The sequence below is a fragment of the Oceanobacillus chungangensis genome, assembly GCF_003369565.1.
GTDB lineage: Bacteria > Bacillota > Bacilli > Bacillales > Amphibacillaceae > Oceanobacillus > Oceanobacillus chungangensis.
Genome location: NZ_PIOD01000021.1, coordinates 1 through 57,671 on the forward strand (window position 1 = coordinate 1; position 57,671 = coordinate 57,671).

66 protein-coding genes and 1 pseudogene (1 of these 67 running past the window's edge) are annotated in these 57,671 nt (G+C 35.4%); 31 read left to right on the forward strand and 36 right to left on the reverse strand.

Annotation, left to right across the window (positions count from 1 at the left end; all coding sequences use genetic code 11):
• Positions 1-216: 216 nt before the first annotated feature.
• A complete protein-coding gene (locus tag CWR45_RS15480; protein WP_115750769.1) occupies positions 217-996 on the reverse strand; it encodes a DUF2268 domain-containing putative Zn-dependent protease in 780 nt (259 codons plus the stop codon).
• A 147-nt stretch (positions 997-1,143) separates the two neighbouring features.
• On the opposite strand from CWR45_RS15480, the gene CWR45_RS15485 reads away from it, so the two are divergent.
• From CWR45_RS15485 to CWR45_RS15505, 6 genes and pseudogenes are all read left to right on the forward strand, one after another.
• Positions 1,144-1,368, forward strand: a complete 225-nt coding sequence (locus CWR45_RS15485) for a YppG family protein (protein WP_115750770.1) — start codon at positions 1,144-1,146, stop codon at positions 1,366-1,368.
• A 39-nt stretch (positions 1,369-1,407) separates the two neighbouring features.
• The gene (locus tag CWR45_RS15490) at positions 1,408-2,118 is read left to right on the forward strand and encodes a class I SAM-dependent methyltransferase (RefSeq protein ID WP_115750771.1); all 711 of its coding nucleotides are present in this window, start codon (positions 1,408-1,410) and stop codon (positions 2,116-2,118) included.
• A gap of 233 nt (positions 2,119-2,351) precedes the next feature.
• A pseudogene (locus CWR45_RS20520) lies at positions 2,352-2,516 on the forward strand (AbrB family transcriptional regulator); the annotation flags it as partial.
• Between the two features lie 141 nt (positions 2,517-2,657).
• Positions 2,658-3,293 (forward strand): TetR/AcrR family transcriptional regulator, encoded by a 636-nt coding sequence (locus CWR45_RS15495; protein ID WP_115750772.1) that lies wholly within the window; start codon positions 2,658-2,660, stop codon positions 3,291-3,293.
• Positions 3,293-3,973, forward strand: a complete 681-nt coding sequence (locus CWR45_RS15500) for an MBL fold metallo-hydrolase (protein WP_115750773.1) — start codon at positions 3,293-3,295, stop codon at positions 3,971-3,973. The genes CWR45_RS15495 and CWR45_RS15500 overlap by 1 nt, the downstream gene beginning before the upstream one ends.
• Positions 3,974-4,028: 55 nt before the next feature.
• Positions 4,029-4,379 (forward strand): YrdB family protein, encoded by a 351-nt coding sequence (locus CWR45_RS15505; RefSeq protein WP_170138882.1) that lies wholly within the window; start codon positions 4,029-4,031, stop codon positions 4,377-4,379.
• Positions 4,380-4,526: 147 nt separating this feature from the next.
• On the opposite strand, the gene CWR45_RS19910 is transcribed toward CWR45_RS15505, so the two are convergent.
• Together CWR45_RS19910 and CWR45_RS15510 are read right to left on the reverse strand one after the other, a co-directional pair.
• Complete coding sequence (locus tag CWR45_RS19910) at positions 4,527-4,685, reverse strand: hypothetical protein (RefSeq protein ID WP_170138883.1); 159 nt, start codon at positions 4,683-4,685, stop codon at positions 4,527-4,529.
• 220 nt (positions 4,686-4,905) lie between these two features.
• Positions 4,906-5,274, reverse strand: a complete 369-nt coding sequence (locus CWR45_RS15510) for a winged helix-turn-helix transcriptional regulator (protein ID WP_115750775.1) — start codon at positions 5,272-5,274, stop codon at positions 4,906-4,908.
• Positions 5,275-5,586: 312 nt separating this feature from the next.
• On the opposite strand from CWR45_RS15510, the gene CWR45_RS15515 reads away from it, so the two are divergent.
• The 3 genes from CWR45_RS15515 to CWR45_RS15525 all read left to right on the forward strand — a co-directional run bounded on the left by CWR45_RS15515 (position 5,587) and on the right by CWR45_RS15525 (position 9,024).
• Positions 5,587-6,642, forward strand: coding sequence for an LLM class flavin-dependent oxidoreductase (locus CWR45_RS15515; RefSeq protein WP_115750776.1), 1,056 nt, complete (start codon positions 5,587-5,589; stop codon positions 6,640-6,642).
• A gap of 18 nt (positions 6,643-6,660) precedes the next feature.
• A complete protein-coding gene (locus CWR45_RS15520) occupies positions 6,661-7,227 on the forward strand; it encodes an NADPH-dependent FMN reductase (RefSeq protein WP_115750872.1) in 567 nt (188 codons plus the stop codon).
• Positions 7,228-7,479: 252 nt separating this feature from the next.
• Positions 7,480-9,024, forward strand: a complete 1,545-nt coding sequence (locus CWR45_RS15525) for an ABC-F family ATP-binding cassette domain-containing protein (protein ID WP_115750777.1) — start codon at positions 7,480-7,482, stop codon at positions 9,022-9,024.
• Between the two features lie 70 nt (positions 9,025-9,094).
• On the opposite strand, the gene CWR45_RS15530 is transcribed toward CWR45_RS15525, so the two are convergent.
• Together CWR45_RS15530 and CWR45_RS15535 are read right to left on the reverse strand one after the other, a co-directional pair.
• The gene (locus CWR45_RS15530) at positions 9,095-9,733 is read right to left on the reverse strand and encodes an alpha/beta hydrolase (RefSeq protein ID WP_115750778.1); all 639 of its coding nucleotides are present in this window, start codon (positions 9,731-9,733) and stop codon (positions 9,095-9,097) included.
• 195 nt (positions 9,734-9,928) lie between these two features.
• Positions 9,929-11,179, reverse strand: a complete 1,251-nt coding sequence (locus tag CWR45_RS15535; protein ID WP_115750779.1) for a PcsB-like coiled-coil domain-containing protein — start codon at positions 11,177-11,179, stop codon at positions 9,929-9,931.
• A gap of 221 nt (positions 11,180-11,400) precedes the next feature.
• Between CWR45_RS15535 and CWR45_RS15540 the strand changes: the two genes are divergently transcribed.
• On the forward strand, positions 11,401-11,685 hold the full coding sequence (locus CWR45_RS15540) for a hypothetical protein (protein ID WP_245975434.1): 285 nt from the start codon (positions 11,401-11,403) through the stop codon (positions 11,683-11,685).
• Between the two features lie 92 nt (positions 11,686-11,777).
• A complete protein-coding gene (locus CWR45_RS15545; protein WP_115750780.1) occupies positions 11,778-12,047 on the forward strand; it encodes a hypothetical protein in 270 nt (89 codons plus the stop codon).
• A 134-nt stretch (positions 12,048-12,181) separates the two neighbouring features.
• On the opposite strand, the gene CWR45_RS15550 is transcribed toward CWR45_RS15545, so the two are convergent.
• The 4 genes from CWR45_RS15550 to CWR45_RS20525 form a co-directional block, all read right to left on the reverse strand.
• Positions 12,182-12,493 (reverse strand): DUF3892 domain-containing protein, encoded by a 312-nt coding sequence (locus tag CWR45_RS15550; RefSeq protein WP_425453637.1) that lies wholly within the window; start codon positions 12,491-12,493, stop codon positions 12,182-12,184.
• 16 nt (positions 12,494-12,509) lie between these two features.
• Complete coding sequence (locus CWR45_RS15555) at positions 12,510-12,716, reverse strand: gamma-type small acid-soluble spore protein (protein ID WP_115750782.1); 207 nt, start codon at positions 12,714-12,716, stop codon at positions 12,510-12,512.
• Between the two features lie 225 nt (positions 12,717-12,941).
• On the reverse strand, positions 12,942-16,151 hold the full coding sequence (locus CWR45_RS15560) for a DEAD/DEAH box helicase (protein ID WP_115750783.1): 3,210 nt from the start codon (positions 16,149-16,151) through the stop codon (positions 12,942-12,944).
• Between the two features lie 501 nt (positions 16,152-16,652).
• A complete protein-coding gene (locus CWR45_RS20525) occupies positions 16,653-16,907 on the reverse strand; it encodes a DUF2071 domain-containing protein (RefSeq protein ID WP_115750784.1) in 255 nt (84 codons plus the stop codon).
• A gap of 232 nt (positions 16,908-17,139) precedes the next feature.
• Between CWR45_RS20525 and CWR45_RS15570 the strand changes: the two genes are divergently transcribed.
• Entirely contained in the window at positions 17,140-17,346 is a 207-nt protein-coding gene (locus tag CWR45_RS15570; RefSeq protein WP_115750785.1) for a YjzC family protein, read from the forward strand.
• Positions 17,347-17,677: 331 nt separating this feature from the next.
• Here the strand turns inward: CWR45_RS15570 and CWR45_RS15575 are convergent, their stop codons facing one another.
• Entirely contained in the window at positions 17,678-18,859 is a 1,182-nt protein-coding gene (locus CWR45_RS15575; protein ID WP_115750786.1) for a DHH family phosphoesterase, read from the reverse strand.
• A 216-nt stretch (positions 18,860-19,075) separates the two neighbouring features.
• Here CWR45_RS15575 and CWR45_RS19915 point away from each other — a divergent pair, with 216 nt between their 5' ends.
• From CWR45_RS19915 to CWR45_RS15595, 5 genes are all read left to right on the forward strand, one after another.
• Positions 19,076-19,252, forward strand: coding sequence for a hypothetical protein (locus CWR45_RS19915; protein ID WP_170138885.1), 177 nt, complete (start codon positions 19,076-19,078; stop codon positions 19,250-19,252).
• 282 nt (positions 19,253-19,534) lie between these two features.
• Positions 19,535-20,176 carry a PspA/IM30 family protein gene (locus tag CWR45_RS15580; protein WP_115750787.1) on the forward strand — a complete coding sequence of 214 codons (642 nt, stop codon included), beginning with the start codon at positions 19,535-19,537 and terminating at the stop codon, positions 20,174-20,176.
• A 41-nt stretch (positions 20,177-20,217) separates the two neighbouring features.
• On the forward strand, positions 20,218-21,246 hold the full coding sequence (locus CWR45_RS15585) for a TFIIB-type zinc ribbon-containing protein (protein ID WP_115750788.1): 1,029 nt from the start codon (positions 20,218-20,220) through the stop codon (positions 21,244-21,246).
• Positions 21,247-22,041, forward strand: a complete 795-nt coding sequence (locus tag CWR45_RS15590; RefSeq protein ID WP_115750789.1) for a TPM domain-containing protein — start codon at positions 21,247-21,249, stop codon at positions 22,039-22,041. It abuts the gene before it with no gap.
• A gap of 369 nt (positions 22,042-22,410) precedes the next feature.
• A complete protein-coding gene (locus CWR45_RS15595; protein ID WP_115750873.1) occupies positions 22,411-23,403 on the forward strand; it encodes an SPFH domain-containing protein in 993 nt (330 codons plus the stop codon).
• A gap of 126 nt (positions 23,404-23,529) precedes the next feature.
• On the opposite strand, the gene trmB is transcribed toward CWR45_RS15595, so the two are convergent.
• The gene (gene trmB, locus CWR45_RS15600) at positions 23,530-24,174 is read right to left on the reverse strand and encodes a tRNA (guanosine(46)-N7)-methyltransferase TrmB (RefSeq protein WP_115750790.1); all 645 of its coding nucleotides are present in this window, start codon (positions 24,172-24,174) and stop codon (positions 23,530-23,532) included.
• 78 nt (positions 24,175-24,252) lie between these two features.
• On the opposite strand from trmB, the gene CWR45_RS15605 reads away from it, so the two are divergent.
• Positions 24,253-24,540, forward strand: coding sequence for a YtzH-like family protein (locus CWR45_RS15605; protein ID WP_115750791.1), 288 nt, complete (start codon positions 24,253-24,255; stop codon positions 24,538-24,540).
• On the opposite strand, the gene CWR45_RS15610 is transcribed toward CWR45_RS15605, so the two are convergent.
• The 6 genes from CWR45_RS15610 to CWR45_RS15635 all read right to left on the reverse strand — a co-directional run bounded on the left by CWR45_RS15610 (position 24,526) and on the right by CWR45_RS15635 (position 30,729).
• A complete protein-coding gene (locus tag CWR45_RS15610; protein ID WP_115750792.1) occupies positions 24,526-25,344 on the reverse strand; it encodes a phosphotransferase family protein in 819 nt (272 codons plus the stop codon). The genes CWR45_RS15605 and CWR45_RS15610 overlap by 15 nt on opposite strands.
• A gap of 94 nt (positions 25,345-25,438) precedes the next feature.
• On the reverse strand, positions 25,439-26,362 hold the full coding sequence (locus CWR45_RS15615) for a diacylglycerol/lipid kinase family protein (protein ID WP_115750793.1): 924 nt from the start codon (positions 26,360-26,362) through the stop codon (positions 25,439-25,441).
• A gap of 3 nt (positions 26,363-26,365) precedes the next feature.
• Complete coding sequence (locus tag CWR45_RS15620; protein WP_115750794.1) at positions 26,366-27,313, reverse strand: NERD domain-containing protein; 948 nt, start codon at positions 27,311-27,313, stop codon at positions 26,366-26,368.
• 30 nt (positions 27,314-27,343) lie between these two features.
• On the reverse strand, positions 27,344-27,919 hold the full coding sequence (thpR, locus tag CWR45_RS15625; RefSeq protein ID WP_115750795.1) for an RNA 2',3'-cyclic phosphodiesterase: 576 nt from the start codon (positions 27,917-27,919) through the stop codon (positions 27,344-27,346).
• Between the two features lie 26 nt (positions 27,920-27,945).
• A complete protein-coding gene (locus tag CWR45_RS15630) occupies positions 27,946-28,659 on the reverse strand; it encodes a pseudouridine synthase (RefSeq protein WP_115750796.1) in 714 nt (237 codons plus the stop codon).
• Between the two features lie 435 nt (positions 28,660-29,094).
• Entirely contained in the window at positions 29,095-30,729 is a 1,635-nt protein-coding gene (locus tag CWR45_RS15635; RefSeq protein ID WP_115750797.1) for a putative polysaccharide biosynthesis protein, read from the reverse strand.
• Positions 30,730-31,064: 335 nt separating this feature from the next.
• On the opposite strand from CWR45_RS15635, the gene CWR45_RS15640 reads away from it, so the two are divergent.
• From CWR45_RS15640 to CWR45_RS15650, 3 genes are all read left to right on the forward strand, one after another.
• Positions 31,065-32,333 (forward strand): BaiN/RdsA family NAD(P)/FAD-dependent oxidoreductase, encoded by a 1,269-nt coding sequence (locus tag CWR45_RS15640; RefSeq protein WP_115750798.1) that lies wholly within the window; start codon positions 31,065-31,067, stop codon positions 32,331-32,333.
• An 84-nt stretch (positions 32,334-32,417) separates the two neighbouring features.
• Positions 32,418-32,606 carry a hypothetical protein gene (locus CWR45_RS15645; RefSeq protein WP_115750799.1) on the forward strand — a complete coding sequence of 63 codons (189 nt, stop codon included), beginning with the start codon at positions 32,418-32,420 and terminating at the stop codon, positions 32,604-32,606.
• 124 nt (positions 32,607-32,730) lie between these two features.
• On the forward strand, positions 32,731-33,909 hold the full coding sequence (locus CWR45_RS15650) for a dicarboxylate/amino acid:cation symporter (protein ID WP_115750800.1): 1,179 nt from the start codon (positions 32,731-32,733) through the stop codon (positions 33,907-33,909).
• A gap of 95 nt (positions 33,910-34,004) precedes the next feature.
• On the opposite strand, the gene CWR45_RS15655 is transcribed toward CWR45_RS15650, so the two are convergent.
• Positions 34,005-35,150, reverse strand: coding sequence for a glycosyltransferase family 4 protein (locus CWR45_RS15655; protein ID WP_115750801.1), 1,146 nt, complete (start codon positions 35,148-35,150; stop codon positions 34,005-34,007).
• 65 nt (positions 35,151-35,215) lie between these two features.
• Positions 35,216-35,743 carry a phosphatase PAP2 family protein gene (locus tag CWR45_RS15660; protein WP_245975435.1) on the reverse strand — a complete coding sequence of 176 codons (528 nt, stop codon included), beginning with the start codon at positions 35,741-35,743 and terminating at the stop codon, positions 35,216-35,218.
• A 325-nt stretch (positions 35,744-36,068) separates the two neighbouring features.
• Between CWR45_RS15660 and CWR45_RS15665 the strand changes: the two genes are divergently transcribed.
• Genes CWR45_RS15665 through qoxD form a run of 4 tightly spaced genes read left to right on the forward strand, consistent with a single transcriptional unit; the run spans position 36,069 to position 39,876 of the window.
• Positions 36,069-36,989 (forward strand): cytochrome aa3 quinol oxidase subunit II, encoded by a 921-nt coding sequence (locus CWR45_RS15665; RefSeq protein ID WP_115750802.1) that lies wholly within the window; start codon positions 36,069-36,071, stop codon positions 36,987-36,989.
• Positions 36,990-37,047: 58 nt separating this feature from the next.
• On the forward strand, positions 37,048-38,994 hold the full coding sequence (gene qoxB, locus CWR45_RS15670; RefSeq protein WP_115750803.1) for a cytochrome aa3 quinol oxidase subunit I: 1,947 nt from the start codon (positions 37,048-37,050) through the stop codon (positions 38,992-38,994).
• Positions 38,994-39,590 (forward strand): cytochrome (ubi)quinol oxidase subunit III, encoded by a 597-nt coding sequence (locus CWR45_RS15675; protein WP_115750804.1) that lies wholly within the window; start codon positions 38,994-38,996, stop codon positions 39,588-39,590. Before qoxB ends, CWR45_RS15675 begins: the two co-directional genes overlap by 1 nt.
• A 1-nt stretch (position 39,591) precedes the next feature.
• Complete coding sequence (qoxD, locus tag CWR45_RS15680) at positions 39,592-39,876, forward strand: cytochrome aa3 quinol oxidase subunit IV (RefSeq protein WP_115750805.1); 285 nt, start codon at positions 39,592-39,594, stop codon at positions 39,874-39,876.
• 61 nt (positions 39,877-39,937) lie between these two features.
• Here qoxD and CWR45_RS15685 read toward each other — a convergent pair whose 3' ends face one another.
• Positions 39,938-40,165: a hypothetical protein gene (locus CWR45_RS15685; protein WP_115750806.1), complete on the reverse strand. Its 228-nt coding sequence runs from the start codon at positions 40,163-40,165 to the stop codon at positions 39,938-39,940.
• A gap of 659 nt (positions 40,166-40,824) precedes the next feature.
• On the opposite strand from CWR45_RS15685, the gene CWR45_RS15690 reads away from it, so the two are divergent.
• Together CWR45_RS15690 and CWR45_RS15695 are read left to right on the forward strand one after the other, a co-directional pair.
• The gene (locus CWR45_RS15690) at positions 40,825-41,370 is read left to right on the forward strand and encodes an NfeD family membrane protein (RefSeq protein WP_115750807.1); all 546 of its coding nucleotides are present in this window, start codon (positions 40,825-40,827) and stop codon (positions 41,368-41,370) included.
• A 48-nt stretch (positions 41,371-41,418) separates the two neighbouring features.
• Positions 41,419-42,957 (forward strand): flotillin lipid rafts scaffold protein FloT, encoded by a 1,539-nt coding sequence (locus CWR45_RS15695; protein ID WP_115750808.1) that lies wholly within the window; start codon positions 41,419-41,421, stop codon positions 42,955-42,957.
• A 102-nt stretch (positions 42,958-43,059) separates the two neighbouring features.
• Here the strand turns inward: CWR45_RS15695 and CWR45_RS15700 are convergent, their stop codons facing one another.
• Together CWR45_RS15700 and CWR45_RS15705 are read right to left on the reverse strand one after the other, a co-directional pair.
• Positions 43,060-43,764 (reverse strand): DUF421 domain-containing protein, encoded by a 705-nt coding sequence (locus CWR45_RS15700; protein ID WP_115750809.1) that lies wholly within the window; start codon positions 43,762-43,764, stop codon positions 43,060-43,062.
• 94 nt (positions 43,765-43,858) lie between these two features.
• Positions 43,859-44,719: a DUF421 domain-containing protein gene (locus CWR45_RS15705; protein ID WP_115750810.1), complete on the reverse strand. Its 861-nt coding sequence runs from the start codon at positions 44,717-44,719 to the stop codon at positions 43,859-43,861.
• A 96-nt stretch (positions 44,720-44,815) separates the two neighbouring features.
• Between CWR45_RS15705 and CWR45_RS15710 the strand changes: the two genes are divergently transcribed.
• Positions 44,816-45,157, forward strand: a complete 342-nt coding sequence (locus CWR45_RS15710; RefSeq protein ID WP_115750811.1) for a DUF4363 family protein — start codon at positions 44,816-44,818, stop codon at positions 45,155-45,157.
• 123 nt (positions 45,158-45,280) lie between these two features.
• Here CWR45_RS15710 and CWR45_RS15715 read toward each other — a convergent pair whose 3' ends face one another.
• The 6 genes from CWR45_RS15715 to CWR45_RS15740 all read right to left on the reverse strand — a co-directional run bounded on the left by CWR45_RS15715 (position 45,281) and on the right by CWR45_RS15740 (position 50,472).
• Positions 45,281-45,868, reverse strand: coding sequence for a hypothetical protein (locus CWR45_RS15715; RefSeq protein WP_115750812.1), 588 nt, complete (start codon positions 45,866-45,868; stop codon positions 45,281-45,283).
• Between the two features lie 153 nt (positions 45,869-46,021).
• Positions 46,022-46,588 carry a helix-turn-helix domain-containing protein gene (locus tag CWR45_RS15720; RefSeq protein WP_115750875.1) on the reverse strand — a complete coding sequence of 189 codons (567 nt, stop codon included), beginning with the start codon at positions 46,586-46,588 and terminating at the stop codon, positions 46,022-46,024.
• A 257-nt stretch (positions 46,589-46,845) separates the two neighbouring features.
• Positions 46,846-47,751, reverse strand: coding sequence for a hydroxymethylglutaryl-CoA lyase (locus tag CWR45_RS15725; protein WP_115750813.1), 906 nt, complete (start codon positions 47,749-47,751; stop codon positions 46,846-46,848).
• 914 nt (positions 47,752-48,665) lie between these two features.
• Entirely contained in the window at positions 48,666-48,986 is a 321-nt protein-coding gene (locus tag CWR45_RS15730; protein ID WP_115750814.1) for a hypothetical protein, read from the reverse strand.
• Between the two features lie 121 nt (positions 48,987-49,107).
• Complete coding sequence (locus CWR45_RS15735; protein ID WP_115750815.1) at positions 49,108-49,548, reverse strand: hypothetical protein; 441 nt, start codon at positions 49,546-49,548, stop codon at positions 49,108-49,110.
• 297 nt (positions 49,549-49,845) lie between these two features.
• Positions 49,846-50,472: a metal-dependent hydrolase gene (locus tag CWR45_RS15740; protein WP_115750816.1), complete on the reverse strand. Its 627-nt coding sequence runs from the start codon at positions 50,470-50,472 to the stop codon at positions 49,846-49,848.
• 241 nt (positions 50,473-50,713) lie between these two features.
• On the opposite strand from CWR45_RS15740, the gene CWR45_RS15745 reads away from it, so the two are divergent.
• Positions 50,714-51,301: a Maf family protein gene (locus CWR45_RS15745; RefSeq protein ID WP_115750817.1), complete on the forward strand. Its 588-nt coding sequence runs from the start codon at positions 50,714-50,716 to the stop codon at positions 51,299-51,301.
• Positions 51,302-51,496: 195 nt separating this feature from the next.
• On the opposite strand, the gene CWR45_RS15750 is transcribed toward CWR45_RS15745, so the two are convergent.
• The 7 genes from CWR45_RS15750 to CWR45_RS15775 all read right to left on the reverse strand — a co-directional run bounded on the left by CWR45_RS15750 (position 51,497) and on the right by CWR45_RS15775 (position 56,437).
• The gene (locus CWR45_RS15750) at positions 51,497-52,348 is read right to left on the reverse strand and encodes an MBL fold metallo-hydrolase (protein ID WP_115750818.1); all 852 of its coding nucleotides are present in this window, start codon (positions 52,346-52,348) and stop codon (positions 51,497-51,499) included.
• A gap of 426 nt (positions 52,349-52,774) precedes the next feature.
• Complete coding sequence (locus CWR45_RS20170) at positions 52,775-53,080, reverse strand: helix-turn-helix transcriptional regulator (RefSeq protein WP_245975437.1); 306 nt, start codon at positions 53,078-53,080, stop codon at positions 52,775-52,777.
• A 244-nt stretch (positions 53,081-53,324) separates the two neighbouring features.
• On the reverse strand, positions 53,325-53,522 hold the full coding sequence (locus CWR45_RS15760; RefSeq protein WP_115750819.1) for a hypothetical protein: 198 nt from the start codon (positions 53,520-53,522) through the stop codon (positions 53,325-53,327).
• 239 nt (positions 53,523-53,761) lie between these two features.
• The gene (locus CWR45_RS15765; protein WP_115750820.1) at positions 53,762-54,484 is read right to left on the reverse strand and encodes a putative phage abortive infection protein; all 723 of its coding nucleotides are present in this window, start codon (positions 54,482-54,484) and stop codon (positions 53,762-53,764) included.
• On the reverse strand, positions 54,481-54,633 hold the full coding sequence (locus tag CWR45_RS19920; protein ID WP_245975439.1) for an XtrA/YqaO family protein: 153 nt from the start codon (positions 54,631-54,633) through the stop codon (positions 54,481-54,483). The genes CWR45_RS15765 and CWR45_RS19920 overlap by 4 nt, the downstream gene beginning before the upstream one ends.
• Before the next feature lie 3 nt (positions 54,634-54,636).
• Complete coding sequence (locus CWR45_RS15770) at positions 54,637-55,254, reverse strand: replication-relaxation family protein (protein ID WP_115750821.1); 618 nt, start codon at positions 55,252-55,254, stop codon at positions 54,637-54,639.
• Positions 55,247-56,437 (reverse strand): FtsK/SpoIIIE domain-containing protein, encoded by a 1,191-nt coding sequence (locus tag CWR45_RS15775; protein ID WP_115750822.1) that lies wholly within the window; start codon positions 56,435-56,437, stop codon positions 55,247-55,249. The genes CWR45_RS15770 and CWR45_RS15775 overlap by 8 nt, the downstream gene beginning before the upstream one ends.
• Before the next feature lie 312 nt (positions 56,438-56,749).
• On the opposite strand from CWR45_RS15775, the gene CWR45_RS15780 reads away from it, so the two are divergent.
• On the forward strand, positions 56,750-56,974 hold the full coding sequence (locus CWR45_RS15780; protein WP_115750823.1) for a helix-turn-helix transcriptional regulator: 225 nt from the start codon (positions 56,750-56,752) through the stop codon (positions 56,972-56,974).
• 116 nt (positions 56,975-57,090) lie between these two features.
• Positions 57,091-57,507: an endonuclease domain-containing protein gene (locus CWR45_RS15785; RefSeq protein WP_115750824.1), complete on the forward strand. Its 417-nt coding sequence runs from the start codon at positions 57,091-57,093 to the stop codon at positions 57,505-57,507.
• Between the two features lie 29 nt (positions 57,508-57,536).
• On the opposite strand, the gene CWR45_RS15790 is transcribed toward CWR45_RS15785, so the two are convergent.
• Positions 57,537-57,671: the 3' portion of a hypothetical protein gene (locus CWR45_RS15790; RefSeq protein WP_115750825.1), read on the reverse strand. The gene runs 258 nt beyond the window's last position; only the last 135 of its 393 coding nucleotides appear in the window; the start codon falls outside the window, past its right edge — the gene reads right to left on this strand; it ends in the stop codon at positions 57,537-57,539.

The following is a 57,671-nucleotide window of genomic DNA, read 5'->3' on the forward strand; positions in this document are numbered from 1 at the left end:
AGATTTCCATATAAATATTCGGTAACAAGCTTTATTTTAAATTCCTCACTATATTTGGCCATAAAAACACCCCCAAAAGTCAGTTTTTAACTCTAACTTTTGGGGGTCGGTACCCTTTCGGTCTGTTTTTTGGTTTATTTATTTACTTATATCAAGCAGGCCTATTAATTACTTATCCGATCACTTACACTTCTAAATCATTTCAACATACTAGTACTATTCTTTTAGTTGGGCGAGCATACTCGAATCTATCGTAAGCAAATCTTTACTTTTAAGATTTGTTTTTTTGGAATAGTTGTTTATTAAATAATACCCTACACAATACCCTAACATTGTTGGATAATTTGCCAGACCAAATAATAATCTCTCGTATTTTCGATCTGTTCTTGAAAGATTTCGATTTGGGAAAATGTGGGTTTGCCACATTTTCTCTAACATATTTTCTGAATAATTAGATGTCCACCGCGCGACATAATCCTCACCATACTTTTCAAATACAGCATGTTCCGCTAAACCTTCCATGATAATGGTATCGAGTAATACATACTCTTTTTCTTTCTTATCATATCGCATTAATCGACAAACATGATTATATTCATGGGTCAACAATGCATTAATTTCTTTTTGTTTATTTTCCGGAGAAATAAATAAAAAGATTTTATCATGGAAAGCTAAACCAGACTTACGATTAAAGTTACGAATTAAAGTTCGATTAGTCGATTCTGAAGGAAAGATAAATACTGGTATGTCTGGTCCGCCCCAATATTTCTGCAGTATTCTCAGCTCTCTCTCTACCATTTTCCAAACTCCATTATTTTGTAGGTCTTTTACCTGTTCCACACCTCTGCTTAATGGGCGATACATCCCATGAATTGTTAAGTATTGATATATATCATATGCTGATTCATCGTCAAAATATGGCGTTATTTTTTCACACATTTCAATAGGATTATCATAAGAATCGAGTAGCCATCTGTCCGTTCTGATAATGCTCATTATTACACCGCCCTTTTCTTATATCTATCACTAAATTATGCTGGTTTATGGAATAAGTTCAAACAGTCTTAGGCTGCTTCACTTATTCTGAATTTGACCTTTGCATAAAATATTGGAGAATCTCTAAACAAAGGGAGTGTATATAAAATGTTTCCACCGAGACAAAGACGTCCACAATACCCATATCCTCGTACAAGATATCAGAGACCAAGAATACAACGGGGGCAGGCCCCTAATAATCTACGTCTCTCAACTCTATTTCAAGATAATGAAGGTAAATTTGATGTTAACCGTATCTTTACATCTATTAATCAAATGGAGAAGACTTACAAACAAGTAAGTCCATTTATTTCGAAGTTTATGAAACGTTAGCGTAACATATATTTACAATTGGGAGGGAGTTGCATAGGATTGATCTACACGTATATGGATTTTTTGGCATCATTCGGGGTTGGCGGTGCACATCCCGGAGGTCTTCAACTAACGAAACATATACTCTCTACTGAAAATGTCGATGCTACAAAACATATATTAGATGCTGGCTGCGGCACTGGACAAACCGCTTCATTCATTGCAGAAAACTACGCTTGCCCATTAACTGCAATAGATAAAAATAATCTAATGTTGGAGAAAGCAAACAAGCGGTTCTCGTCACTTAGTTTGCCAATCCGTGCTGAATATGCTGATATAGAACAATTGCAATTCGATGATGAATCCTTTGACCTTGTTCTTTCCGAGTCTGTTCTAGCATTTACAACTATCCCTGTTGCATTAAACGAGTTAAAACGAGTACTAAAGCCAGGTGGTACACTTATTGCAGTTGAAATCGTATTAGAACAGCAGCTTCCAGAAAGCGAATGGAGAGCGATAACTGAGTTTTATGGATTTACTCAATTACTCACTGATTCAAGCTGGGATAACCTATTAAAGCAAGCAGGGTTCAGGCAAATTATTATTGAACCTTTTAACTATGAGATAGACAAAGATAATGTGGAAAATGCCCCAGACTTCTCCCCTTCCGATAACATTGATGATCAATTAATTAAGATCTTGGATAATCACCAGCATTTATCGAAAAAATACAAGAATATATTGGGGTTCCGTGTCTTCAGATGTTCGTAACAATATCATATATTCATCAATGAAGCCCCAGTTTTATATACTGGGCTTTTTATTTTTTATGCTACACTTTTGTATGAAATTAGTTAGCGTTATGATGATATTAAGCGTCATCCTTTAATGAGAAGATATTAGCCATATCAAAAATGAAGAAGGAAGTTGATTCACAATTGGAATAGTTGGAGAAATGCTATATGTTACAATAGGTGCACCAATGCCATGGATGCTTGGTCCTTTCTAGTTTTTTAAACGTTGTTCCTGGTGGACTTGACCAAATGGAGATAATCCAAGCAGGTGTAACAATTGTAACCGCATTTTAGTTGTTCCGAATTTTATTTTTATCCGTAATTATCATCCCATTTGTGAAGCTCGTCATAAACCATAGAAGCAAGAAAGAATAACCGTGAAAGTTGAAAATGGAGGGTGGTATTATTTTTAAAACCCTATCTTTTATTAATTGACACTAATACTAACCGCTGGTTACAATATAACCAGTGGTTAGTATTAGCAAAATAATATTAGATATGGAGATGATAATCATCATGGGTAATAAGCAATCACAACGAGCAGAAGAAACAAAAAAGGCAATTCTTTCTGCTGCTGGGAAGCTCTTTGCTAATAAAGGATATGATGCTGTTTCGATGAGAGAAATTGCAAAACAAGCGAAGTGTTCTCATACTACTATCTATATTTATTTCAAGGATAAGGAATCATTACTACACCAACTCTCTATGCCTTCACTTACAAAATTAAAACAAACGATGAACAAAATCGCTGAAGCAAATTCCTTACCGCCAGAAGAGAAATTAAAAGAAATTAGCAATCAATTCATTCAATTTTGTCTTCATAATAAAAACTTATATACCATTTTTATTAATGCTAAATCTGCACGTGTAGATGAACAAAAACCAGAACTGGAAATTAATCAGATACGGTTGGAGATTTTTAGCATCATGAAAAACCTACTCGGTGAATGTCTTTCACTTCCAAATAATGATTACTTATTAGCCTACTCACGTATTTTTTTCTATAACTTATATGGTATTTTAAGTACTTATTCTTATCAGCATGAGCCTACCGAAGTACTATTTGAACGATTAATTCCAACATTCGAGCTATCAGTGGAGATTCTTATTTCAGGATTTAGAGCAAATTTAAAACTAGGAGTGGAAAAATAATGAAGGCTAAAAGAGTTTCCAAACATATCTGGAGTTTAAAAAGCTGGATTCCCTTCCCCATTCATGTCTGGGTTGTTATTGATGAAGAAGGACTTACGTTAGTTGATGCTGGGATACCAATGATGGCTAAAGGAATTATGAAGTTTATTAAACAACTGGAACCGCTTCGACTAAATCGAATTGTTCTTACACATGGTCATTCTGATCATATTGGCTCTTTAAAACCAATACTTAAATATAGGAATGTTCCTGTCTATGCACATCAAAATGAGATTCCATTTATGGAAGGTGATATGCTCTACCCAAGACGAAAGAAATTTGAAGTAAATGTTGAAAAAGGAATCGCTCAGCCGCTACAGATCAATGACCAAGACGAAATATTAACTATTTCCGGGCTTACCCCTTATTTAACTCCCGGGCATTCGCCTGGACATGTCGTATATTACCACAGCGAGGATCAAGTTTTACTGGCAGGAGATTTATTTACATCAAGGAATGGAAAGCTGAAAAAGCCAATATCCATGTTTACTGGTGATATGAACGAAGCAGTAAAAAGCAGCATGATTCTCAGGAAATTAAAACCTAAGCAGCTAGAGGTTTGCCATGGTAACACTGTCTTTCACCCTGCGAATCAACTTGAAGCTTATCTTCAACAATTCGGAAAAGATGGAACGAATTAAGTTTTTTTAAAAGGTCATTTCTATTCGATTTCAAACTTGAAAGGTTGTGTGTTGCTTGATTATTATACAATATGCTCTCTTTGGATTATTATTTTGCTTAGAGGTGGCAGGACTTATCGCATTTTTCTACTGGGGATTTCATTTGGACAGAGGACTTTTCTTTAAATTTCTTTTCGGAGTAGGTACTCCAGTATTAGTAGCGATCTTCTGGGGATTATATCTTGCCCCTAAAGCTTCTTACCCAGTAACAGACCCGATGTTCTCAATACTCCAAATTATGGTTTTCAGTTTAGCCGCTGCCGCATTACATTTTTCTGGTAAAAGCATACTTGGAGTAACTTTTCTAATAACGGTACTTTTAACGAAGTTTTTTATCTTTGTATTAGAGTTCAGCCGTGGTATATAAATCTTTCTAAAATACAGTGAAATACAAATGTTGGACTTCATTTTACCCCGCATGTAACGGGCAGTAAGACCCCCGCCTAACCAATTTGCGGACGTAAGGAAGGTTAGGGGGATAATTATTTCTTCCCCCACTGATTGAAGCATCACTTTATCTTTTACGTTTATTTTTCTTATTATTCAAATTTAAGAACTCACTTTCGTTTTCACTTGCAATTTCCACATCACGCTTCGGACTTGTATCATATTTAATTCCGTGGTTTTTCTGTCTACCCTTATCTTTATTACGATTCTTATTTTCTTCTGACATGCAATAAACCTCCAATCGATATTTTCAAGCAGAACTTCTTGATTATCATATCCAAAATTAACATTCTTATGTTAATTGCTTATATTAAACAAAGATGAAAATAAAGCATTCAAAGATCCATTATCGTAAAATGCAACGAGCTTTACTAAACATCCTTTAAATCAAAAAAGAGTATGCTTCCACATCATTGTGAAATACATACTCTTTCAGAATCTTTTGCTTACTCCCCACTAGCCGTTTCCTTTTTTAAATTTTCATTTTGTTTCTGCAACTTATGAAGAGTGTGCTTCGTTCCCCATTCATGCATTGCTTCTAATATTGGTTCTAAACTTTTACCATATTCCGTAATCGAATATTCCACCTTTGGCGGTACTTGTGGGTAGACTACACGTTCAATGATATCTTCATCCTCTAGCTCACGTAGTTGTTTCGTAAGCATTTTCTGTGTAATCCCTTGTATATTGCGTTTCAACTCACTAAACCGTTTTGTGCCCTCTTGAAGTAAATGTAACAAAATAATTGGTTTCCATTTCCCAACCAAAATTCCTAAGGCATCCTCTACACGACAATTTTCCGGTGACTTTTCCATTTAACATTCTCCTTAGTATCTTTTTTAACACTATATCAAATAAAATCTATATATCTAAATTACTCTATATAGTTAATTCTAGCATTCCGGCGATAATATTAACAGTTAGGAAAAATCGTTCGTTTATCCTTCATTTAGGCCTTTGACACGCTGTTAACAATACTTTTTCGTATATAATTGTTATTGGGTTATAATTGTCAATTAGTATCTTTTTATATACTATGCCACTTAAAAGTACATACTTAAATCATTTCATGTTATGTACTATACTTATATTAATAATATGAAATAAGGAAAGTAGATGAATAATAGATGGAAAAATATCGAATAGATCAAAGGAAAGGTTTAGAATTTGGGATTTATTCATTAGGGGATCACATACCAGATCCTAATACAGGAAAACGTATTTCAGCTGAACAACGTATTCATGAAATTATTGAATTAGCTAAAATCGCAGAGCAAGCTGGAATAGATTTCTTTAGTGTCGGTGAAAGTCATCAAGAGTATTTTACAACACAAGCACATTCTGTAGTTCTAGCTGCTATTGCTCAAGCAACTGAGAAAATTAAAATTGCAAGTTCATCGACGATTATTAGTACCTCTGATCCAGTGCGAGTCTATGAGGATTTTGCCACGATTGATTTGATTTCCAAAGGACGTGCTGAGATTATTGCAGGTCGTGCATCACGAGTAGGGCTATTCGATTTACTAGGCTATAACCTTAAAGATTATGAAGAGCTATATGAAGAAAAATTCGAGTTACTACTGAAAATTAATGAAGAAGAATCGGTCAATTGGAGCGGACAATTCCGTGCACCATTAAAAGATGCTAACGTTATTCCGCGTCCCAAAGCTGGCTACCTACCAATATGGCGTGCTGTCGGGGGTCCGCCTGCAAGTGCGATAAAGGCTGGATATGCAGGAGTACCAATGTTTCTTGCTACCTTAGGAGGTCCCGTTACTAGCTTTAAGTATTCCATTGATGCTTATCGTGAAGCTGCTCGTCAGAATGGTCACAACGCTAAAGAGCTTCCAATTGCAACAGCTGGACTATTCTATACAGCTGAAACAACACAACAAGCACAAAAAGAATATTATCCATATATTAATGAAGGAATGAAAGTTACAAACGGCAGAGGATATCCGAAACAACAATTCGCTCAAGGTGCAGATCCAAGAGATGTTCTGAATATTGGTAGCCCACAACAAATTATTGAAAAAATACTATATCAGCACGAACAATTTGGCCATCAGCGGTATATTGCCCAAATGGATTTCGGTGGTGTACCCTTTGACAAATTAAGAAAAAATATTGAGTTGATTGGTACAGAAATTTTACCAGCAATAAAGAAACATACTGCGAAATAAGGAAAGGACATGATAAAAATGAAAATCGTTGGGATTTCCGGCTCAAATGTCGGATCTAAAACTAGAACGGCAATAAACTATACTATTAAGGATTTAGTTGAAAATTATCCTGATGTTGAAGTGGTGTTACTAGATCTAGCAGATTATACTATTCAGTTTAGTGATGGACGTAACTATCTTGAATATGAAGGTGACACTAAGTATGTTGCGCAAACTATAATGGAAGCAGATGCGATTATTATCGGGACACCAATATTCCAGGCGTCCATTCCTGCAACATTGAAAAATATTTTTGACTTACTTCCAGTAGATGCACTACGCGACAAAGTAGTCAGCATGCTTGTGACTGCAGGTTCACCGAAGCATTATCTGATTGCTGAACAGCAATTAAAGCCGATTTTATCTTATATGAAGGCAGTGTTGGTGCAAACATATGTGTTTATCGAAGAAAAAGACTTCTATCGAAATGAAATCATCAATGATGATATATTATTCCGAATCAACCTTTTAGTCGAAGATACGGTTGTTTTATTAGAAACATATACAAAGATTCGGGAAGCAAAAGAAGCAGAATATGGTTTTTAAGAGAGCAGAACGCAATTAGAAGCGCCTTAGTTATATAGAATGTTATTACTACAGGCATATTATAATTAAATTCATTACTTCCATCTATGGTAAGTTACCTGCTTTTCCACTATAATAAATTGTTGGTAATAATAATTGGAGAACGATTCTAGAAGAATAGCTTATTAAGAGACTTAGTAATCCCTCCAACAATGAACGATAGGATAATTTATTATTAGAAAGACGCTTTATTTTTCATGGAGGTATAATTAAATGAGTTTACTTACAATCGATGCGCTTGGCCATAGCTTTGGTGACCGCACATTATTTAAAGATGTATCATTCCGGCTAGTTGCTGGAGAACATGTTGGGTTAGTTGGGGCAAATGGTGTTGGAAAGTCCACTATGATGAATATTATAACTGGGCAATTGATCCATGATACTGGTCAAGTTCAGTGGACACCAGGGACCAACTACGGTTACTTGGATCAGCATACCGTTTTAACAAAAGGAAAGACGATTCGTGATGTGCTTCGGGATGCATTTCTTCCCCTATTTGAACAAGAAAAGCTGCTAAATGAAGTAACCGAAAAAATGGGAACAGCAACTCCTGAAGAATTAGAGGAATTACTTGAACAAATGGGGATTATTCAAGATAAACTCGAAGCCGGCGGATTTTATACGCTAGATATTAAAATTGAAGAAGCGGCTCATGGTCTTGGAATTGATGCAATTGGACTTGAGAAGGACGTATCAGCCCTAAGTGGTGGACAACGTACAAAGGTACTGCTTGCAAAACTTCTTTTGGAACAGCCAGAGGTACTTCTACTAGATGAGCCGACGAACTATTTAGACGTTGAGCATATTCATTGGTTGAGCAACTACTTAAAGGAATACCCTCATGCCTTTTTACTAATTTCCCATGATACGGAATTTATGAATGGGGTTGTAGATGTCATCTTCCATCTTGAATTTTCTAAGCTCACTCGCTATACAGCGACTTATGAGAAATTTCTCGAGCTTGCAGAAATTAATAAAAATCAGCATATCAACGCATACGAAAAGCAGCAAGAATATATTAAGAAACAAGAAGATTTCATCGCAAAAAATAAAGCACGATATTCTACAACTGGACGCGCTAAAAGTCGCCAGAAGCAATTAGAGCGCATGGAAAGAATTGATCGACCGGAAACGGCAATGAAGCCTACATTTCAATTTAAAGAATCTCGCAGCAGCAGTCGATTTGTATTTGAAGCTGAAGATCTTGAGATTGGTTATGATCGCCCATTATTTCCGAAACTAACAACTGCGATTGAACGCGGAGATCGAATTGCAATTGTTGGTAGTAATGGTGTTGGAAAATCTACCCTCTTGAAAACAATTCTAGGAGAAATCAATCCACTAAGTGGAAAACGGGTACTTGGCGATTTCATTTATCCTTCTTACTATGAGCAAGAAGTGCAAGCACCAAATACAACCCCAATTGATGAGGTTTGGAATGCCTTTCCTCATTTAAATCAGGCACAGGTACGTGGAATTCTAGCTAAAGTTGGCCTGAAAAATGAGCATATTACTCGACCAATGAAACAGTTAAGCGGTGGAGAGCAATCGAAAGTTAGAATATGTAAATTAATGCTAAATGAAAGCAACTGGCTTTTGTTCGATGAACCAACAAATCATTTAGACGTCGTAGCGAAGGAAGAATTAAAACGAGCGTTAAAGGAATATAAAGGTACTATTGTCTTAGTCTGTCACGAGCCGGAATTTTATGAAGACTGGGTAACAAAAGTATGGAATGTAGAGGAATGGGCGAAGTAATGCCACTCACTAAATAATATCGAAAAAGAGCACTGGAAATTTCTTACAGTGCTCTCTTTGTATCCTAATTTTAACGTAAATTATTAAACCATGCTCTCAAATCCTGATAATTCTGCTGAGAAACAGTATGTCCTGAATCATATTGCTTAAATACTACCTCTGCTCCATTTCTCAGAAATAATTGTTCACTTGGTGGTGCCCAATCGAATGGCAAAACAGGATCCTGTTTACCATGGGATATAAAGATGGATAGATCATGAAGATCTTTATTATTATGCTCCTGTTTTATGAAATCAGGTATATAACCACTAAGGGCAGCTATTCCTTTTATTCTATTGTCCAGTATCAATCCTAGGCTCATAGAAAGAATTGCCCCTTGACTGAATCCCATTAGATTTAGCTGCATTTGATCAATTGGATATTTCTCACAGCTGTAATCGATAAATGATGTAAGCTTTGTTATCGCTTGGTCAAAAACGTCACGATGTGGTTTTCCAAATTCCTCCATCGTAAAAAAGGCAAATCCTGGTGGTTGCACTATTGGTCCTCTAACACTAAAAATAAAATAAGTCTCCTCTAATCCTTGAACTAATTGTAAAAGATCCTGCTCATTACTCCCCATTCCGTGGATCAGATATAATGCTGGATAGTCCTTTCCTTCTTCTATTACATCAGGCTTTCGCAATTCATATACTAATGGTGTGCTCATGCCTATTCCTCCTCTATTATTACTAATTTACCTTTAATTTGTTGGTCTAGGAAATATTCCTTCTTTAATAATGCTGTATTCTTAATATAAACGCTGTTCTATAATATAGCAAGCTAGCGATAAAGCATAGACTAGGCATAAACAAAAAAAGTAGAGAAGCAATTATTTTCTAATTGATTCTCTACCTAGACTTGTCTAATTGGAAAACGTAACTTTTACTGTTCTTCTTCCCCAGTTCAATGCAGCTTTTTGGGTTGGTACATAAACATCAATCTTATTCCCTTTAATCGCTCCGCCAATATCCCCCGCAATGGCATATCCATATCCTTCAACATGAACAACAGTACCTAATGGAATAACGCTTGGATCTACTGCAATTACCTTTGTATCCGGATTTTCTCTCAAATCAATACCTGTTGAGGTTACTCCAGATCCCCCTGAACTTTCAACAGTATACGCTGTGGAGGACATCATAAGCGTTTTTCCTTCTGACTTTTCGACAGGTTCCTGTACTTCTTGTACTTGCTTTTCTTGTTCCTGTTTTACTGCTTTATTCGACTGTTGCTTTGTACCCGTGCTTTTATTAGTACTTGCTTCTTCTTCGCTCTGTTTTGTTTCAGAGCTTGTTGTTGCTACTTTTACTGCTGATTTTTCTATTTGTTCTCTTTCCTTTGCAGCTAGTGCTGCAGCTCTAGCGGCTTCTGCAATTTTTTCTTTCGTTTCCGCTTCAAGTGCCGTAAGATTCGAATCCTTAGCTTGTAAATTTCCAACTAAAGCAACTAATTCTTGTTGTTTGTTTTCTAGTTCTTGCTTATGTGCTTCATTTTGCTGTTTTTGTTCGTTAATTGCTAATCGGGCTTCTTCTTGCTCTTGTTTCAACGAATTTAATTTATCTAATTTCTCTAGTGAAAGCTTCTGATTTTCTTCTACTTTTTTAATGTCGACATCAAGTTCTTCCATTAAAATTGCGTCGGATTCCGCTATTTTATTTACTGAAGAAACACGGCTTAGAAAATCACCAAAATTTTGTGATCCAAAGATAACTTCTAAAAATGAAATAGATCCGCCAGTTCTTTGGTAAGATGAAACTCTATTTTTTAATATTTCATACCGCTTTTCTATTGAAATCTCTAGTTCCTGCTTTTCAGACTGTAACGTTTCGATTTCATCAATTGTTACTGTAATATCTTGCTCAGTGTCTCTTATTAATTCTCGGCTCTCTATTAATCTTTCATTCACTTTCTCTATTTGATTATTCAATTCCTCAATTTCAACTACTACACTAGCTATTTGACCTTCTGCATCAGAAAGATTTTCTTTGATTTCCTTACGTTGATCCTGTATTGCTTCTAAATCATTAGTGGTTTCTGCATAACTATAATTGCTTACAGGAAATCCTAGAGCAATTATCGTAGCTAAGGTAATTGCGACTATTTTCTTTTTCAATTTTCCCCCTGCTTTCTTTTTAGCATCATACCATCATTTTTCTCTATTGGATGTATTTTCCTATTTTCCTATGTCGAAGTATATCATTTGAAAATGACGGAACTATGTTAAAGATATTACAGTTATGTTTCAGGTTATGACAATAAAGTAACAAATGGCTCTAGTAATTATATTAAAACGATGTATATATAGAAGCAAATGATAAGAGGAGCGTGAGATTCATGGCTTATTCTAAAGCCAATAAGAAGCGTCGTAAATTAATACGCGAAGGAAGAATGAATCCAGAAATTAATCGGAGTCCATTTTCTCAGCTTGATTTAAGTACTAGAAAAACTAAAAATAAAAAAGATCAGATGTACAGGTCTAAACACAAGAATCGTTATTCGCATAATAGTGAAAACGATTCTTTTTTCATTTTATTGATAGATAGAAACTATCAATTAAGCTATGTATCCATCCATTTACTCGACAATATCTTTACCTATCTGCTGAAAATGGAACATTAAACCAGTATAAATTAATCGTGATTCTGTAAACTAACAATGTTCCACAAAGCTAGGAACATAAGATCACAATAAAATTAAAGGGTGATATTCATATGAACAATCGTCAAGGTGTAATGACAGCGTTAATTACTACAGCTGCTGCAGGTGCCGCCATTTACGGCATTACTAAAGGAGTCCAAAATGGAACATTTCAACGTTTGCCTGGCCAATTATCTAATGTGATGAAAAATCCAGCTGTTCAACAATTTACAGAGCCTTTACAAAACATAGGAAATAATGAAAATATGCAACAACTTACAAACACACTCGGTTCCAGCAATACACAACAGCAGAATCAAAACAATATAAACAATAGCTTATGAATAGTTAAACGGATGGGTTTCAGTGAAAACCATCCGTCATATTTTTTACCAGTGCATCCCTTCAGTGAACACGCCTTGCTTAAGGTAGTTCACAGTTTATTTGCAGAAACAAATGAAACGAATGATACTTCTAATTAAAATATAGGTAAATTACTCAAATTATTTTCTATAATACCATCAGGTTCACTGCGAATAATCTCTCTTCCATACTTATGAAATACATCTATATGGGCGATTTTACCGGACTTTGCTTCTTCTAATGCAGTTATATAATCAAGCTCTCGACCAGTATTCGTTTTGAACGCGATTATCTCTCCAGAATCGTTTTTTCTTACTGCTATTATTTCTTCTTGTCCGTTTAACGGTTCCTGTCTCACCTCGAGACTAGATTGTTGTTCACTTTGATTCCTGTAATCATTGTATATTTTTTCGAAGTCTTTTTGCACGAGAATATGCCCCCCTTTATTTCAGCCTTGACTGTTGATTATTCCTTTTAACTTCCTCAATATTGGTGTCGCTGTAAATTCCAGTACCATGTCCCCCAGTTGTTTTAGCAATCCATTCCTTAACTTCATTATAGGACATTCCTGATTGTTTGTTATTCTTCTTTACTGCGTTAATATTTGTACCAGCGACCGTCAAGTTTTCATAATTATTATCACTAATCATCATCTGCCTCCTCTAATCTTTTACCTTATATTGTCCCGAATAGAGGATTTTAAGCAGCATGCAGTGAAAATATACCAATATATAAGACCCCATAAAAAGTTATATCAACTTTTTGGAATGCTCGATAACTGGAAAACAGCCTAAGTAACGGTTCCATTACTTAGGCTGTTTTCCTTCAAATAATTACTCTCTTATTAAAATGCATTAAGAAAGGAAAAATAGAAACTATATTTTCAAAATCTCTCGAATATCATCCTCTGTAATTCCAAATTCCTCATTTTCTTCTGAATCGATAATTTCATCAATCATTTTTTTCTTCTTCTCCTGAAGTTCATTCATTTTTTCCTCAATCGTTCCACGGGTAACGAGTTTAATCACTTTCACAACTCGTTTCTGCCCCATTCGATGTGCACGGTCAGCAGCCTGCTCTTCCACAGCAGGATTCCACCATAGATCATAGAGGATTACAGTATCAGCACCGGTCAAATTTAGACCAGTGCCACCCGCCTTTAAAGAAATTAAAAATAAATCACGTTCTCCATCATTGAATTTATTACAGAGTTCTATCCTTTCTTTTGAGGGAGTTTGTCCATCGAGGTAGAAAAATGGAAGTTCTAGATCTACTAGGGCTCTACTAATTAAATCGAGCATTTTTGTAAACTGGGAGAAAATCAATACCCTTCTGCCTGATAGCCTAGATTCCTCAATAATCTGCATTAGCTGCTCAAATTTTGCCGAGCTTCCTTTATAACCTTCAACGAATAGTGCAGGGTGACAGCATATTTGCCGCAATCTAGTTAGTCCCGCTAATATCCTGATTTTATTCTTTCTAAATGTTCCCTTATCCAAATGCTTAAACGTATCATGCCTTAATTTCGCGAGGTAGGCAACATAGAGTTTCTTCTGTTCAGTGAGTAACTCTACCGATTCCACCTGTTCCAATTTTTGAGGGAGCTCTTTTATGACATCCTCTTTCATTCGACGAAGTAAAAACGGCCGGATTCTTCTTGATACTTGCTTCCTTGTCAGATTACTGAAATCTTTTAGTCCGCCGAATAATTCTGGGAAAACAACATGGTAAATCGACCAAAGTTCTTCCAGCGAATTTTCTATTGGTGTTCCTGTAAGAGCGAAAAGATGATCTGCATCTAGTTTCTTCACTGCTCTAGCAGTTTGTGTGATAGGGTTCTTAAATGCCTGTGCCTCGTCAAAAATTACTGTATGAAATGCTTGCTGCTTATACCAGTCAATATCAATTCTTATTAATGGATAAGATGTAATTAGCACATCAATCCCTTGGACATTATTCAGAAGTTTGCTTCTTTCGGTCTTATTTCCATCTATGACTAATGCTTCTATTTCTGGCGCAAACTTCATTAATTCATTTAACCAATTATACGTAACAGATGAAGGAGAAATAATGAGAACTTTCTGGTCTCTTTTTCTCAGTTCAGAAAGTACTGAGAGAATAAATGCAATACTTTGGATTGTCTTTCCTAGTCCCATATCATCAGCAAGAATTCCACCAAATCCATATTCCGCAAGTGTCTTCATCCATCTATATCCCTGTATTTGATATTTCCGTAAAATTGATTCTAAGCTTTTAGGCACCTCTTGGGTTGCTTTATCGAGGTTTTGAAGGTTATCGAGAAATCGACGGAAAGATGCTTCAATTTTGAATATATTATTATTTCCAACAGAATCGAGTAACTTGATTCCACTCACTATTGGTAAATTTAAAGCTCTCTCCAAATCTAGCTCCTGCTCCGGAGCGGCATGGAGAAACCGTTGAATTTCTTCAAATTCCCTTGATTCTAGAGATAAGAGCGATCCATTTCGCAATCGATAATATTTTCTTTTTTCTTCTAGCGCTGCCAAAAGTTCTGGTATTTCCTTTTCCGGGATACCATCCATTTCAAATTTAAATTCCAGCCAATTTGTACGGTCTTTTTTATGTTTCACCCTAATTTTCGGGCCTGTACTAACTCTAGCAATTCGATTTCTTACTGCAGTAGTTGCATAGATTTGTACGAAATTCTGCAATTTAGGAATGACATGGTATAGAAACTCATACTCTAAATCCTCATTATGAAAGAAATACCCTTCATCGGTTTTGGTGAATGCACTCTCATCCATTAGTCGAAGAATCGTTTCTTCTCGCTCTACATCTCTTATCACCATCGTACTCTCTCTTCCATTCTGTTCCTCTGATGGATTAATCACTACATTTTTATAATGGAATTCAAGTCCGGCAAGCAGACGATTCTTTAAACGATCTAAATATAGTTTAGCGATTAGGGGTGTTTTGGAATATTTTGCTGCAAGACGTTTCGTTAAATGGACATTTCCGAGTTTCTTTAATCCCGATAGCCCTTCCTCCAAAAAAGATAGAATATACTCCTCTGAAATGAAAATTTGATTGGTTTTTGAAGTATCGAGCATTTGTTTCAGTTTCAATAGTTGATCTGTCTTCTCCATTTCTAAAGAAAATAATTTTCCATCATGAAGAGCAAGCTGATAATCTTTTAAAACGAATAGCTTGTTTAGACCTATGATTTTCAGCTCATACCCTTTATCTGTATCAGCAAATTCAAATTGTAGTGGAAGTCGGCTTTCTACAATTGACAAGCTTTCAACCGTTTCATCGTTGTATGAAAGCTTTACAGATGGGGCTTTCATAAGCAAAGAGGAAAGTGTTCTCCATGATGATGGTGGAATTACTAGCATTTGTCGATTACGAAGATATTCCGTTTGATTATCATACATTTTTTCATCGTCAATAAATTGAATTAGCTGATTGATAACTGCATCATTTTGATTTGAAAAGCAATGTAGTGATGGATCATATGTAAATGAAGAAGAAATTGTAGATGCCTTCCCTTTTTTCACTTGAAACAGAAAATTATGTATATCGACTATAGTAGTGGAATTGATGATTATTTCAATCCCAATATGCTGATTAGTATTTTCATCAGTGAGTACAATACATAAAAACGTCACTTCAATTTCTTCTCTATTTTCGAAATGGCGTTGGTGACCACTTTTTCGAACAGGTTGGTTATGAATTAATGCCAGTAATCCATCCGCCAATTTCATATCTTTATCCACGTTGTTTACATGCTCTCCCTGTTGGTCCCTTTTCAGATAGTCTTCCCGCTGATGATCATAAATTGCTATTAATACGGCAGCAATATGCTGACAATCCATTTCATATGAAGATAATTTTGGACAGCTACAGGATGCAAGAAAACCGTGGTTGCTATCCTGTTCAATCGTCACTTTGAAAACTTCTCTACTAGAAACAGTAGCTTCACATCTTTTGGAATTATAATTTTCAACTGTTACTTTATTATTACGATAAAAAGCATCTCCTCTTTTAAAGGAGACGATTCCACATCGATCTTGGATGATTTTTTGATTCAGCTTTATGTTCAATGCGCTGCTCCTTTGGAAAGAAAATTCATTTAATAATTACGTACACATAATGAGACTATTATATCATTAATCGGCTAATTTTCACTTTGATTTCTTCTCCTTCCGTAACATCCAAGTTAAAGCTACTTTTTCTCGGGAATAGTACAGGATTGCTTCTTCTCCAAGCAATGGTATAGGAAGCATAGGCAATGATAGTTCTTCCAACCTAAATTTCACATCTTTTATTTCCCACTGCTTATGATGAAGCTCACTCCTATATAATACTCATCTTTACACGACCAAGAAAAATAGCGCTCGAGTAACCAGTAACTATGACTTCCTTTTTCTGGATAGAAGGTTTTCCCAATCGGTCGATAATTCCCTTTCAATCTGACTTTTTCTTTTTCAATACTGGAACTAGAAATATGGTATGCATTAACTTTTTTATTTAGTTCATCTGCGCATAAGAATAAGGAAATGTTGCCAATCTATCACTAAACATAGTAAATAAACTATTCACATTTATACTAAAAAATATTCTCTCGAGACCCCTTCACACTTCACATACGTTCGTACATTCAATTCCAAATAAGAACTTAAACATGGAATTGGCGGCAATTTTCTTAGGCGCATTTGACTTACTTTAAATGGGTTAATACTAATCCATTCCTTTCCTTCAAAAGTATCAAGATCAAGTCCTTGTGGTATTAAACCCTCTATAACTTCTACTGAAACAGGCCAGCTGATGAACAGCAAATGCTTCCACTTTTGCATCATAAACCAAGAACAGGATGGTAATGGATATTCACGATGGTTTATGCTTTTTAGTATGTCTTCAATTATGGTAGTTCTCCTTCATTATGGCTTATCCTCTTATTATTATTTTCATTAGTCTTTGGTTTATGTAATTATCTGAATCGATGTACCATGAGAACCTGTTTTTACCAGTAATGAACAATATGTCAATAAGCCATAATAAGGATAAATTAATGATTAAGGAGGTAGTAAATTGGGGGGACATGGTAGCAATCAGTTTCGTGCCGGACAAAAGGCGCCTAATAATGGGACTTATATAGAAATTGGAGAAACAGGCAGCATGGTAAACAATCCGCAGCAAATAAAGCTTGAGGCTGGAGATAAATTCCCGGAAAACACGAATCAAAATCGAATTTGGGTAAATCAAAGAAACCTCTCCAAACCAAGTGTTCAGGGATAAAGTGAAATTCATTTAGTGGGGGGTTCTTTCCCCCATTGACTAATATACTTTCTCCAAGTTAGTTTTTTATATAAACTAAACGTGTAAAGAAATATGAAAAGGCAATCGTTAACATACAGGTTTATATTATTTCTTCTCCTAGATATCAAAATCAATTATTTTTGCTTAATCATTGGATAACAATTACTGGTAAATAGAGATTTTAAGAATGAAATATATTCAGCAATTAAAAGGATAGACAGTAATCTTAGTAGGCGCGATTCTTATTTCCTAGAATCGCGCCTACTAAGATGCCTTTAAATATGCAGCGCTGCAAATATGATTTAATTTATCATTCTATACTTCTTGCCATTTTCATTAAATGCTCAACAAATGTATCATCCCTAACAAACCATGCTTCATAATTTCGTTTTAAAAAGCTTTCCCCTTCTTCAAAACTATCAAAGATTTGGTCCAGCTGAATGTTATTATGGTCAATCACCCAGCCATATTCGGGTAGTGGATAAAGAAGAAAGATATCTTCTTTTTTATTTTTATAAAGAGAACCAAATGTAGACTGTTTCAAGTTATATCGATTGCGTTTCGCATCCTCCCGTATAGGATCCGAATGAAACGTTTCAGCAACAAATAATTTGTATGCTTCATTTGTTAAGGAGCAGCCAGCAGCTTTTGCATGCCCTCCACCATCATAATGACCAGCAACTTCTGATACATCTACCTCATCATGAATCGTTCGAAAACCGATTCTTTTTCCACCAATATTTAATATAGCGATATAATCCAGATGAGGGTATTCTTTCCCAAGTTCGTTTCCCAGCTCTGAGTGATACGATTCCGCATACACGATACCAGCAAAATGATTGCCAATTTTAGCTTGGACAAGCTGCCTTCTTTTCCGGCGAATATAGCGTTCAATTTTGTCATCTTCCATATTTAATATTTTTTCTTCAAATTCATCAAAGTAAAAATGTTCACTATTCGTCAGTCGATTAATCATTGTTTCTTCAAACTCATCAATCGAAGTCAGGAAAAAGAGAGCATTAAGCTGCCGAGCTTTTTGGTTGTCATTTTTTTCCCATTCCCATGTATCGTATTGTCTAACAAGCTCAACAAATTCTGTAATGGTATTTGATGGCGTTAAAAGTTGTTGCTCGACAAGATATTCATAAAATAAAGAAGTCGCTGAAGTTAACTTACCTTCCTCCTTTTCAACTATGACTCTTCCCCACTCATACTCGTTAAAAGAAAGCGCAGTTTTATGATGATCAATTAACTGTACTTTCCCTCCTTCTCGGCAGAAATCATCGATTCTTTTTTCGTTCTCTTCATTTACAGACAAATCTGTAATAAGTAAAAATGTTTCCTTGTTATCATTTTCCAAAAACCATTCTACTTGTGCATTTAGACCTGAAATTGAATTATAGCGGACTTTCACTTGATTACCAAAAGCAATTTTCGCTAAAATTCCGCAGCCAACACCATCCAAATCATTATGACTTAGTAATTTATACATATTCTCACCTCAGAGTGTAGTATTATACAACTGGAGAAAATTATTGATAGAAAACATCATTAAAATACAAATAAAAATTGGTGTTTTTTTTTACTTATGGGGCAATATATATTTTGTAGGCAAGAACTTTCTATTACAGGAACATTAAAATTATGAAGATGATAATGCTTCCGAGATGTTTCTTTTTTGCCTCAGACAAAAAAGGAGGGTTTTTATATGAATAACGACCAAAAGAATTTCGATCGTAACAATCGAAATGACCGCAACAACCGTAACGATAACAATCAAAATCAAGAAATTAATAATGTGGAATTTGCGGAAGAGTTTCTTGATAAGAATGTAGAGCAAAACAACCGACAAAATGATAATAATCGTAACCGCCGTAATAAATAATTAAAAATGATATACAAGAAACCTATACATCGAATGAATTCGTTGTATAGGTTTCTTCAATTTTATTAATAATGAACTCTTCAGTTGCAGAATAAAGAAAGGATAATTTGTAGATTACTTGAGCGATAAAACTATATTTCCAAATTTGTCCATAATTCAGTTCGTTTATTTGCTATAATGAATTGAAACTTTATCCTGATTTATTCGTATTATAAATGAAGCAAAATATTTGTAATAGCATACATAACGTAATACATATTTCTTTATTAAAGGAGGATGTTTATGGGAATATTGACACGATTCAAAGATATTATGTCAAGCAATATTAATCCATTAATTGAAAGAACTGATAATCCGGAAAAAATGATCAACCAGTACTTAAAAAACCTTTATCTTGATCTTGGTACGATTAAAGCAGAAACTGCTTCTGTCAAAGCTGAAGAACAAAGAACATTAAGGGCGCTTAACGAATGTAAAGTTGATCAAAATAAAATGCAGCGGTATGCAGTAAAAGCATTGGAAAATGGCAATGAAGATCAAGCAAGGAATTTCCTTGAACGAAAGGCCGCTCTTGATACAAAAGAATCTGAGTTGCAAGCCGCATATGATTCTGCCACTGCTAATTCTATAAAAATGAAACAACTACGTGAAAAACTTTCTGCCGATATCCAATCATTAGAAATGCGATTCTCAGTCATTAAAGGCAATTCTATTGCAGCAAAATCTCAACAAAGAGTCAATTCCCCTATTTTTGATCAGATGGAAGAAAAAACGAAATTTGCTTTAGATGAAGCAACCGCTCTTGCCGAGTTAAGGAGAGACCCCTTTGAAGAGTTGGAAGAACCTGAAAGAACCAAGGAAAATAAGCGGGATATTGATGAAGAATTAAATAATCTAAAAAAACAATTAGGGGACGGAAAATAATATCCGTAAAAGAAGCCTAGTTTTAAGGGGGAAGAGCAATAATGGTAATCCAATATAAATGCCCAAATTGTGGTGGGGAAATGATTTTTGACAGTAAAGACGGACTATTAACTTGTCAAAGCTGTGGCAGAACTGACAATATTGAAGCCTTTTCTGACGAATATATTACAAAGACTTTCTCAGAGGAAGAAGCAAGAGAATACCAATGTGAAAATTGTGGTGCCGTCATTATAACTGATGCCGATACTTCAGCAACATCCTGCAGTTTTTGTGGTGCTGCCGTTGTTCTTGGTGATCGTTTATCCGGAATCTTAGCTCCTGCTAAAGTACTTCCCTTTACCATTGGTAAGGAGGAAGCGAAGTCCGCATTCGAGAAATGGTGTAAAAAAGGAAGACTTACCCCTAAAGGATTTATGGAAGCGAATAGGATTAAAGGAATTACGGGGATCTATGTGCCCTTTTGGCTGTATGATTTAGATAGCGATGCAAAGGTTGAAGCTGTTGGTACCAAGGTGCGAACCTATTCAAGAGGAGATTATAATTATACAGAAACCAAATATTACGATATCTATCGTGATATCGACCTTAATTTTCAAAAAGTACCGGTTGATGCATCTGAAAAATTAAATGATGAACTAATGGATAAACTAGAACCATTTGATTACAACAGTTTAAAGGAATTTAAGACGCCATACCTAGCTGGTTATATTGCAGAGAAATACAATTATGATGATAAAGAACTGCTTCCAAGAGTGAAGACTAAAATAGATAAATATATCGATTCATATATTCGCTCGACAATCTCAGGCTACCAATCCGTGAGATATAATAATAAAAGAATTAATACGAAGAGCAAAAATAGTTATTATGTACTTTTGCCTGTCTGGATGTTTTATTACGATTACAATAAGTCAGAGCATATTTTTGCAATGAATGGGCAAACAGGAAAAGTAGTTGGCAAGCCCCCGCTTAGTTTCGGTAAAATTGCTGCATGGTTCGGAAGTATTGCTGGTGGCGGTTTTATTACACTCAAGCTAATCTCATGGCTATTATTAGGGGGCTTGATTTAAATGCAGAGGAAATTATCATTCTCCCTTACTTTTTTATTTATAGCTCTCCTATCCGTACTGCCATTATTACCTAGTGAGACATCAGCTGCATTAGATTCAAAGCAAAGAATCTATGATTATGCTAACCTATTAACCGAGGGTGAAAAGAGTCAATTAGAAAAATTAGCTAGTGATTATGGTGCTGAAAATAAAACAGACTTTGTCATTTTAACAACTAGTGATACAGAAGGTAAAGATATTAAGCTTTATATGGAAGATTTCTATGAAGAACAAGCACTTGGTTACGATAAGCCACATGGTAATACTGCAATTATAACACTTGATATGAAAAGTGGAGATGTTTATTTAGCGGGATTTTATAAGGCAGATGAATATTTAAGCGATAGTAGACTAGACCAAATCCGGAATATGATTACGCCTGATTTATCAAATGGAGACTACTATGATGCATTCACTATCTTTATACAAACTTCCTCTAAATATATGGGTATCAGCCCGTGGATTAATCCTGAGCTGTTTATTTTCAAGCTCTGGTTTCAAATCCTAGCACCAATTGCATTGGCGGCAATCATTGTCGGCTTAATGGCATTCAATTCAGGAGGAAGAGTAACTGTTAATGAAAGAACCTATTTAAATACAGCACAAGTTACAAGAAGAAAAGATCGATATTTAAGAACAACAGTTACCAAAACAAGAAAACCATCCAATAATAATGGCAGCGGACGTGGCGGCGGAGGCGGAGGCGGCAGGACCAGCGGTGGCCACTCCCACAGCGGAAGCCGTGGAAGTTTTTAAGTAGGCATTTTTCTTATATTTTTTACAAGTAATATAGTGAATTAAAATTCGATATTAAGTTCGAACTAACGATAATTTTGATTTCAATTGTTTAGATAAATTGCCGTTCATACAAGACGCCATTCTTTTATGGAAGTTTTTTCACTCACCCAGCGGAGGAAATACACGTAGACTCCTGCGAGAAGAAGAGCCTAGGTGAGACACTGAAGTGCGTCAGCACAAAGAGGCTCACCAGCTCCCCGCGGAAAGCGAAGTGTATTTCCGGAGCGGCTGTCTAGGAAGCAAATTATCATCTTAAGTTAGTTTGTTTTAACTAAACATTGATAAAGAAAGATATGAAAGATATATGAGAAAGGAATGAATGAAAATATGGGATTTTTTAGCAGTCAATTTTCTGATGTAGTAGAATGGGAAGAATTTAGAGATGATATGATTTTCTGGAAATGGACAAATCGAGAAATAAAAAAAGGCAGTAAACTATTCATCCGCCCTGGGCAAGATGCAATATTTATTAACAACGGAAAGATTGAGGGAATTTTTCAAGATGATGGTGAATATAACATCGAATCTGAAATTATCCCCTTTTTATCAAATTTAAAAGGTTTCCGTTTCGGATTCAATTCCGGACTACGAGTAGAAGTCTTATTTGTCAATACAAAAGAATTTACCGTTAAATGGGGAACGAAGAATGCAATTAATATTCCCTCCCCTTCCCTACCAGGTGGTATTCCAATCCGGGCAAACGGAACATTTAGTTTTAAGGTAAACGATTATATCCCTTTAATTGACAACATTGCCGGGGTTAAAAAAACGTATTTAGTTGAAGACATAAAAATTCGAATAACTTCTATTCTTGATCAACTTCTTATGAAGTGGATAACGAAAGAATGCAAAGATATGTTTAATTTACAAGCAAACGCATTTGAAATAGCAAAAGGAATTCAAGAAGATTTAGACATGGAAATTATGAATAACGGCATGTCCATAACGGCTTTTACGATTATGAGCTTCAATTATCCTAAAGAAATCCAAAAGATGATTACCAAATCAGCTTCTCATGGCATGATTGGCGATCTTGGCAGGTACCAGCAGGTCTCAATGACGGATGGGATTGCTTCTGGGAAAGTTAAGGGTGGCGGTACAGCTTCCGATATGACAGGCATGATGATGGGCATGAATGTTGCGAATGAAATGATGAAGAACATGAGACAACAAAATCAAGAATCAAATTCACAAGTAACTGCTCAATCAAATCAAAATGCTCCAAGTAATAACGGTAAAAAACCTAACTTCTGTCCTAACTGCGGTGAAAAAGCAACTGGAGCAAACTTCTGTCCTAACTGCGGTCAGAAACTAGCCTGAATTGTTGACTTACGATTTGCGAGTTATAATCAATAAAAAAACTGTCTCACAGATTGCATTATGCATCTTGTTAGACAGTTTTTTTCTAGTTAGAAAAACACCCAACCCTTTACCAAATCTAATCACTTAGCGCGATTCAAATCGAGCCTTACAACGATAAATAACTTGTCCTTTAGACGAGAACTTTTCTTCATATTCCGTCATGACATTTGTTTCATCATCAATCGCATGAAGATCCAGATTTACTTCCTCCAATTTCAGGCCGTAATTATTGAAGCTAACAAGCGAATATTCAAATAACCCTCGATTATCCGTTTTAAAAATAAGTTCACCATTCTGATCAAGTATCTCTTCGTATTGCTCTAAGAATGAATGGTATGTCAGCCTTCTCTTTTCATGACGATTCTTCGGCCATGGATCTGAGAAATTTAAATAAAGTCCTGCTATTTCATTTTCTCCAAATATTTCACGTAGATCACTTGCATCTTCATTTAATAATAAAATATTATCTAATCCAGAATCTATTACTTTTTCAGTTGCTGAAACGATAACACTTTTTGCGATTTCAATTCCAATGAAATTTATTTCTGGATATTGTTTTGCCATTCCAATTAGAAATTGACCTTTTCCAGTACCTACTTCTAGATGGATTGGCTTATCATTTCCAAATACCTTCTGCCAATTCTGGCGATGTTCTGTTGCACTTGGGATGACAAGATGATTATTTTCAAGTAAGAATTCATCTGCCCAAGGTTTATGACGTTGACGCATGACTTTACCTCTCTTTACTTCTAAACTTAGTATAAAAAAATAATTATGATAGAAACTAGTGCCATGAGGTGATTACAAATGACACTTAATGTGAATAATCTATTAACATTATTACAGGACATTCTAGATGAGCAAGCTGGTGACGGTATCGGTGAAGTCTCAGAATACCAACAAATAAAACGGCTTGTCAAAAATATGATGGCAAACAACCGGATCACGGATGATCAATTACTGCAACTGCTTCCGGAAATTTACAATTACGGAAGAGAAGGAGAAAATGCCCAAAATGTACCGGAGCACATAATAACAAATACCGAAAATATCCAATCCTGGATAAGCGCAATTAAACAACTAGATATTAAATAGTTGTTTAGCTTGTTCATTTAATTCATATAAGTCCTTTAATCTTTCCATTACTTTAATCGGTTCTTTACGCTCTAAATGCCAACATAAATAATGGAGTGAATCATGCAGAAGATACCAATACATGCGTTCTTGCAAATAATTATCTTTTGCCACTCCATATTTCTCTAGCCATTCAACCCAATTTTCACGAGGAATATACCATTTCAGTACCATCCCGAAATCGGATGCTGGATCTGCTATCGATGCATTATCCCAATCAATTAAATAAATCTTTCCATTCTTAGAAAGTAATAAATTATTATGATTTAAGTCACTATGACAAACAACTAGTTTTTGGTTACGTGTCTTCGGTAATAATCGTTCAAGATAGATTAATGCCAACCTTACATCTTCATAACGATTAAGCAGTTCCAATCTGTTTACTTGTTCCTGAATATTAATAAACATATCATCTGAAGTCACTGGTTTAATTCCTAATCGCATGAGCATGTGCAATAATTCAGTGGAATGGTGAATCTTATATAATAAATTTGCTACTCGTTGATGTTGCATATCTGCTGGCTTTAGTTCCCTGCCATCAAGCCATTCTTGCGCAGTTATTACATCCCCGTTTTCCATCCGTCTAGTCCATATTAGTTTCGGGACGATACCCTCGGCAGAGAGTACAGCTAAAAACGGTGAAGAATTCCGTTTTAAGAATAATCGTTTATCATTCTTTGTAGCGAAAAATGCTTCCCCTGTTAATCCACCAGCTGGTGTTAATTTCCAGCCATCCCCTAACGCACGCTCAAGCCATTCCAACATATATTCTTCACATCTTTCAAAATTAGCATTCATTTACATATTTTATAGGTAACAAGGACAAATTACAACCATGTATATTTATTTCCCATTGTGCCTATCTTATGTTTGTACCTTGTAAATTAACTGGTTCGGTTTGCTTCGTTATTATACATGATTTACATGTACCCGTCTGACCATCCACCTGAAAAAATATTTCCTGATCAGAATCTATTGTAAACCCTGTCGTTTCTAATACTTCCACTTCTTTAAACATCAGATGTTTTCCAAAAAATACAGTGATAAATAATGATAGCACCTTCCATTTTGAAATATCATGAATAATTAAGACTGGTAAGATATTAGGTTGTATTTTTGCGTTGGGGATAATCTTCATACCCCCGCCATAATAAGGATGATTACCTGTTGTTACCATCCAGCAGTTTGTTAATTTTCTTTGTTTTTGATTAATATTAATATTTACCATCATCGGTTTAAAACGAATTAATACTTGAATAAGTGCAATTACATAACTAAATGTTCCAATTCCTAATCGATTAAGTATATTTTTATAAACGGATTTATTTACCGTATCCGCAATTTGTGCATCAAATCCAAAGCCAATCGAATTCACAAAGTTTCTATTTGGCTGCTGATCTTGTCTATAGTTTCCTATCCAATATGGTTTACTACTGCTATCTCTATTAATAATATCACGTAACACCTCTAGTGGTGAACCTTTAATATTACATCCCCTTGCGAAATCATTGCCAGATCCACCAGGAATAAAAGCAACAGGCACGCTGCTATTTGCTAGGCCATTCAATACTTCATGAATCGTACCATCACCACCAATAACGATAATGGATTCTAGCTTGGGATCCTCAAGAATTTGATTTGCAATTTCTTCTGCATGACCAGGATATTTCGTAAAGTAGTATGTACTTTCAAATTTTTGATAGAGATTGCTTTTTGTAATTTGGGAAAAAATATGCTTCGCACGACCATTCCCAGCCCGTGGATTAATAATAAATATATACATATCTTAATCCTCCAAGTCGACAAACTGATATGGAGTGCCCCATTCATCCCATTCCTGTCGCCTCATTGACACTGATTTGCAATGTCTTAATAGTAATTCGGCAACCTTCAATTGTCTATTTTTAAGTGGAGATGATAGTCGGCGTCTTGCGTCAAACCACTGATTATATTTATCTTTATCGATGATTTTTGTTTGGTACGGTTCGGTAGCATATACAATAGCATTCGTTCTGGATAACACTGTTTTCCGAACAGCAAAGTCATCGATTTCATATGAATGTAGAATACTCTTTACAACCTTCTCCGTTCGTTTCAAGGCTATTAGTGGGCTCAACACTTTCGATACTCGGGTTTTAAAATCGATTGTCCATGTTCGCTCATCTCCAGCCATTATCACTGCTTCAGATCTTTCTTCAATAAAATAAATAATTTCAATCCCTACCGGTGTAATCAAGATTATTTCTGATTCAATTGGAGCATTTTTTAAATTAAAAATCGGATAATACATGATTAGAAAAGTATCCGGAAATCGTTGTAGCAAATAAGTTAATCGTGGGTCCTGATAGTATGATTCATTCACAAAAGATATATGTGTCATCGTTGATGTCGCCCACTTTAACTGAAAGGAAAAAAGATTATTTAAGAAGAATTGTTTCAACCCTTCCTCCGTGTCCGGCAAGATAAGCGATTTCTTCTTCTCCATCGGCTGCAATGGTTGTTCTACCTCTTTATTTTTCCTCACTAAGTTTTTTAGCTTTGAAAATCTTGATTTGGTATCTTGCAATTTTGGCGTACTTTCATCGCTTTCGACCGCTTCCTCCTCAGGATCAATCCAACTTTGGTAAAGCTTTTGCCAATTATCACTTTTTAATCTTATATATTGGGAGGGGTATTTGTATGTATCCCATTCATAGCGAGAGATATAATCCTGAAGTTTTATCAATTGTGCCATACATCAACCTCCACTGCTTTCTAGTTTTATCTATCTATTTTTTAGTGTATACCTATCAATTATCTCATATTTAGGATTATTCTCTGGGTGTATTTTAAATAACACCACTTCTTCTACCAGCATGCTTTGCCATTCGCTAAACTCATGCCTTAATTCCGGAAAAATATCTTTAAACTGTAAATCCTCTTCTCCCACCCACTTTTTAGCTAAGGTAATATGTGGGTGAAATGTACGTTTTTCTTTTGTAAATCCTACATTTTCAGCTGTTTTTTCAACTATTTCTTGTAGATTTGAAAGTGCAGTATTTCTCTCAACTTCAACAAACAATACTCTGGGCCTATTAGAATTTCCGAATACCCCAATAGAACCAACTTGTGTTGACATTTTTGTTACACCATTAAAATTATTTGTTAAATCACTTTTCAGTCTACTTAATTTATTATCGTCTGTTGGCCCTAAAAACTTAAGCGTAATATGCAAATCTTGCTTAGCTGTCCATTGTTTATAAGCTAACCTATCTTTTAAATCATCTTGCCAACTGGAGTAATACTCCTGCAAAGCCTTTGGTAATTGGATTGCGATAAAATAATGCGGTAATCCAGACAATAAAACAGCACCTCCAGTAATTTTACTCACTTAAGCGATAAACAGTATGCTAGTTCTTCTTCATTCAACTCTCGATAAGACCCCAGTGCAAGTGAACGATCAAGTTCTAAAGGGCCCATTGAAAGTCTTTGTAAATAAATCACCTTTTTGTCTACAGCTTCAAACATTCGCTTCACTTGATGATATTTCCCCTCTGTTACCGTTACTTCAATCTCTGATACTTCTTCACTGTTTAAAATGGTCAATTCTGCTGGCTTTGCTTGATAACCATCTTCTAGTATGATCCCATTCCGAAATTTTTCAACGTCTTCTTCTGTTACTTTCCCTTGGATCCTCGCGAAATAGGTTTTACCTACATTTTTAGTTGGGGATACCAATTGATGTGCAAGGTCTCCATCGTTCGTAATTAATAAAAGCCCTTCCGTATCTTTATCTAATCTTCCTACTGGAAACGGGTTAAAATGCTTCACGTCATTTGCCAATAGGTCGATTACTGTTTTATCTCTAGCATCTGTCGTAGCTGAAATAACTCCTTGAGGTTTATTCATTAACAGATATATGTATTTTTTGTAAGTCACGATACTTTCATTCACTTTTATAATATCTGCATCTGGACTGACATGGATGCTTCCGTCTTTAACTATTGCATTATTAACTGTAACAAGTTTTTTCTTCATCAATGCTTTTACATCTTTTCTACTACCATAGCCCATATTGGCTAATAATTTATCAAGGCGCATCAATTATCCACCCTTCTATTTGTGGCTTATTTTGTATCATATGTTATTGTTTAGATAAACTGCGGACTAACAGCAATGTTGATTTCCGCTGCGGACAGTCGCTTTCCGCGGGCTCGAGCTGAGCCCCTAGCAAAAAACGCTATGGTCTCAACATCTTCGCTGTTCCCGCAGGAGTCTCCTGTCCTCCGCTACAATCAACAGCCATAAGAGAGGTAAACAATATTTCATTTTATAGAGAGACAGTAAATAATAATTTCTCGAATCATCTTAGCGTAAGAAATACACGGAGACTCCTGCGGGAAGGCACGCCAGCTCTCCACGGAAAGCGAAGTGTATTTCTGGAGCGGCCGGCCCAAGATCCCACACAAGTCAACAGTTTATTTCAACTTCTAAATATCATTCATCACTAAAAAAGCATTCATAAAATACAGCTTATTATTTTAACCTAGCTAGTCTTCCTTTTAACTTGCCAACAAGTGGGACTCGTCCACCGAACACTCGTTCTAGTAGGGTTGATGAATAGGCGAGCCATAAATAAACTCCGCCACCTAATCCGACTCCTAGAATTAGTACAATGATTGTTGCTAAACGTGATTCCTCATATTCGATAAACATTCCATACACAAATTTTAAAAACCAAATAACGATATACATTACAGCTGAGAATATTCCTATTAGCATTGTTCGCTTGTTTATTTGTCGGAAAGAAAACTCAACCGCTACTTTAATCCTCCATAAATTCAAAGCTACAGCAATTCCAACTGCTAAACCTGTTCCTATAATGGACCCCTTCGCACCAAACATATGAATTAATTGTGCATTTAATAACACCTTAGCAAGCAAACCACCTAATAAACTAATCACAGTATAATTTTGCTGATTTATTCCTTGTAAGATCGATGCTGTTACAGTAAATAAAGCAAATAATAATCCGACTGGTGCATACCATGCCAATAATGGGCCCGTTATATCTATATATTTTAAGCCGTAAAGTGCCCCGTATGCTTCATTTCCTAATGCCGCAAGCCCAACTACTGCCGGAATTACAAGCACAAGTACAATTTGCAATGCTTGATTAATTTGCTTATGTACCAATACCATATTTTTCTGTGCAAATGTTTTAGTTAAAGCAGGTAAAATCGCTAAAGAGAGACCTGTAGCAATTGTTCCTGGCAAAATTACCAATTTATGCCCATACGTATTGATTGCTCCGAGAGCCACCTCCCAAATATCACCAAGCCCCGCTGCAGTCATTGCGCGTTGGAATGTAAAAGAATCAACCAATTGATATAAGGAAGTTGCAAGAGCAACAATTATAAACGGACCAGCATAACTAAATAGTTCTTTGAATAAATCCTTCGTCGTATGTTTACTTGAGAATCTTTGCTGTTCAAGCTGTTGATCAAGGTACGGTTTACGAAATCTCCAGTAAAGAAAAAGAATAAAGGACGAGGCAATCGCACCAATAAATGCTCCAAACGTTGCATAACCAACAGCGGTAGGGATACTACCATCCATAATTACAATTACAATAAAAACAGATATTAATACAAACAATATTCGGGCAAGCTGCTCAACAACTTGTGAAACAGCTGTAGGTCCCATTGATTCATAGCCCTGAAAAAAGCCACGAACAATACTCATCGATGGAATAATGATAAGCGCAAAGCTCACCATTCGAATTACCATTGTAATATCTGCAACAGTAATCGTACTATATGCATTGTCTTCCATAAAGCCATGTGCTAGGTATTCAGCACCAAAAAACAAGATTAAAAAAGATACAACTCCCGTAACAAACATTAGGCTTGTTCCATATTTGAACATACGCCTTCCAGTTTCATAATCACCTAATGCGTTATATTTCGATACTATTTTCGACATTGCCAGAGGTAAACCTACTGTAGAAATACTTAACATGATTGTATACGGTATATACGCAAAGGAGTATAATGTTCCACCTTCAGCGCCTACAAGTGCATTAAAAGGAATAAGATAAATCATTCCTAAAAATTTCGATAAAAATGTTGCCCCGGTAAGCAACATAGAACTTCTTACAACATTCGACATTTTTTCACCTTAATTTCATTTGCATAATTAGATTCAAACGTTATTTTACCATAGAAAGGTTAAAGATTGATAATGTTTGTACACTACATTTAGGAATTATATATTTAAGTAATGCATGGTTTGTCTAGTTGGTAGATTATTTTTAACGTTAAATAATTTCTTGAAATTCTTCATCAGCTGTCAATTCATTACGAAATTGAGCAAACCCTAGATTTAGTGTAATATATTAGCAAACTTGGTTGTCACCAAGTCTTTAGGTAGTAACCATAGATGCACTTATTCCTTAAGAATGATTTTAAACTTGCTTATCTACCAATTGAAAGGAATGAAACGAATTGACATATGACGTAATCGTAATAGGTGGTGGACCTTCTGGATTAATGGCTGCTATTGGAGCAGCAGAACAAGGTGCAAAGACTCTACTACTAGAAAAGGGAAACAAACTTGGAAAGAAATTAGCAATCTCTGGTGGGGGCAGATGTAATGTAACAAATCGCCTGCCACAAGAAGAAGTAATCAAACATATACCAGGTAACGGGAGATTCTTATACAGTGCTTTTTCCGTTTTTAATAACTACGATATCATTGATTATTTTGAAAATATGGGAGTTGGATTAAAGGAAGAGGATCATGGCCGGATGTTCCCGGTATCCAATTCCGCGAAAACAGTTGTAAATGCTTTAATCAATAAATTAAATGAATTACATGTTCATGTAAAGCAAGATACTCCTGTTGAAGCAATTCATTACAGTGATGACGAGCATACCGTTATATTAAAAGACGGAGAGCATATCAAAACAAAAGCACTTGTTATTGCCGTTGGTGGGAAAGCTGTTCCATATACTGGTTCTACGGGAGACGGATATGCATGGGCTAAAAAAGCAGGACATACCATTACAGATCTTTATCCAACAGAGGTAGCATTAACCTCTAATGAAGCTTTCATACAAGACAAAAGCTTACAAGGGTTGTCATTAAGAGATGCAGCGGTATCAGTTTTGAATAAAAGTAATAAACCGATTATTACCCATCAAATGGACATGATTTTTACGCATTTCGGTGTATCTGGACCGGCTGTATTACGCTGCTCGCAATTTGTTGTAAAGGAATTGATGAAGGGACAAACGAAAGTTCCAATGGTCATCGATGCTCTACCTGCCCAAAAAGAACATAAACTAGTTCAGGATATTTTGATAGCAATTGAAGAAAATCCAAAGAAAGCATTCAAGAACTTAATGAAAGGAATAGTTCCCGAAAGATTTCTCAGCTTTATATTGGAACAAAATAATGTAAGTGATGAACAGAAAAGCGGCAACATTTCAAATGAAACGGTCCGTTCAATTATCCATACAATCAAAAATCTCTCATTCTATGTAAATGGATCGCTGCCAATGGAAAAAGCTTTTGTCACTGGTGGCGGAGTTTCAATTAAAGAAATTGTACCAAATACGATGCAATCGAAGTTAATGCACGGATTATATTTCTGTGGCGAAATTCTAGATATTCATGGCTATACAGGTGGATATAATATTACATCCGCACTTGTAACTGGGAGACTTGCTGGTATGAATGCAGCGAAAGAGTCACTAGCAATTCCATCCTAAATTGGGAAATAATTCTTAGCATATATAAACTATTTAAAGCCAATCTAAGCATGTCTGGAAGCAACTTTGAAGGAGTGATAAAGGATGGAAAAGAATGGAATGTGGATACCATTAATTGCTTCAGTTGGCGTTGGAGCAGCAACCTTTTATACGATGACAAAGAATAACCAAGGGCTAGGACAAACTGTACAGAACATGCTCCCATTTATGTCGAACATGGGTGGAAACAAAAATAGTAAATCTGGAAGTATGGGTACCTTTGGAATGAGCTAACAGACAAAAAAAGCGCAGCCTATTAGGTGCGCTTTTTCATTTTACTGAATAAATAAAAAATAACCACTCCCCTCTTTTTAATGTAGAATGGATGAATATATAATTTTAGAAGGAAGGGAAATCGATGAAGCAATTTGGATTATTAGGACGGATTATACTAGCAATTATTCTTGGGGTACTTATAGGCTCATTTGTAAGCGAAGAAATCATACGCCTATTCGCAACATTTAACGGACTATTCGGAGGGTTCTTGAGCTTCATCATCCCCTTAATTATTATTGGGTTCATTACTCCTGGTATCGGAACAATGGGACTCGGTGCAGGAAAGACTCTTGGCTTAAGCACAGCATTGGCTTATGCTTCTACCATTATCGCTGGGTTGATCGCTTATTTTGTGGCACGAGGTCTCTATCCAAACTTACTTGGCAATCAGTCTATGGAGTCTGTAACAGACCCATCACAAGGCTTAAGTGAATCGTTTATTGTGATTGAGATGCCGCCACCAATGGAAGTGATGACCGCACTCCTACTAGCATTTGTTTTAGGTATTGGTATTGCAGCAATCAAAGGCGATAAGTTACTTCATGTAATGAATGATTTTCGAGATATTATTAATTTAGTAATTGAGAAATTCATTATTCCATTACTGCCTTTTCATATTTTTGGTATATTCGCCAATATGACACATGCAGGGCAAGTTGCTACAATTTTATCGGTATTTGCAAAAGTATTTGTAATGATTATCATTTTACATATTCTTTATTTGATTCTCCAATATTCCGTTGCAGGTTCAATGAGTAAACAGAATCCATTTAGAATGATAAAACAAATGCTCCCTGCATATTTCACGGCACTCGGTTCACAATCTTCTGCCGCAACAATTCCAGTTACTTTAAAACAGTCAAAAACATTAAAAATCAAAGAAAGTATTGCAGATTTTACAGTTCCATTGTTTGCAACAATCCATTTGTCCGGAAGTACTATAACACTTGTTAGCTGTTCATTAGCAGTGATGTATCTTCAGGGCGATGCAATCTCTTTCGGCGCCTATTTTCAGTTTATCTTGATGCTTGGTATAACAATGGTTGCTGCTCCTGGTGTTCCTGGCGGGGCAGTGATGGCAGCAGCAGGTTTATTGGAGAGCATACTAGGTTTTGACCAAACATTGCTTTCTCTAATGATTGCTCTTTACCTAGCCCAAGATAGTTTTGGAACTGCGTGTAATGTTACAGGCGATGGTGCACTCGCTTCTATTACAGATAGCTTAAGTAAATCTGGGAAATCGTCAAAACTAAAAGCTTAAATACGAGAAGGGATGAAATCGGCATTTCATCCCTTCTCATTATACTAACAATTCAAATTTCTATATTTAGTTAAATTGCTAACTATTTAGGTTTCTTATGCAAGAACTTTATACACTTCCTCTGCCAGTGCCTCTTCATATTCAGCAAGTAGTCTACTGAAAATAGCTTCCCATGATTGGCTTTGTGCATATTTAATTCCTTTCAGACTCATTGATCTCCTATTTTCCTCTGATGACAATAATTGTATAATAGCTTCAGCAAAAGCATTAACATCTTTTTCATTGCATAGTTTACCTGTTATTTCATCTTGAATTATCGTCCGTACTCCACCAGCATTTGCGCCTATTACCGGTGTACCTGCTGCCATTGATTCCAGTACCACATTTCCGAAGGTTTCTGTAGCAGATGGAAATACAAATAAATCTGAAGCTGCATATGCTTCCGCTAACTCTCCTTTTTCCAAAAATCCTGCAAATGACATGTTTCTGAGTGCTAAAGCCTCTAAGTCCTTCTTTACTGGACCATCACCAACAATTAGCCAATGCACCTCATCACTAATTGTACGAAGAAGCTGCTTGTTAATTTCAGGTAATAACATGATATCTTTCTCAGGTGATAACCGGCCAACATAAAGTAGTATATATTTTTCTTTTATTTTGTATTTTTCTCGTATCTTGCTAGCGTCATAATTTGGATTGAAAACAGAACAATCTACTCCTCGAGGCCAAATCGATAAATTAGTGAAACCTTGCCGTTGTAATTGCTCTTTCGTATCAATAGATGGTACAAATATCTTACGGAGTGGTCGGTGAAACCAGTGCATATACTTCCAAAGCATTTTAGATAAAAACTGCAAATCGTAGTACTTCAAATATTTATCAAAATCGGTATGGTAAGATCCGACAATCGGGATATCTAGTTTCTTAGCATAATGTAATCCACATAACCCAAGATTAAATGGTGTTGCCACATGGATAAGGTCCGGTTTAAATTCTAATAATTCTTCTCGAATTTGTAGCATGTTAGGTATTGCGAAACTACATTCCTTATATAAAAATAATGGCAAACTCACAAACCGGGAAACATCTTTAGAAAATAAATCTTTATTTACCGTACTTCTAGGTGCAAATACTCGAAATTCAATCTGGTTATCTTCGAGATACGATGTAAATCGCTCTAGTGTTTTAGCAACCCCATTTACATCAGGTGCATACGTATCGGTAAAAATAGCAATCTTCAATGCAACTCTCCCCCAATAAATTTAGTCATACAACGATCCTGACAGAAAACAGGTACAATCAAATCTTAAAGTATGAACTGAAAAGAAATCATACCTGCAGAACATCCTAATATACATCCTGCCATCACATCAGAAGGATAATGCAGCCCTAAATAAATCCGCGAAAGGCCGACAATAAAACCAATTGGTAATAAAATAATTGCTAGTAACGGAATTAATAATACAAATGGAATTAGAATCGAAAATATCGCAGTTGTATGCCCAGATGGAAAGGAATGATCCTGTAATGGATTATCAACAACATTAACCTTATTTAGCGCTATATACGGTCTCTTCCGGGGAAATAGTTTCTTTACTAGCGCTACAGGGATGTGACTGATTGCTAATGCAATAGCACTAGATATTGCTGCCAGCTTTACAGACTCATTGGCAAGGAAGATTACTAATAATACGCTAGTAATCGTAAATCTAGCTCCGCCAAGATGAGTAATAAATCTAAAAAAGGCATTTACATGTTTTCTTTCAAAGTATCGATTAATATAAAGAATCAGCTGGCATTCCATATCGTAAAATTGATGCAATATTTTCGCCAAATTTTCACTCCTCTCACCATTCAATATCCCTTTACTATATTATATCGCTCAAATATGTAATTAATCATAATTTATTGTAAATTTAGTATTAAGAAGACCCCTTTATCAATTAATGCATTTAATAAAATTATTAAGAAAAATTAAATTACATCAAAATTAACGAAAATTCCAGAACTATACACAAAACGTCCATATTTAGATGACTTTTTTGTGAAATATTTAACAATTTCTTGTTTTTCCCTTTATATGATACTAGTATATTAATTGGTTTTAGAGTAATAATGCTTTAGAAAAAAATTCAAAGAAGAAAGGGGTTCTTACTTAAATGAAAATCAAATTAGCCTTATTATTTGGACTACTTACTATTTCCATGATATTAACAGGCTGTGAGCCGTTGCTTGTATTCGATACGAAAGGTCCTCAAGCAGCAACTATTTCTAATGTTATTTGGATATCGATTATTACAATGGCAGTAGTAGTAATTACTGTTATCGTACTTCTAATTAACATGCTAGTAAAATATCGCGCTTCAAAACAACCGGAAGATTATGAGCCACCTCATATTGAAGGAAATCCTATTGTTGAAGGGATTATTGTTGGGATTCCAATACTAATTGTTGCATTCCTATCCTTTGTTTCCGTTATTTCAACATATCAAGTTGAAGCAGTACCTGAAGGATACGAGGATCAAGAACCGCTAGTAATTTATGCTTCTTCCTCTGACTGGAAATGGCATTTTGCATACCCAGAAGAAGATATTGAAACGGTCAACTACGTATTCATTCCAACACATCGCCCTGTAGAGTTTAGACTTTATTCACATAGCACAATCTCAAGCTTCTGGATTCCACAGCTTGCAGGCCAAAAGTATGCGATGGCGGATATGGTTAACAAATTAAATGTAGTAGCTGACGTACCTGCTGAAATGGTCGGTCGAAATTCGAACTTTAATGGAGCAGGTTTTGCCGAAAATACATTTAATGTAACTTCACTTGAACCTGAAGAGTTTGACTCATGGATAGAAGATATTCATGCAACAGCTGAACCAATTACAGAAGAAGAGTTTACTAAATTACTAGAACCAGGACACCTTGGGCAGATGACATTCACTGGTACTCATTTAGATTTCTTACCAGCTCCTGAAGGGGAAAATGGTGGGCATAATCACGGATCTTCTGAAACAGATCATGGGAATCATGAAGACCATGAAGATACTGACACTGAGTCAGAACATGACCAACACTAAATTATTATCAAATACGCTACTTAGGACAACTAGTTTCTCGAAAGGAGATAAATAAAACATGGAATTTTTTGAAAGATTCGCCGTTCCCCATCCAAGTCCATTGATATATGCATCTATGGTTGCCATTGGTCTTACCATACTTGCCATCATCCTTGGTATCACTTATTTTAAAAAATGGGGCTACTTGTGGAAAGAATGGTTAACAACTGTAGACCATAAACGAATCGGTATTATGTATATTATTTCTGCTTTACTTATGTTATTCCGCGGTGGTGCAGATGCAGTTATGATGCGTCTACAAACTTCTGTACCTGATAATGGATTTTTAGATGCACAGCACTATAATGAGGTATTTACAACTCACGGAGTTGTCATGGTCCTCTTTATGGCGATGCCATTCATCATCGGTATGATGAACTTAGTTGTACCATTGCAAATTGGTGCAAGGGATGTTGCTTTCCCAAGACTTAACGCACTAAGTTTTTGGTTATTCTTCGCAGGTGCGATGCTATTTAACATTTCATTTGTAATTGGCGGGTCACCTGATGCTGGTTGGACGAATTATTATCCACTAGCGAGCAATGATTTCAGCACCTCTGTTGGTGTTAACTACTACAACTGGGCACTGCAGATTTCCGGTCTTGGTACATTAATGACTGGTATTAACTTTATTGTAACGATTATAAAGATGCGAGCTCCAGGTATGAAGTTAATGAAAATGCCAATGTTTACTTGGTCTGCACTTATTACAAATGCAATCATCGTATTTGCTTTCCCAGTATTGACTATCGCCCTTTTAATGGGAACTTTAGATCGTCAATTTGGAACAGCCCTCTTTACGTCAACAGATGGCGGAATGGATATGCACTGGGCTAACTTATTCTGGGTTTGGGGACATCCTGAAGTTTATATCTTAATTCTCCCTGCGTTTGGAATTTACAGTCAGATTATCTCAACATTCTCTGGTCGTAATCTATACGGATATAAATCAATGGTAGCATCAATGGTTATTATCTCCCTAATGTCATTCTTAGTTTGGGCACACCATTTCTTTACAATGGGTCATGATGCATTTACAAATAGTATCTTCTCTGTTACAACAATGGCGATTGCTGTACCAACGGGAATTAAGATCTTTAACTGGCTGCTTACCATGTGGAAAGGAAAAATCAGGTTCACAGTACCAATGCTATATTCTGTAGCATTTATTCCATTATTTACAATCGGTGGGGTTACTGGTGTTATGCTCGGGGTTGCTAGTGCGGACTTCCAGTACCATAATACAATGTTCCTAGTTGCCCACTTCCATAATGTTATTATTCCAGGTGTTGTATTCGCAATGCTTGCAGGATTAACTTACTGGTGGCCGAAAATGTTCGGTTTCATGCTGAATGAAAAAATCGGTAAATGGGCGTTCTGGTTTATTACTGTCGGGTTCTGTTTCTCATTCTTCCCAATGTATATTACTGGGTTAGATGGCCAAGCACGCCGTATGTACACTTATTCTGAGGCTACTGGATTCGGTCCATTAAATATGCTTTCATTCTTTGGAGCAGGTCTAATGGCTATCGGATTTGTCATTATTGTCTATAACGTGCTTTACAGTATTAAAAATTCACCAAGAAATATCGGTAATGATCCATGGGATGCACGCTCACTGGAATGGGCTACACAAAGTCCAGTTCAAAGCTATAACTTCCCTGTTACACCAGAAGTTGAATCAGCTGATGCACTTTGGGATCAGAAGAAAAAAGGATCTCAGATTTTTAAGGGCAAGGTTGAAAAAATCCACATGCCAAATAATAGTGGTTTGCCGATAATTATGTCTGGAATTATGTTTGTCTTTGCATTCTCATTTGTATTCTACATCTGGGCTGGAGTAATCATTTCAGCGATTGCTTTCTTTGCTTGCATGGTGTATCGCACATTTGAAAAAGATGACGGATATTATATTCCTGTAAGTGAAATTAATGAAACGGAAAATAAAAACGGAGGTGCAAACTAATGAAAATCGATAACACGCAGCCTCTTGAATATAGTACTGAACAAAATGAAATGAATATTCTTGGTTTCTGGATTTTCCTTGGTGCGGAAATTATGCTTTTCGCTACCCTCTTCACTACCTATTTCATCTATGCGGATCGTACAGGTAGTGGTCCAACAGGTGCAGATATTTTTGAAATCACACCTGTGTTAATTGAAACATTCTTACTTTTAACTAGTAGTTTTACTATTGGTCTTGCAGTTAACGCGATGCGCTTGCAACGTAAAAACGCTACAATTGCATTCCTGGCAGTTACGCTATTGCTAGGTGCAGCGTTCCTAAGTGTTGAGATTTATGAATTCATGCATTACTATCATGTTGGTGCTGGATTGCAAGTAAGTGCCTTTACCGGTATGCTACTTACAACACTTGGGACTCATGGTGCCCACGTTACATTTGGCTTATTCTGGGGATTATTCATCTTAATGCAAATCAAGAAGGATGGCTTTAATCCGAGAACAGCTAATAAAACATTTATTTTCTCATTGTATTGGCATTTCCTAGATGTAATGTGGATCTTCATCTTCAGTTTCATCTACTTGAAAGGAATGATGTAATATGAAGGAACTATTTCCAGCTAAACAAGTCAATGGGTTTGTCTTCTCGTTGTTACTTACAGTCGTTGCACTTAGTGTTTACTTCATGGATATGTCCTTTGAATTAGGAATGACAATTTTGCTAATAACAGCATTTATTCAAGCAGGTGTTCAACTGATCATCTTTATGCATGCTGGTGAAAGTAAAGATAAAAGTACCATTTACACAAGTTTATTCTACTCAATATTTATTGCATTAGTTACGATCTTTGGTAGCTTGCTCGCAATGGTATGGGGATATATGTAAATAATAAATCAACGAGGGCGTCGTATTGACGCCCTCGTTTTTCTGTTCATATGTTTTATCATTAAGAAAGTTTTCTTTGTTTGTTCTTCTCAATCATCTCTTCAGTAGCGACTAGAAATACGCCCATGATAAAGATAAATGCGGCACCCATTACTGCTCCAGCACCAATGCCGGCAACATTTTGGTAACCGTTTACAAAATATCCATACATAAAGAGCGCAGTACCTATGATGATTAATATTCCACAAATAAAAGATGTGACTTTTAATATTTGATTATGTGCATTCATATTTAACAGCTCCTTTAATCTATTATCTTCCCTGTTCACAATTTTGTCAAACTATTTATGAACATTTTTCGAATATTTGTTTTTAACGTTGACAAAACGACTCGCTTCTAATTGTTTTATGTACGGCTCTATTGTAAGCCTATGTAAATCTAGATACTCTTGATCTTCTGGCTAACAAAAGTCAATCCATTTCATTTTTATAATGACTGCCCCTCTCCCCAGCTCCAGCTAATGTCAGTTCGTTACAATCAAGCACATAGGTAAGATTCTAAGTATCATTTTCATCCCCTATAAATTATCTTTGTTCTGGAATAGACTGTTTCATTGTCAAATATCCCGTAGCAATGGAAATGACTTACGTAGAAATAGTAGCTATAGGTAATGTTCTTGATATACGTATACATTTGCAACATCCTCTTTTTGGGGAGAGCCCCTATTTATTCATATTTACTCTTATTTTTAGATATGTAACATATTAAAATGGTAAAATTTCCCCAATATATTGTTGATACATATAAAGATTTCGAATATAGTTATAGGAGTGTCAGTCTAAAATCATAGCTAATTTATTTTTGAATATTTTCCACTTTTTTGAAACCTAATTGCATTTCATTCGTATTAAGACTAGTAGCTCAAATACATATAGAGGAGTGATTTCCATGGTTCTTTTTGGTACTCCAATCGAGACAATTTATCTCACTACTCTTATAGTCGCAGGAATTCTAACCATTCTTTTCCTTTTATTTGGAGATATATTAGAAGGTATTGGTGAGATGCTCGGAATTTTTAATCCTGTATTAATTTTAGCATTTCTCACATTCACCTCTGCTTCTGGCTATATCCTTGAAAGCCTCACAACACTTAATAGCATATTAATATTAATCATTTCTATATTAACTGGACTACTATTAGTCACCCTTCTAAACATCTTCATTCTTATACCGATGTCCTCAGCCGAGGAATCTCTTAGTTATACAGAGGAGTCTTTAAAAGGTCGTGTTGGAAAAGTAATTATACCAATTCCTGAAAATGGTTTTGGCGAGGTTGTTATTGATAGCAAGAGCGGTCGTATTTCAAAGCCTGCTGCATGCTATGAAAATAAGATAATTCAAGAAGGACAGCAAGTACTTATTATTAATGTGGAAAAAGGCGTCTTGTATGTAGAAACATACGAAAATAATTTAGACATCCATCAGTTAAGTTAATCATACCTTTATTAGGTATTATTATAATTAAATAAAAGGGGGAAAATCATGTTCGAAGATATTTCAGCATTAGTTTGGATTGCTATCGCAATCGTCGTATTTATCGTAATAGCACTTATCGCAGTATTCGTAACAAAATATCGTACAGCAGGACCAGATGAAGCCTTAATTGTTACCGGCAGTTATCTAGGCAGCAAAAATGTCCATGTCGATGAATCAGGGAATAAAATTAAGATTATTCGAGGTGGTGGTACGTTCGTCCTACCTGTTTTCCAACAAGCGGAACCACTTAGTTTACTATCTAGTAAACTTGAAGTCTCCACTCCAGAGGTTTATACGGAACAAGGTGTTCCAGTTATGGCTGACGGAACAGCAATTATTAAAATAGGTGGATCAATTAGTGAAATCGCAACAGCGGCAGAACAATTCCTTGGAAAATCGAGAGATGATCGAGAAAACGAAGCGAAAGAAGTACTAGAAGGTCATCTAAGATCAATCCTTGGCTCAATGACAGTTGAGGAAATTTATAAAAACCGTGATAAATTTTCCCAGGAAGTGCAACGGGTTGCTTCTCAAGATCTAGCGAAAATGGGATTAGTTATCGTATCCTTTACGATTAAAGAAGTAAAAGACAAAAATGGCTATCTTGATTCATTAGGTAAACCTCGAATTGCGCAAGTAAAACGTGATGCAGATATTGCAACAGCTGAAGCAGATAAAGAAACTAGAATTAAACGTGCTGAAGCTGCAAAAGAAGCACAGAAAGCCGAGCTAGAAAGATCGACAGAAATTGCCGAGGCGGAGAAAGAGAATCAATTAAAGACTGCAGAATATCGTCGCGAGCAAGATATTGCTAAAGCACGAGCCGACCAAGCATATGACTTTGAAACAGCTCGTGCGAAGCAACAAGTTACCGAGCAACAAATGCAAATTAAAATTATTGAGCGTCAAAAACAAATTGAACTAGAAGAAAAAGAAATTCTTCGCCGGGAGAAGCAATATGATTCAGAAGTTAAGAAGAAAGCTGACGCGGACCGTTATTCCGTGGAACAAGCAGCAATAGCGGATAAAGCGAAACAAATCGCAGCAGCAGATGCTAACCAATATCGCATTGAATCTCAAGCAAAAGCAGAAGCTGAACGAGTTCGCGTGGATGGTCTTGCAAAAGCAGATGCAGAACGTGCACAAGGGGAAGCAGAAGCAGAAATTATCCGTCTAAAGGGTATCGCAGAAGCGGAAGCGAAGCAAAAAATCGCAGAAGCATTCGAACAGTTTGGTCAAGCCGCTGTGCTTGATATGGTAATGAAGATGCTTCCTGAATATGCGAAGGAAGTTGCAAGCCCACTTGCTAATATCGATAAGATTACAGTTGTTGATACGGGAAGTAGTGGTACAGATGGTGGCGCAAATAAAGTTACAGGTTACGCTACAAATCTAATGTCAACATTACAAGAAACACTAAAAGCATCCTCTGGTATTGACGTGAAAGATTTACTAGAGAATTTAGTAGGAAAAAATAACGTCACAGAAGATCTAGATCTTGGAAGAATTCGATATGAGGCGGAGAAAGCCGAAACCAAGAATTAATTTAGAAAGCCTTTATGAAATCCTAGCAGGGATCAATTAAAAGAACCTTGCTAGGATTTTTTTCTTTCAGTATATTGATACGTGATGATGTTTTATAATTCCTTACTCTTTTTGGTTATCATCACGCTTATCGATATAAAGTGAACCATCTTGTTGCAATTCTACATAAAATATATCTTCTAGATTAAATCCCGATAATATTAATTGTTTATCAAGCCATTCTTCTGTTATCCCTGCTTCTCTTAGATTCTTTTCTACAACTTTTCCATCAACTATTAGCTCCATAGGTATATACTTTGGTTTAAAAGTAAATACATGTAGATCCTTCTTTGTTAGCGGCAGGTAATCTTGCTTTAACAAAATACTTAACTTCCCATTTGGTTCAAATACTGCATGGTAAACCTCAGTTGTCGAAAATACATCCTTCTCTCTAAGCAGCATACTGAGATCGTCCATGTTGAGATGTAACTTCTTAAGCTCCCTTTCAAGAATTTTCCCCTCTTTAATAATTATTACAGGTTCCCCATCCGTAATTACCCTAACTTTAGAAAACTTCAACCCAAAATAACTAATAAGTATCGTAAGAAGAGACCACCAAATGATACTCGTTAGACCATTTAGCATTGTAGTATGAGACTTACCAGCAATTTCACCTGCTATCGACCCAATCGTTATTCCCGTTATGTAATGGAAAAACGTTAATTGACTCAATTGTTTTCTTCCTAATATACGAGCCATAATTAAGAGAACAAGAAAAACAACGGTTGTACGAAAAATCATTTCTAAGAATTCAAAATTAGGTAGCATACTTTTTCCTTTTGTATGATTATTTTAGTTAAACTTTTTCGATTATAAAAACTAATTACACATTAAGGTAAACACAACTCAAATAAAGTAAAAATCATTTCAAATATGGCAAGACCCTATCAATGACTTCCTGAAGCCTAGCTGCTTGCTCTGCGTACATTCTCTTCGCCTTCAAATTATCCGTTTCTAATGAGAATATTTCTAGATCCGCTTGTAACTTTTTTAAATCTGCTGCAAGCAATGGACGTTGTTCAGCAACAGATCGTTTTGACCTCTCGTTATAAAGGTCGACATACAATTCCCCTTTTGAATCAATTTGCGCCAAAAATACTTCCTGGATAGCTGAAGCGCCTTGTTTTTCAATTTCACCTACGAGCCATTCTTCAGTGTATCCCAATATTGAAAGATTTTCTGTTAATATCTTACCATCCGTAATAAGAACCGTTGGACTATGTTCTTGCTCAAGTTTAAGTCCAATTGCACTAGGGGTAATGGGCTGCTGATCTGTTTTCTTCATTACACTTAGCTGTCCGTTAGTTTCCAATACCGCTATCTCAACATCTGACACTTTAAATACTCCTTCGGCCCGTAATAAGAGTAGTAACTCATCTATCGTTAGTTGATTCTTCTTCATGCTCTTCTCTAACACTTCACCATTTTTAATAATGATTGCTGGCTTTCCATCAGTTATTCGTGAAAAGATTCTCGATTTTATCCCCACATATGATAAAACAACCGGAAAAAGCCCCCAAATAATCAAGGAAACCAGCCCATTTGTAATCTTAATATTTTGATCAACGGACATACTTGCGGCAATCGAGCCGATTGTAATACCAACGCAGTAATCAAAGAATGTTAGTTGAGAAATTTGCTTCTTCCCCATAATTCTAGCCATGATTAGAAGCAATAGAAAAGAAGCTATTGAACGGATCAAAATTAATACATACTCTGGCACGATTATCACTCCAATGTCCAATATTATGAAAGCATTTCTTATTATTGGACAATCTAATGATAACCATGCAAATTATTAGGAGGTTGTAATATTACGATGAAAAAAGGAATGCTTGCATTGATTAGCTTCATCATACTATCAGCTTGTTCCAGTCTAGTTGGCGGGGACTATTTTTTGGAAAAAATAACTTCAATCGATCAACACTTCTCACAACAAGAAACAGATTGGAAAAAAATAAAAGAGGAATGCTATGAACTAAAAAGGTTATATGGCAAAAATGAGTGGAAATTACAATTATTAGGAGATGAAGGTGAATATGAAGATTTAAAAAATAGTATTGCAAAACTTATTACAGCTATTGAAGAAAAGGATCGAACTCAAGCTAGGATTGAGCTATCTACAGTAAAATCCTTTATTAAGGATATTTACTCTTTATAAAGACTGATTATCACCAGGCCTTTAAGTCAATCCTTGGTTTCACTTATACAGCGTGAAAGTTCTATTATCTATAATTAGGGACACGGAATTCATTAGATGTCCCTCCTCTCTTCCCCTTCTTCTTTAAAGTTCATTCTCAGCTAGTTCTAATTCACGTACATTATGTTGGTATAATATGCTCCGCAATTTCTCCATCATCTCTTCCGAAGTAATAATACAAGGAAAGGTTTCGAACCTTGTCTTGATTATCATTTCATATTGATTATTAACTTCAATAGAATAACCATAGAATCGATGATCAAAATCGATTGTGGCAAACTCAAATGATTTAATTTTCCTCCAACCGATAAATCTTGCACCACAAATAATGCCTTCTTCAATAATGGCGAACATATTTAGTATGTTGGAAAACTGCAATATTGGCAGCATAAGTAATAAATATAATGACCAGTAGAATTCTAAAAAAAATTGTCCTACAATAAACATGATAATGACGTACAGAAAAATAAGAACATACGTAATTATTCCACCTATTTGTTTGGAAAAAGTGGGTGGATTTATAATTTTTTGCGGGAATTTTCGAATAACTGCTAATTCATCATCCGAATTTGGTAATATAATCTTCCGCTTCATCTTGACCAAAATAAGAGCAAAACGATAGATCCAGAATAATATTATTACTGCAAAGAAAATCTCAATAAACAACTCCAAGACATCACCACCTATTATGATTGTTATTGTCTTTATTAACTGATTTATCAAGGGCAAGCAGGTATGGTTATTGATGACATAAGAGGATTTCATAATATATAGGCAAAAAGCTAACAGGTCTTACCTGTGTATTAGTGAAGATCTGTTTATCTTTTACGGTCGATCAATGAAAAGTGTGAACACCTTTGCTTCTTCATCATTTACTGGAATAAAGAGATGTGGTTTTGATCCCTGAAAATAGGCACTATCCCCTTTTTCCATATAATGCTTATCTCCATTATAAAACAAGAAAATCGAACCCTCTAAAATATAAATAAACTCATCCTGAGAATGTGTATATGATTCTTCTCGTTGATTGATGTTTTTTGGGGTAACATGAACAATTGTTGGTTCAATTCCACTAAATTGTGAGCGATTCGCAAGCAACTCATAGGAATATCCCATGCTGACATCCCCTACTTTTGACTCTCGATTTGATTTTTTCTGAAGCACAAGATCCTCTTCCGTTTTATCATCTAAAATCCATGCAAGCGTTACATTTAATACTTCACTGATTTTTGAAAGTGTAGCAATAGCGGAAGCCGTTTGTCCATTTTCAATTTTGGAAAGCATGCTCTTCGAAATACCACATCGATCGGCAACTTGCTGCTGTGTCATTTTCTTTCTTAACCGTATTTCCTTTAATTTGAGTCCAATAGCGTGAAGATTGATGAATCTCATTCCTTTCAAAAAATATCAACTATACTTAATTTTATAATAGAATAGTCATTGGAATGCGTCAAGAATAACTGAGAGATGGAATTTCTAATATTTTGTTGCTTATTTGTAGATTGAAAATATCTAAAAAATGTTGCATTCATCAGCTTTCTGCAGTTTCAGTAATTGCCTTTAACAAATAGAAATACCGTAATTTTAAGCTTTTTGTTCCCCTTAAAATCACGGCAAATATTCTAAGCCATTAGTAATGATAACTATCTTTATATTGCACTTGCGAGATAGGCTAATGATTTACTCGGTAATGCTTTTCCCAATTTACCTTGGATAAATAACGATGCTTCTTGGATTTTTTGTTCATTTATACCTGTATGAATTCCTAATCCATGCAGAAGATACAGCACATCATTTGTCGCGACATTTCCAGCAGCACCTGGAGCATATGGACAACCGCCAAGCCCGCCAATCGAACTATCGAAGCGATTGATACCATACTGCATCGATGTCATAATATTAGCGATTGCCATTCCTCTTGTATCATGAAAGTGCATAATTATTTTCTCTTGCGGATAATGATGGAGAACAGTTTCTAGAAGCTGCTCGACCTGTGACGGAACTGCGGAGCCAATCGTATCTCCTAAGGAAATATCATCCACTCCAAACTCAAATAACTTCTCACATACTCGAAGAACTTCGCTTGGTGCAATTCTCCCTTCATGTGGACAATCAAATACGGTGGATACATAGCCTGTCACAGGTTTACCCGACCGTTTTGCTTCCTCAATTACTCGTTTTAATACTGGATAGGTGTCAGCAATGGATTTATTTATGTTATTAATATTATGGGATTCACTTGCAGACATAAACACCGAAGCACGATCAATTCCAGCCTCCAATGCAAAGTCCAACCCTTTTACATTTGGTACAAGAGCTGAATAAGAAACGTTCGGATTCCGCTTAATTTTCTGCCCAACTTCACGGGCATCAGCAAGCGCTGGAATCCATTTCGGATTAACAAATGAAGAGTACTCAATTTCCTCTACTCCTGATTCAGACAACATATTAATCCAAGCAATCTTATCAGCAGTATCAATCCATGATTTTTCATTCTGTAAGCCATCTCGAGGTCCTACTTCTTTAATCTGCACATACTTAGGCAAATTCATCATGCATTCCCCTCCTAGTCACCTGTTTTAGGATTAAACCTGAGTAAGAACTTTGTACAGTTTATGAGCAAATGAACATGTTCGTGCAGAGGCTCACTATAGTTGAAACTGCAAAGAATGCGATTTCATGTGTAGTTATTAAAATAAGCCATAGATTAGTCGAACAGTTAGAGCTAACAATACAGTATATTCAATATAGTTTAGTAAGATTCAACTTTGTTGAATTAAGTATATAATAAATATTCCGACAACGTCAACTGATGGATATTTACAGTCTATGAGTAAGAAAAAATTGGACCATAGTTATACAATTTCAGCAAACAATATAGATTTATGTGAAAAAAGGGGAGTATTTTGGTGACACAACATGATGTAAACCAATTAGCGCACAAGCAATTGAGAAATACATCTGATCAAATACTTGCCCAGGTGAAGCAATCAAATAAGCTTCAAATGAAATTTTACAAGCATTAACGGCGGATAGCCAAGTTGAACGTGTAAAATTCAGCAACAACCGGTCTCTGAGTAATTAACAGACTGCACTATTTAATCATAAAAAAAGACTTCGGAGTTACTTTGCATGTAAAGTAACTCCGAAGAAGTTTTATATATCATGAAAAAAAAGCTTCAGTCCACGCCATTAACTTTTGCATTCGTGATAATCCTATGTCAGAATCTATCCTAGATTTCCTTTTGATAAGAAAATATCTTTAGTATACATACTGATGCTAATTCAACCATCCGATGTTCACCTATTACCTACATAGTATCCTTCTCACACTTCGGAGTACTTGGTAGCAAATCCCCTTCCCCTTACTTCCACAGGTAAGTTTTCAATTATTATCTAACCTCCTATTTCGCTATAAAAACAGGATGGAAGGATCCGGCACTGCCTAATTATGGGGGAAAAATCCATGCTACGTTTTTTTCTTTAATATATTAATAACATCTTCAAACGCCATCTTACTTTCCTCCATTACTTCGTCAAGATAAAGCTCAATTTCTTCAAGAACAGATGATTCGGCATTTGCCTCCCTGACATCTAAAGTCGGGTGATCATCTAAATGCGTGAGTATAGAAGTGATAATCAAATGGAGTGTTTCGCTTTCTAAAAAAACGAAACTATTATCTCTTGACTGATCTTTATGTTTTAATTCATCTATATTTTCATTTATATAATCACGAATTAATTGTATAATTAATGATTTCTGCTTATGGTTGTATTGATTATTGCTCATTTTCATCCCCCTTATTTATAGAACCACCAACATTAATCTGGTTAAGGGCGCTAATTCCATCTTTTATTTCATCCCCATAGATAAACCCCATAATACTGCCCGCATAAGAGGATACTGGTATTTATTTCACTTGGAAGTTTGAAAATGACAATGTATCGTTCGGCTCAAGTTTACTTACATTAGTCGGCCTTAACCAAAATTCCTGTTTATCTTTAGAGTCATTCATCCGCTCCCATGCATTTGGTAATTTCATTTTTTGTTTAGAATCCTTATTTAAATATTTTCCAGAAAAGTCGAAAGGTGAATCTGCAGATAGTTTTATACAAATATATGGGTTTGAAAGTGGGCTTGCCCCCAGATTCTGAATATGATAAGAACCAGGGCTAAAATTTTCATCTCCCTGCTCATGAGAAATGTTTAAGGAGTATGTAAAATAACTAATAACTTGAAAATCTTTTGCCACTTTTTGTTCCGATATGATAGTTTTTATTTCTTTCAGATAAGAGGTGGTCATTTCTTGCCACTCAGCAATTTTCTGCTTAATATCATTCGTTCTTTTCATTAAGTAGTTCACCCCCAAGAAAAATAAAGAGAGGAATATTTCCTCTCCTTAATACTACATAACCTTCAAAGCAAAAAAGCATCCAAATAAAGTGGGTAAATATTTGGTGGTCGACAGGAAGGCCGCCATACTGGTGCTTTAAATATTGTTAATAACAAAATAGGAAAGAGCATCGTTCCAAAAGCATTTAGCAATATATAATTAATTGGAATTTAAAAAGAAGATTCCTGTATGGTACAGAAATCTTCTTTTGGATTACGGATAGTCCTTATTAAATATACAAGCAACTCACAAGCCTTACATTTCCTTCGATGAAATGGGTAAGAAAAGCTTAATTCCTCGTTTATTAAATGGCAATAATTTACTATCAGCAACTAAATGGCTTATGTATCCTGTAAGACCTGTATAGAAAATCCCTTCAATTCCTAAAGAAACCTCTAATTTTGAAACAATAATACCATAGAAAATAACCCCTAGGATCGAATGGGTATAACTCCGATGTGCGACAAAGGACGCAATTAAGATATAAACACCAAGTAGCAGCAACCACATCTCTTGATGGGAAATACCACTTACGAGTACACCAATTCCTGTGATAGTTAGCATATGCCTTTGCTTAATAAACGACGATCCAATTATCATTGCGAGTCCGATACCAATACCCAGATAACGGTTTGCTGCAATACCTTCATAGATACTATAAACAATCATCAGCATCCCAATTAACAGTGCTGCGGACTGGATAACCTTATGTGATAGGGTGATTTTATTTCGAAGCTTCCCATCAATATCAAGGTCTGGTATCAACCCCGAAATCCCCCCTATTCCAACTAATAAAAGCGTGGTAGCTGGTGATGATTGATAATTATTTGCGACGATAAACCCTGCTGCCGCACCAATTGCAACATGTGCTGTTCCATTCATATTAAAATACCACCCTAAGAACAATATTTTGTGGTATTTTCATAAACACCGTGCTCTATTTTACTACAAAAAGTCAAATTTGTGGGAAAAATAATTGAATCTATAATGATTGATGTATAATATGATCTGTTCTAAAATAATAACAAAGTTACTGTTATTGAAAAAACAATTAATATATATTTATAAGTGCTGATACGGATTATATAATGGAAAGGCTATAGTCTAACAGGAGGAATAACTAATGACAAAAAAACTCATTCTAGCTTCATCGTCACCAAGAAGGCAGGAACTATTAAGACAGGTGAAAATTCCTTTTGCTTTCCGAAAACAAGACATAGATGAATCACTTATCATTACTAGTGATCCGTTAAAAAAAGTAAAGCAATTATCTCAACTTAAAGGTCAGAGTATTCTTATTGAACATAAGGACGAAGTAATCATATCTGCTGACACAGTTGTTACTTACAATCAAAGAATATTTGAAAAACCTAAAAACAAGGAAGATGCATTACAAATGCTTTCTGCATTAAGTGGAGACGTGCACGAGGTATTTACTGGAGTCATGATTCGTTCAGTTGATGAAGAAATTGTATTTGTTGAGCGAACTAAGGTTGAGTTTTGGCAGTTAACCAAAGAGGAAATAGAATGGTATATATCCACAAATGAGCCGTACGATAAAGCAGGTGCCTACGGAATTCAAAGCATCGGCGCCACGTTTGTTAAGCAAATTATTGGAGATTACTACAATGTCATGGGGTTACCTATTTCTCGTGTAGTTAGAGAGCTAAGGGAATTTGAAGTGTATCCGGAAACTGCTCTACTTAATTGAGTCAAACCCCCAATCCCCCAAGCTTTTATTCCATTAAGTCACTTGGGGTTTTTAAAAATGTATAGGAACAGTTAAATATATTCAACATGCGGTCGTTCAGTAGTTACCTGGAACCCTCTAATACACACATTCATGTACTCGACTAATAATATTCCCACTAATATGAATGACAAATGATTCTAAGTTAATGTTAGGTTAGCTATTATCTACGAACTTCCCATAATCTGGAATAGCAATTTTGTCAAACTCATCAACTAACTTTTTGAGACCATTTGAAAGTGTTGCACCCGAAATAGGCTTTCCATGCCCAGTTATGGCAATTCTCGGTTTTAATGATTGCAATTTCTCGACTGATTTCCTAGCTGCATTCCAAACTGTTGTAAAGTATCTTGGTAGACCATTTACTTCCAATTCTTGTGTAAGAACCTTGTAGAGTGAATCTTGTTTAACCGTAACGAAGGCATCTCCAGCAATAAGAGTCCCGTCTTCATCACGGAACAATGATATATGCCCCGGTGAATGACCAGGTGTATGTATCCAACGGAAACCCGGCATATATGGCACACTACCATCCGCAGGTAAGCCTTGAACATTTTCACCTAGATTGATTGGTTCATTCGGAAACATTGGAGACATTTTTGCTATCAAGCCCCCCTCCACGCTAGCATCTGGCTTAGGATAACTCATTTTCCCTGTCAAAAAAGGCAATTCTAACTCATGAGCAAATATAGGAACCGCCCATTTTTTTACTAGCTCAACAATTGCACCTACGTGATCAAAATGACCATGGGTTAAAATAATAGCTTTAGGACGGCTGTTAGCCCCAAAACGTTCTTCAATGACAGAAATAATTTTATCTGCTGAGTCAGGCATTTCTGCGTCAACTAAAACAAAATCCTTAGTATTCGGAATACCTACTAAGCAAATATTAACAATTTGAATCGTATGAGAATATAAATCTGGCAGAACCTCTAAACCTCTACCACTTCCTATTGAAGTTGCAGGAATAAATTTATAATCATTACCATAAGAAATATCCTTATCCATAATTAACCCCCTCTATGTAAAATGTAATTTTTTTTCATATAGAGATATATTCCCTTTAATTTGACAACATGTTCCTCATAATAATTTAATATTATTTAGAACATGGCTGAATGTCTTTTTTTGAAAAAATTATCAGAAAACAAAAAAAACGCTTTTCCCTTGATACAAAAAGGATTAGCGTCTCTTTTGATTAGTGACTCCGATTGGGCTCGAACCAACGACCTCTACCCTGTCAAGTCTGTACAGTTGCTTTTCTCAATTATGATTAATTTGCATAAAGCCTGATATAAAAGCATTTATGCAGGTTGTAAAATATTTAGAACGATTATTTTTGTAGTTCATTGTCCAAATTGGTCAACAACTGGTCAACAAAAGTCGTATTACCCTATCTGATATTTATCGGTGTTTTTTCGGTGGTTTAATTTCTCAGTTATTTATCCAATCATCAATATGATCCAGATTAAATATCAGCACTCTGTTACTTATTCGTTTATGAGGTATTTGCTTTTCCCTGAGTAATTTATATATTGTGGTTTCACCTATCGGTGTACCAATGCTTTCTAAATACTCCACCAAGGCTTTTACACCTCTAATGTTTCGATTATTTTTTATAGCTTCTTTATCAATTACATTTTTCTCTCCCATAGCTATTTGGGCAATGTATTCAATAGCATTTTTTATAGCTTCTTCTGATGGTTTGTTATCAATTGTTACTTTTATTAATTTCCCCATTCTCCCTCAACCTCCTACGCAAAAACTCTTTCGTCAATTTTGATCTATCTTTTTTTGTTTATTATAAAAAACAGTAGTAGAACTATCCGGGAAATTCAAGTAGAACTCACTCGGAAATTACGAAGAAGTACCAAGTTATCCTAAAATAAGCGTAAAAATCACCGATAATCTCGTTATTTTTGTAAACTTCTCATTGACTGCTGCCAAAACTTCTACATAGATAGTTGGATGACTAAATCCGATTTTATTCACCGATATACTCAAACAATTTCTTTCTAGATATATGGTAAGTCCACACCGATGACATTTTTACTGCTACACCGAAAGGAAGAATTTTTTGTTGCAATCCTAATCGGATGAATTGCTGTGACACCCCCATGAATTCTGAAGCTTCTTTAACTGTAATTTTATTTACTCTTTTAATTTCATTTGATTTTTCCATCCTTATCTCCTTTTTATCATTAAATTTTGTAATTCACTCCTAAAATCTAAGGAGTGAACTAATTATTTTTTAAAAATGCTTTGTACGTCAAATTGTACGTCTTGAAGCAATTAAACCCTCAAGTAGATGTTTGTAATATTAGTCAGATTTAATTAGTTTGAAGTGTTTTCCTCAATATAAAAAAGGACACCAAACAACGTTTATTGCGTCATTCAGTGTCCTCCAGATGGCTGGTAGAACTATAAAGTTAGTAATTTAAAATGTTTCTCGTTAGCAAGGTGATGTGCTTTTAAGTGATCTTCAAAGAAATTATATTTAATGATTAATTTTTTGAACTTAGCTCCCTGCGAGCCTAATGAATTATAAAAAATCAATATTAATTCGCTTCTTGATAGCTGAGCTCTTAAAACACCTATATAATTTCTTTTCTCTTCTTCGGTTAAATCTGCTAAGTCAATCAATTTTATTATTCTATACAAATTCATAAAATAATGGCCAAAAAAATCATAATATTTATCTAAAAATGTATTATAGGTTTCAATTACTTCTTTTTTTTCGTGGATATTTTCCATGGATTGACTTAAACGTATTGATAACCTTTGCAATGCGGTCTTTCCTTTAGTATCTTTTCCTATTTCGATGGAATTCACTACTTCTAAATTTAACAATATCATTTGAAAAAAAATATTCTCAAACCTTTGTAAAGTCATTGTTTTACTTTGTTCCATAAAAACATTTCTAGTTGCTTTTAATTCTTCTCTTTGTAAAGCCAATTCTTTTTGTTGCATAATGTTAGCCGATACTAATAATAGAAATGCTGCAGCAGATAAAAATGGGGTAGCAGCCTCTCCTAAATATACTGCAAATTTTTGTTCGATTAAAAAAGGAATAACAAATGCTGCAATTAACAAAATAGATCCCAATATCATAAAAGTATTTTGTAAATTTACTTTTTCTTTCAAAATTCTTCTCCCTCTTCCTTCCGCATTCGTTTCACCTTTCCTTGATGTGTAACAATTCTATATTCACCAAATGGTGGTAACACCCTCAATTTAGCTACACCATCGCAAATAACTATCACACAACTGGAAGGTATATCCATTATATCAATCTATTATCCTATTTTAAACTTAATCTCATTTACCGGTTGTTTAGCCTGCTCCTTCTTCCTTACCTTGTTCATAAATTCATGTATAGAAGAAACTTGAAACACCGTCACATCTGAATTAATCTCATACCTGGTATCGCTCACCATAATTATGAATGGGAACATGGTGAACTCATTAGAATACTTTAAGGCTTCATACCTCTTTATTTTCTGATCCATGACTTTCTGACTGTATAAATTACGTTGAACCTCTATATAAAACTGTTTACCCTTTATTGTCACGAGTATATCCGGTTCTGCTAATCCTTTTTTATATTTCGGTTCTACTATAAAAGAATCAATTTTGGTATGTTGTTGTAACTGCTTATATATTTCTACGATTTTTAAAAAGTGAGGAATTTTAGTTGAGTTACGTTTCATATTGGATTGTATTGGAAAGTAAACATACGGACTAAATGCTTTGCTAACATCGATTTGCTTATCACGTACCAATCGTTTTAATACAATATTGGCGCTTGTTATTGGACTTTTTAAATGCGAAAAATACAAATCAGCTATATCATTTCTACTCATCACACGGAACCGATGCAAGTCATCAATTAGCTGTAGATCGCGTTTATTCATTTTTAAACAACTCCAATACTTTATTGTAGTCGTCTTGTTCTGGCACTGGTTCAATTACTTTGGCAACCTTAAAAGGCTCTAATAGCTTTTTAGCTTTCTTGTTTTCAAGTAATGGGCATTGTATTTCTTGAAGGGAAGAATTTGTTTTTAATATCATTCTTCCGGGAGTAGTTAGCTTTTCGCTCCCAGGTGTACCTATTATTTTAGCATTGATTGCATCAGCAGTTATAAAACCCATTCTAACTGTTAAATTCACCTTCAATTTACCATCTAGAAGCTTGCTGTCAGGTCTTTGCATAGATAGTATAATAAATACACCTAGCGACCTTCCTATTGACGATATTTCCTCTAATATATCCATGATATCTGTTTCTTTTTTCAACAGAACAACCTCATCAATACAAACAATAATGTATGGCAATTTCTCTTTCAATTCATCAATAGAGTTAACTTCTGCTGCATCTAATTTATCTCCCCTTTTAGTCATCTCTTTCTTTACTTTATTGAGTACAGGTCTTAATGTATCAGCAGAATAATAAACGCCCTCAACGTGCTCAATTCGCTTAAACAAGTGGAACTCGGAACGCTTTAAATCACCTAAGATTAATTGTATTTCGCTTGGATTTTTTTGTTTAATTAATGTGGTTAGAATTACCCTTATCGCACTAGATTTCCCACTACCTGTTTCCCCAGCAATAAGAACATGAGGGTTTTTTACTAGGTCAAACGAAAATATATCACCCTCTAAAGATCGCCCACAAACAATTGGAATCTTTCCTTCCAAGTCTTCAGTCACATCATCATAATTATATTTAAATTTGTGTAGTCCTCTAGGATATACTTTTAATACCCCTCTCCTTTCATTCATATCTAAATTAATAAACATTCCAAAGTGTTGTTTAAATACGTATGAACGTTTTTCAAACTCTTCGCAACTTAATCCCTTTGGAACATTGAAAACGAATGTAAGCCTATTATTTTTCGTCTCAAATTTCAATATTGTTGGGTATACTTTCATTCCATTATTCTCGTGATAAAATTTACCGTTCACAAAGGACTTATGCAGGATTTCCTTCAGTTTCTTTTCGTTGTATTTGTTCTTTAAAAACACACTTTCAAATGCAGGATAAGACAAGCCCGCAACCGAAGCACCAACCATGGACCAACCAATTAGTGTTAACATGTTATCTCTCCTTTATACTTGATTTGTGCAACTTAATTATCTGAACATTTAGCATTGCCCCCTCGCGCTCCCCCTCAACCCGCTCCTCTTCGTTCCGCTTTAAACAGATTTGTTTTTCTAATTGTCCCATACCTTAATAGATCAATTACATTTGTACAGATACATTTGTAATTACTTTTGCAGCTGCATTTGTAGGTGCTTTTGTATATCTTATGCAGCACCGCTTGTCCAACTTTCCCAAAAATTTGTGAAAGATTCGTATATAATTGTGAAAGAGTGGTAAGACTGTTTAAAAAAAAGGAGTGCTGCATAATGTTTGGAGTGGGTAAGAAACGATCTAATTTAGGGAAGTGGTTAGATAGAAATGGTTATTCCCAGGAGGATTTAGTTAATGCTTCAGGAGTGAGTAGAAATACAATAAGTAAAGCTTGCACTGATCCAGATTATGAACCCAGCACAAAGGTAATGAAAAAGATATTAAAAGCTGTTAGAAAAATAGATCCCAATATAAGCATGGATGACTTTTGGGATATATGATAAATCACAGAGTGCCCACTTACACACCTTCGTGTTTATGGGTATATTACATCCGGTAAACCGGATAACCTACGGAATAAAAATAGGGTCATATATGGTAAAGTGAGGTAAGGATTATGGATATAAAAATTATTGAGTATATTGTTTTCTTTTCAATGGCAATCATAACTATAATTTTAGCTATCCGCTTTAAACCAACACCACAAGAGGAAACGACTTATGTCCCTGACTATTGGAGATGTGAATCACCTATAGAAAGAAGAGTATACCAAGGATTAGTACAACACGGTTTATATCCCGTTCCGCAATATAAACAAGGCAGATATAGGATTGATCTAGCTTTCCCTGGTTCGCTGCTTGCTATTGAGTGTGATGGTAAGGCTTATCATTCATCACCAGAACAAAAGGCACATGACAGAAAAAAGGATAGGTTTTTAAGAAGTAAAGGCTGGACTGTCTTACGGTTTACCGGAACGAAAATACACAGGGATTTGCCAGGGGTGGTTAGTAAAATAAAGGATAATCTAAATTAAACTAAAAAAGCACCACAATGGGTACCTTTTTAAAAGGAATATCTATTTTCAATCTCTTCCTGTGTATAGTTTTTATAATATCTTTTGTTACTTTCATGAACAGTTCTTTCGTATTTAGTCATATAAGTGGGAGTTTTATCATGGGAAACTCTACCAACATCTGA

Coding starts and splice junctions, on each gene's coding strand:
- CWR45_RS15545 (WP_115750780.1), top strand. CDS start 11,778: ATGAACAATCGTCAAGGTGTAATGACAGCGTTAATTACTACAGCTGCT.
- CWR45_RS15760 (WP_115750819.1), bottom strand. CDS start 53,522: ATGGAAAAATCAAATGAAATTAAAAGAGTAAATAAAATTACAGTTAAA.
- CWR45_RS15685 (WP_115750806.1), bottom strand. CDS start 40,165: ATGAATGCACATAATCAAATATTAAAAGTCACATCTTTTATTTGTGGA.
- CWR45_RS15695 (WP_115750808.1), top strand. CDS start 41,419: ATGTTCGAAGATATTTCAGCATTAGTTTGGATTGCTATCGCAATCGTC.
- CWR45_RS15775 (WP_115750822.1), bottom strand. CDS start 56,437: ATGTTAACACTAATTGGTTGGTCCATGGTTGGTGCTTCGGTTGCGGGC.
- CWR45_RS15520 (WP_115750872.1), top strand. CDS start 6,661: ATGAAAATCGTTGGGATTTCCGGCTCAAATGTCGGATCTAAAACTAGA.
- CWR45_RS15585 (WP_115750788.1), top strand. CDS start 20,218: ATGGTAATCCAATATAAATGCCCAAATTGTGGTGGGGAAATGATTTTT.
- CWR45_RS15540 (WP_245975434.1), top strand. CDS start 11,401: ATGGCTTATTCTAAAGCCAATAAGAAGCGTCGTAAATTAATACGCGAA.
- CWR45_RS15590 (WP_115750789.1), top strand. CDS start 21,247: ATGCAGAGGAAATTATCATTCTCCCTTACTTTTTTATTTATAGCTCTC.
- qoxB (WP_115750803.1), top strand. CDS start 37,048: ATGGAATTTTTTGAAAGATTCGCCGTTCCCCATCCAAGTCCATTGATA.
- CWR45_RS15770 (WP_115750821.1), bottom strand. CDS start 55,254: ATGAATAAACGCGATCTACAGCTAATTGATGACTTGCATCGGTTCCGT.
- CWR45_RS15730 (WP_115750814.1), bottom strand. CDS start 48,986: ATGAGCAATAATCAATACAACCATAAGCAGAAATCATTAATTATACAA.
- CWR45_RS15675 (WP_115750804.1), top strand. CDS start 38,994: ATGAAAATCGATAACACGCAGCCTCTTGAATATAGTACTGAACAAAAT.
- CWR45_RS15515 (WP_115750776.1), top strand. CDS start 5,587: ATGGAAAAATATCGAATAGATCAAAGGAAAGGTTTAGAATTTGGGATT.
- CWR45_RS19910 (WP_170138883.1), bottom strand. CDS start 4,685: ATGTCAGAAGAAAATAAGAATCGTAATAAAGATAAGGGTAGACAGAAA.
- CWR45_RS15740 (WP_115750816.1), bottom strand. CDS start 50,472: ATGAATGGAACAGCACATGTTGCAATTGGTGCGGCAGCAGGGTTTATC.
- CWR45_RS15525 (WP_115750777.1), top strand. CDS start 7,480: ATGAGTTTACTTACAATCGATGCGCTTGGCCATAGCTTTGGTGACCGC.
- CWR45_RS15690 (WP_115750807.1), top strand. CDS start 40,825: ATGGTTCTTTTTGGTACTCCAATCGAGACAATTTATCTCACTACTCTT.
- CWR45_RS15725 (WP_115750813.1), bottom strand. CDS start 47,751: ATGATGAATTTGCCTAAGTATGTGCAGATTAAAGAAGTAGGACCTCGA.
- qoxD (WP_115750805.1), top strand. CDS start 39,592: ATGAAGGAACTATTTCCAGCTAAACAAGTCAATGGGTTTGTCTTCTCG.
- CWR45_RS15595 (WP_115750873.1), top strand. CDS start 22,411: ATGGGATTTTTTAGCAGTCAATTTTCTGATGTAGTAGAATGGGAAGAA.
- CWR45_RS15635 (WP_115750797.1), bottom strand. CDS start 30,729: ATGTCGAATGTTGTAAGAAGTTCTATGTTGCTTACCGGGGCAACATTT.
- CWR45_RS15750 (WP_115750818.1), bottom strand. CDS start 52,348: ATGGATAAGGATATTTCTTATGGTAATGATTATAAATTTATTCCTGCA.
- CWR45_RS15510 (WP_115750775.1), bottom strand. CDS start 5,274: ATGGAAAAGTCACCGGAAAATTGTCGTGTAGAGGATGCCTTAGGAATT.
- CWR45_RS15665 (WP_115750802.1), top strand. CDS start 36,069: ATGAAAATCAAATTAGCCTTATTATTTGGACTACTTACTATTTCCATG.
- CWR45_RS15645 (WP_115750799.1), top strand. CDS start 32,418: ATGGAAAAGAATGGAATGTGGATACCATTAATTGCTTCAGTTGGCGTT.
- CWR45_RS15615 (WP_115750793.1), bottom strand. CDS start 26,362: ATGTATATATTTATTATTAATCCACGGGCTGGGAATGGTCGTGCGAAG.
- CWR45_RS15700 (WP_115750809.1), bottom strand. CDS start 43,764: ATGCTACCTAATTTTGAATTCTTAGAAATGATTTTTCGTACAACCGTT.
- CWR45_RS15780 (WP_115750823.1), top strand. CDS start 56,750: ATGTTTGGAGTGGGTAAGAAACGATCTAATTTAGGGAAGTGGTTAGAT.
- CWR45_RS15480 (WP_115750769.1), bottom strand. CDS start 996: ATGAGCATTATCAGAACGGACAGATGGCTACTCGATTCTTATGATAAT.
- CWR45_RS20525 (WP_115750784.1), bottom strand. CDS start 16,907: ATGATGCAAAAGTGGAAGCATTTGCTGTTCATCAGCTGGCCTGTTTCA.
- CWR45_RS15495 (WP_115750772.1), top strand. CDS start 2,658: ATGGGTAATAAGCAATCACAACGAGCAGAAGAAACAAAAAAGGCAATT.
- CWR45_RS20170 (WP_245975437.1), bottom strand. CDS start 53,080: ATGGGGAAATTAATAAAAGTAACAATTGATAACAAACCATCAGAAGAA.
- CWR45_RS15710 (WP_115750811.1), top strand. CDS start 44,816: ATGAAAAAAGGAATGCTTGCATTGATTAGCTTCATCATACTATCAGCT.
- CWR45_RS15720 (WP_115750875.1), bottom strand. CDS start 46,588: ATGAGATTCATCAATCTTCACGCTATTGGACTCAAATTAAAGGAAATA.
- CWR45_RS15630 (WP_115750796.1), bottom strand. CDS start 28,659: ATGCGCCTTGATAAATTATTAGCCAATATGGGCTATGGTAGTAGAAAA.
- CWR45_RS15530 (WP_115750778.1), bottom strand. CDS start 9,733: ATGAGCACACCATTAGTATATGAATTGCGAAAGCCTGATGTAATAGAA.
- CWR45_RS15575 (WP_115750786.1), bottom strand. CDS start 18,859: ATGTATAAATTACTAAGTCATAATGATTTGGATGGTGTTGGCTGCGGA.
- CWR45_RS19915 (WP_170138885.1), top strand. CDS start 19,076: ATGAATAACGACCAAAAGAATTTCGATCGTAACAATCGAAATGACCGC.
- CWR45_RS15610 (WP_115750792.1), bottom strand. CDS start 25,344: ATGTTGGAATGGCTTGAGCGTGCGTTAGGGGATGGCTGGAAATTAACA.
- CWR45_RS15735 (WP_115750815.1), bottom strand. CDS start 49,548: ATGAAAAGAACGAATGATATTAAGCAGAAAATTGCTGAGTGGCAAGAA.
- CWR45_RS15580 (WP_115750787.1), top strand. CDS start 19,535: ATGGGAATATTGACACGATTCAAAGATATTATGTCAAGCAATATTAAT.
- CWR45_RS15785 (WP_115750824.1), top strand. CDS start 57,091: ATGGATATAAAAATTATTGAGTATATTGTTTTCTTTTCAATGGCAATC.
- CWR45_RS15650 (WP_115750800.1), top strand. CDS start 32,731: ATGAAGCAATTTGGATTATTAGGACGGATTATACTAGCAATTATTCTT.
- CWR45_RS15605 (WP_115750791.1), top strand. CDS start 24,253: ATGACACTTAATGTGAATAATCTATTAACATTATTACAGGACATTCTA.
- CWR45_RS15500 (WP_115750773.1), top strand. CDS start 3,293: ATGAAGGCTAAAAGAGTTTCCAAACATATCTGGAGTTTAAAAAGCTGG.
- CWR45_RS15620 (WP_115750794.1), bottom strand. CDS start 27,313: ATGGCACAATTGATAAAACTTCAGGATTATATCTCTCGCTATGAATGG.
- CWR45_RS15485 (WP_115750770.1), top strand. CDS start 1,144: ATGTTTCCACCGAGACAAAGACGTCCACAATACCCATATCCTCGTACA.
- CWR45_RS15555 (WP_115750782.1), bottom strand. CDS start 12,716: ATGATTAGTGATAATAATTATGAAAACTTGACGGTCGCTGGTACAAAT.
- trmB (WP_115750790.1), bottom strand. CDS start 24,174: ATGCGTCAACGTCATAAACCTTGGGCAGATGAATTCTTACTTGAAAAT.
- CWR45_RS15745 (WP_115750817.1), top strand. CDS start 50,714: ATGACAAAAAAACTCATTCTAGCTTCATCGTCACCAAGAAGGCAGGAA.